Origin of the sequence: Pseudonocardia yunnanensis, from assembly GCF_039534065.1 — a bacterium.
Lineage (GTDB): Bacteria > Actinomycetota > Actinomycetes > Mycobacteriales > Pseudonocardiaceae > Pseudonocardia > Pseudonocardia yunnanensis.
This window is the reverse complement of sequence record NZ_BAAAUS010000020.1, coordinates 56,323-113,993: the sequence shown is the minus strand read 5'-3', so window position 1 is coordinate 113,993 and position 57,671 is coordinate 56,323. Positions and strand designations below refer to the sequence as shown.

The following is a 57,671-nucleotide window of genomic DNA, read 5'->3' as shown; positions in this document are numbered from 1 at the left end:
AGTCGGGGATCGAGAGGTACACCCTGGGCGTCGCGCGGGACCTCGGGCGCCGGAACATCACGGCCAACGTCGTGGAAGCCGGATTGATGGAGAGCGGAATGGAGCCGCCGGATGCCGAGACCCTCAACGTCATGCTCAGCTCGCTGTCCCTGCAGCGTATGGGCCGGCCCGAGGAAATCGCCGCGGCGATCGCCTTCCTGGCGAGCCCCGAGGCGTCGTACGTCACGGGCGCGGTGCTGGACGCCCACGGCGGCTACAACGCCTGAACCGGAGCCCGGCTCGGGGTGCGCGCCGTAGGAATCGCCCCGCTCTAAGGGCGGTCCGCCTCCTGCGAGATGCGGGCCGCCTTCGGCCGCACCGCGGGCTCCGTTCGGGGCAGCACCCGGCACAGCGCGTCCAGCGCGCCCGACCAGGCGCTGTCCGACGGGGTGGCATAGCCCACGACCAGCGCGTCCCCGCGCCGTACGGGCTCACCGCCCGACTCCGCGTCCCCGTCCGACGCCGGTGCTGCGGCCCCGTCCCGTGCCGACTCTCGCCCCCCGGTCGACCGGAGCGCGAAGGACCCGAGACCCTCCACAGCGAGACCCTGCGCGGCTGCCGCGGAGACCACGGACTGCTCGGTGCCCGGCGGGAGTTCGACGACGGCGTGCAGCCCCGCCGCGATACCCGACACGCTGATGCCGGGCGCGTGCTCCGCGATGGCCGCGACCAGCTGATCTCGGCGGCGCCGGTAGCGCAGCCGCATCGCCCGCACGTGCCGGTCGTAATCCCCGGACGTGATGAACTCCGCGAGCGTCAGCTGGTCGAGAGCGCCGGGAGCCCAGTCCACGTGCCCCTTGGCCTCGACCGCCTCGTGCGACACCGACCTGGGCAGCACGATCCAGCCGATGCGCAGCCCCGGCGCGAGCGACTTGCTCGCCGTGCCGAAGTACACGACCCGCTCGGGATCGAGCCCCTGCAGCGCACCGACGGGCTGACGGTCGTAGCGGAACTCGCCGTCGTAGTCGTCCTCCAGGACCAGTCCGCCCGTGGCACGCGCCCAATCGACCGCGGCGGCCCGCCGATCGGCGCGCAGGGCCCCTCCGATGGGGTACTGGTGCGCCGGCGTCAGCAGGACGGCGCCCGCACGCTGGAGAGGGAGCTCCTCCGTGCGCGTGCCGTCCTCGTCGAGGAGGAGGGGGTGGGTGCGCAACCCCGCTTCGGTCAGCAGGTCCTGGTACTGGGGGACGCCGTACGCCTCGATGGCGACGGTTCGTACACGGCGCGCGCTCAGCACCCCGCCGATCAAGCGCAGCCCGTGTACGAAGCCCGCGCAGATCAGCATGCGCTCGGGGTTGGCGTACACACCGCGTGCTCGGGCCAGGTAGTCGGCGAGGGCGGTGCGCAGTTCGATGCGACCCCTCGGGTCGCTGTAGCCGAACGCCTCGTGCGGCGCGGCCGTCAGAGCGCGCCGGGCCGCCGACAGCCACTGTGCACGCGGGAAGCTCGCGAGGTCAGGGTTGCCGGGCAGCAGGCTGTAGGTGGCGCCCGCCGTCCGGATCGGCGAGGGCCGCTGGTGCACGATGCGTTCCGTGCCACTCGCCGGTGCGCTACGGGGTTCGGCACGCTGGGCGACGCGGGTGCCCGAACCCTGCTGCGAGGTGAGCCAACCCTCTGCGACCAGCTCGGCGTAGGCATCGGCGACGGTGTTGCGGGCGATGGACAGGTCAGTGGCGAGAGTGCGGGACGAGGGCAGCCGGGCGCCGGGGGCGAGGCGTCCCGTACGGACGGCCTCACGCAGGGCATCCATGAGGGAGGCCCGCAGGCCGTGGCCGCCGTGCAGGTCGAGATGGTCCAGGTACAGGTCGGCTCCGAGGCCCTCGGAAGACCCCTTGTCCCTGGGTAAATTGGCCCGCTTCCCTGCCATGTAAATGCACCATACCCGTGCCCCACTGACCGCTTAGCGTGGGAGCCATGACGACGAACGAACGCCTTCCGGAAAAGGATCCGAGAATCGATCTAGCCACGCCGGCACCCGACGTCTTCAAGGCCCTGATCCGCCTCGACACCGCCGCACGGAGACCGAACTGGCCCACCTGATCGGCGTCATCACGGTGATCAACGCCGTCAACCGCGTGAGCGTGACGGCACGGAACGTACCGGGCCACTACACCCCGGCACAGGCGCACTGAGCCTCCACCCACCTGCGGCGAGCGATCCGCCGCCGTCGTGCCCGGGCCGTGGGAACCGGCCGCGCACAGCTGTCTTTTCGGTAATTCCGAGGTTCGAACCAATACATCCTCGGCTCGACCCTGCTCATTTTCCGCCACGTCACCGGCCGTCGACCTGTTCATTCCGGCCACCCCAGTCACAAGGGAGAGATCCATGAGTTCACGCACCGCACAGGAAACAGTCGGCGAACCGCCGCCCGGAATCAGCAGCAAGCTCGCGGTCCTGCTGGCCGTCGCCAGCGGGGTGGCGGTGGCCAACATCTACTACGCCCAACCCCTGCTGGACCAGATCGGGCGCGACCTCGGAGTCGGGCCCGCGGGACTCGGGCTGGTCACGACCGTGACCCAGGTCGGCTACCTCCTGGGCCTGATCCTGATCGTGCCGCTCGGCGACCTGATCAACCGGCGGGTCCTCATCGTGGCGGGGTGCGTGATCGCTGCGGCGGCCCTGGTCGGCGTGGCGGTGTCACCGCAACCGCTGATGTTCCTCATCGCCAGCGGCGTCGTCGGAGTGGCGTCCGTCGTGCAGCAGGTCATCATCGCCTACGCAGCCGTACTGAGCAGTCCCGAGTCGCGGGGCCGCGTGCTCGGCATCGTGACAAGTGGTGTCGTCATCGGCATCCTGCTCGCCCGTACCGTGTCCGGGCTGCTCGCCGATGCCCTCGGCTGGCGCTCGGTCTACGTGGTCTCGGCGCTTCTCATGCTCGCAGTCGCGCTCGTCCTGGCCCGCAAGCTGCCGCCGGAAACCACCAGGAGCGCCGTCTCGTACCGCCGCTTGATCACATCGGTCGTCACGCTGACGGTTCACGAGCGCGTGTTCCGCGTCCGCAGCCTGATCACGCTGTTCATGTTCGCCGGGTTCGGCGCCCTCTGGGGCTCGATAGCGCTGCCGCTGACGGCGGCCCCGTTGAACCTGTCCACCACCGAGGTGGGCCTGTTCGGCCTCGTCGGTGCCGCAGGAGCGATCGGGGCTGCACGTGCGGGCACCTTGGCCGACCGTGGGCTGGCCCAGTGGGTCACCGGTGTCTCCCTCGTTCTGTTCCTCGCTTCCTGGGCACTGATCGCCTGGCTTCCGACCTCTCTGATCCTGCTGATCGTCGGAATCGTCGTCATCGACCTGGCGGGACAGGCCATCCACGTCACCAACCAGCAGTTGATCGTGGAGATCGACCCCAATTCCAGCAGCCGCCTCATCGGCAGCAACATGGTCTATTACGCCATCGGCACCGGCCTGGGCGCGATCGCGGCGACCGTCGCCTACAGCGCATGGGGCTGGACCGCCGTCTGCGTTCTCGGCGCGGGCCTCAGCACTGTGGCACTCCTGATCTGGGCCGTGGACAGGATCTCGGTGAACCGCGGCGAGTCACGAGCGGCGACATCTCGGACAGGCACCGCTCCGGCCCCGGCCGGACTGCCCGAGAACCGGCCGACCACGAGCGCCGCGTAACGAGAGCGCAATTTCCTCAGCAACCGAACCGGCAATCATCATTCTCAGGAGTATTCATGGCGACCACCGACAAGAATGCTCTGTCCGGTCGGGGCTGGAGAGTGGTCCTTGCCGACGCACCCGGCGTGATCGGGCAGCGGCAGCAGATTCCCCGGTTGATTCAGGCCGGGCACGATCACACCGAACCCGCCGCGGACTCCGGCTCGACCTCGGCCCCCGCGCCCGGGAGTGATCGAGAGGTGCCCGCCAACCCGTGGCCAGCACTCTGGGCGCTGGTGCTGGGGTTCTTCATGATCCTCGTTGACTCGACGATCGTCTCGGTCGCAGTTCCCGCGATCATGGCCGACCAGGGTGCCGACGTGGACTCGGTGGTCTGGGTCACGAGCGCCTATCTGCTGGCCTATGCGGTGCCGCTGCTGATCACCGGCAGGCTCGGTGACCGGTTCGGCCCCCGCCGTGTCTACCTCGCCGGGCTCGCGGTGTTCACGCTGGCGTCACTGTGGTGCGGGCTGGCCAGCAGCATCGGCGAGCTCATCGTGGCGCGGGTCGTTCAGGGCCTCGGCGCATCGCTGATGACCCCCCAGACGTCGGCAGTGGTCACGCGGCTGTTGCCCGCCGAGAGCCGGGGCAAGGCGATGAGCCTCTGGGGCACCACCGCCGGGGTGGCCACGCTCGTCGGGCCGATCCTGGGCGGAGTGCTCATCGACGGCCTCGGCTGGGAGTGGATCTTCATCGTCAACGTGCCGGTCGGTGTCGTCGGTTTCGTGCTCGCGGCCCGGCTGGTTCCCGAGCTGACCACTCATGTCCACCGCTTCGACCTGCTCGGAGTGGCGCTCAGCGCCGTCGGCATGTTCCTGCTGGTATTCGGGATCCAAGAAGGGCAGACCTACGAATGGGGAACGATCACCGGTCCGATCTCGGTGTGGTCGCTGATCATCGCCGGCCTGGTCGTCATGGGGGGTTTCCTGGTGTGGCAGGCGCACAACCGCTGTGAGCCGCTGGTGTCGCTGGCGCTGTTCCGCGACCGGAACTTCAGCCTGGCCAACATCGCGATCGTCCCGGTGGCCATCGCGATCACCGCGATGCAGTTCCCGATCATCTTCTACGCCCAGGGTGTGCTCGGGCTCAGCCCCACGGGTTCGGCACTGCTGCTGGTGCCGATGGCGATCGTCTCCGGCGCTCTCGCGCCGTTCGTGGGCCGGTGGACCGACCGCGTCCACCCGAGCTGGATCGCCGGGTTCGGGATCGTCTCCTTCTCCGCAGCGCTGCTGTGGCTCGCGGCCGTCATCGGGTCGGCCACGCCGATCTGGCAGCTCTTGCTGCCGGTCGCGCTGCTGGGCGTGGCCAACGGGTTCGTGTGGGGCCCGATCGCCACGACGGCGATGCGGAACCTCCCTCCCGCGGACGCCGGCGGCGGTGCCGGGATCTACAGCACCACCCGTCAGGTCGGGGCGGTGCTGGGCAGCGCCGGCATCGCGGCGCTGATCGAGTCGAGGCTCGAGGCGAACCTCCCGGCAGCACCCGGCGGCGGCAGCCCGGAGGTCGGGATCGGACAGCTGCCCGAGGCGCTGCACGCCGGGTACGCCACGGCGATGGCGCAATCGCTGATGCTGCCCGCTGCGATGCTGCTGATCGGGCTCATCGCCGTGCTGGCATTCGCCCGGCCGCGGCACCTGATCCGCCCGCCGGCCGCCGAGGCCGCGGCGCAAGCACCCGCTGCGCTGTGACACCCGACTCGAACCGGGACCCGACATCGGGAGGCCACGGCCGCCGATGCGGAGATCTTGGTCTCCTTTGAGGGATGAGGGTTGACCACAGGTGCTGCCGCACCGCCCACTGGACGAGCACAACTCTCAGGCGCCCCTCGACGTGAACGGCTTTTCGGGCCGGTCGGGCGCTCTTGGCCACGACCTCGCGCTGGCCGTATCAGAACGTGTAGAGCCCGATCGATCGCCAGAACGTTCCCCGTCACCGCACCTGCGGGCCGGCGGGTTGCTGCGATCCGTCGTCAAACGGAAGAAGTATCGTGCGCATTGGGCTAGTGGCCCCACCATGGATCCCCATTCCGCCGCCGGCCTATGGCGGTATCGAGCGGGTGGTCGCTGTACAAGCGGCGGGGCTGGCCGCGGCCGGTCACGACGTGACGCTGTGCGCTGCCCCCGGTTCGGCGATCGAAGGTGTCCGCGTGATCGAACCGCTCGACGATCTCCCTGTGCAGATCGGGATGGCCACCGACGAGTGGCGCCACGTTCTCGGCGCGCTGGACGCGCTCACCGGCGTCGACGTGGTGATCGACCACTCCGGGCCGCTGGGGGCGTTGCTCTCCGCGCAGGGTTCGGTCCCTTCGATGCATGTGGTGCACGGCTCGCTCGAGGGAGAGCTGCTCGGCATCTACGACGGGCTTGCGGCCCGTGCGCCGCATCTGCGACTCGCTGCCATCAGCCGCTCCCAGCGGCTGGCAGCGCCGCACCTGCCCTTCGCCGGCGTGTGTCACAACGCGATCGACGTCGATGCGGTGCCGTTCGGGGCCGCCCCGGAGCCGTACCTGGCCTTCCTCGGCCGGATGGCCCCCGAGAAGGGTGTCGCCGAGGCGATCGTGCTGGCGCGCGACGCCGGTCGACCGCTACTGATCGCCGCCAAGTGCCGTGAACCGGCGGAACAGGCGTATTTCGATCGCGAGGTTGCACCGCATCTCGGAAAGGACGTGGTGTTCCTCGGCGAGCTCGGCCGGGAGGCGACCTACGAGTTCCTCTCCCGGGCATCTGCGTTGCTGTTCCCGATCTCGTGGCGTGAACCGTTCGGCATGGTGCTCGTCGAGGCCATGGCATGTGGCGCGCCGGTGCTCGCGACCGACCGCGGCGCCGTCCGCGAAATCGTGCGTGACGGGGTGACCGGCTTCGTCCGCAGGACCGCCGCGGAACTCGGCCCGCTGATCGACCGGCTCGACGAGATCGACCGGACGGCCTGTCGCCGTCACGTCGCGGCGCATTTCTCCAGCGCCGCGCTGGTTCGCGGCTACGCCCCGATGCTGGAGGCCATGATCCCCTCGCTCCCCGCCGGACTGACCGCTGCTGGTGTAGCTCCGATGGTCTTTCGGCCGGCCGCCGTTCCTTCCGGCCCTGCCCACGTCCGCAAGGGCGCGATCCCGGCCGGACTCACTCCGGCGCAGGCTCCGAAATGACCACGGACCCCGCAGCAGAACAGGACGAAGGGCCGCCGCAGGGCGTGCTCGCCGGGCCCGGGACCATTACCGCAATCGCCGGGCTGACCTTCGCGATCTCCGATGAGCGCGGCGACATCGGCCCCGGTCCGTTCGGTCTGATCAGCGACGACACCCGTCACCTTTCCCTGCTGCAGGTGTCGGTGGATTCGGAACCGTTGCGTCATCTGGGGTCCGGGCTCATGAGCCCCGCGGTGGCCCGGTTCCGTAGCTACGCAACGCTGCGCGACCGTCTGCCGGACGCGCCCGTGGAGTGCGAGCGGCTGCGCCGGGTCTCGGCAGGGGGGATGGTGGAGACGCTCACGCTGCGGTGCTGGACGCTCGAACCCGTGCGGCTGCGGCTGTCGATCCGGATGGGCTCCGACTTCGCCGACATCTTCGAGGTGCGCCGGCTCGCCGGCGATCCCGGTGTGCCCTCGCGCGGCGTCGCGGTGCAGCGATCGCCGGGCGACCTGAGCTTCGAAGCTGTCGGGACAACGCGCTCGACGTCGGTGTTCCTGGAACCGGTACCCGATCTCGTGAGCGGGGGCGACGCGGAGTGGGACGTGGTCCTGCACCGGGATCGGCCGTGGGTGCTGCGGGTCGCGGTGCAGGCATGGCGCGGTGCGGGCAATGAGGACCGCGCCACGCTGCCGCCTCGCGCCGGCGTCGCAGCGCGACCGGACCCAGTGGTCCACAGCCGACCAGAACAACTGGCCAGGGGGTGCCGACAGTCGATCGTCGATCTCGACGCCCTGAGCATCCCCGACGACCAGGACAGCTCGCGACGGCTGCTCGCCGCCGGGATTCCCTGGTTCGTCGCGTTGTTCGGCCGCGACATACTGATCTCCAGCTACCAAGCCCGTGCCTTCCGGCCGGAACTGATGCTCGACGCCGTGACAGCGCTGGCCGACCGGCAGGGGCGCGTCGACGACCCGGGCAACGAGGAGCAACCGGGCAAGATCCTGCACGAGGTGCGCTTCGGTGACCGGCCGTGGCTGGGGGAAGGCACGACCGGCGGAGCGAAGCCGTACTTCGGCAGCGTCGACTCCACCCCCCTGTTCCTGATCGTTCTGGGGCAGGCGATGCGCTGGGGTGCTCCGCGGGAAGCGCTCGAAAAGCTGCTGCCGGCCGCCCGGGCAGCACTCGGCTGGCTTCGCGGCCCTGGGGACCCTGACGGCGACGGGCTGGTCGAGTACAGCCCCGCCGGCCCACGATCGTTGGCCAACCAGGGCTGGAAGGACTCGGAGAACGGCGTGCAGTTCGCCGACGGCCGGCTGGCCCGGCCCCCGATCGCGCTCGTCGAGGTACAGGGCTACGCCTACCGGGCCCGGCTGGAACTCGCCGCGGTGCTGGCCCGCCTCGGCCACCCCGCCGAGGCCGCGGACCTGACGGCTGAGGCAGCCGACCTGCGTGAGCTGATCCGGCGGCGGTACTGGCGGCCGGGGTCCGACGGTGCGCCGGGCTCGTTCGCGTTCGCCCTGGACGGCGACAAGCGGCACGTCGACGCGATCAGCTCGAACATGGCTCACCTGCTGTGGTGCGGGGTGCCGTCGCAGGAGGAGGCCGAGCAGGTCGCTGCGCACCTGGTGAGCCCGGCGATGGCCGGCGGATGGGGTCTGCGCACGCTCTCCGACGAGATGGCGGGCTTCAACCCGATCTCCTACCACGTCGGCTCGGTCTGGCCGCACGACACGGTGATCGCCTGCGAGGGTTTGCGCCGGTACGGGCTCGACGAGCCTGCAATGCAGCTCGCCGGCGACCTGCTCGACGCGCTGGCGGTCTTCGACGACCGGCTACCCGAGCTGTTCGGGGGCCACCGTCGTGAGCCCGGTGACTTCCCGGTGCCCTACCCGACGGCGTGCCGGCCGCAAGCCTGGGCCGCCGGCGTGCCGCTGGCGATCGTCGCGCTGTGCCTCGGCCTGGACCCCGATGTGCCGGCGGGGACCGTGTCGCTCAACCCCGTGCTCCCTCGAGGGATGACCCGCCTCGAGACCCTCGGCATCCGGCTCGGCGGTGGCGAGCTCTCCGTCGTCCATGACGGCGAGGGCACGAGGGTGATCAGCACCCCCGTCGGGCTGCACGTCGGGATCGTCGCGCGCTGAACGCTCCGGTCGGTCGGCCTGATCGGGTGGAGCGGGTGGCCAGGGGCTGCCGCCCCTACCCTGTCAGAGTGGGTGCGGAGCCCGGCGGCATCGCCGGTGTCGGGCCGGCACACAGCCCACCCGACCACCCCGGCCCGGCCCGACCGCCTGCCCACGAAGCACGGAGTTCCTGTGAAGTTCGGCGTTGGCTGCATGCTCACCGACGAGTCGATCAGCCCGACAGCGCTGGCGACAGCGCTGGAGGAGCGCTCGTTCGACTCGATGTTCGTCGGCGACCACTCCCACATCCCGACCAGCCGCGAATCACCGTTCCCGTGGCGGAGACCTGCCCCGGGAGTTCTACCGGGAGTTGGACGCATTCGCCGCGTTGTCCGCGGCCGCGGTGGTCACGTCGTCGCTGACCATCGGCACCGGCGTCGTGCTGCCTGCACAGCGGGACGTCTTCTACACCGCCAAGCAGGTCGCGACGGTGGACCACCTGTGCGGCGGGCGGTTCGTGTTCGGTGTCGGGACGGGCTGGATCACCGAGCAGATGCGCAACCACGGCGTCGACCCTCGTACCCGCGGTGCCCGGCTCGACGAGCACCTGCGTGCGCTCGAGGCGATCTGGACCCAGGACGAGGCCGAGTTCCACGGCACCTACCTCGACTTCGACCCGATCTTCTCCTGGCCCAAGCCTGTGCAGGCGCACGTGCCCGTCTACGTGGGTGGTGAGAGCACCCCCGCGGTGCGCAGGGCCGCAGCGATTGGTGACGCGTGGATGCCGAACTCCGTCCTGGACCCGTCCCAGGTCGAGGCACAGTTCGCGCTACGCGATCGGTACGCGGCGGGCACCCCCCTCGTGGCGTACGCGGTCTCCCCCGACAACCTGCCGGTGATCGAGGAGTACGTGCGGCAGGGAGCGGACCAGATCGTGCTGCATCTGCCGACCCTGCCCGCGGACCACGCACTCACAGCACTCGATGCCATCGTCGCGACCACGCAGCAGTACCGGTAGATCGCCGCCACGGCGGTCGGCACCCGAAGTCAGCCGCGCAACTGCTTGCGTGAGCTGATGTTGAGCTTCCCGAAGATCTTCGTCAGATGCCACTCGACGGTGCGCGGGCTGAGGAAGAGCCGGGCGGCGATCTGGGAGTTCGTGAGGTCCTCGCAGACGAGACGGGCGATCTGGGTTTCCTGGGTGGTGAGTTGAGCGGTGGTGTCGAACGCGCGTCCCGGGACGGGTTCGCCGATGGCCCGCAGCTCACGCGCGGCGCGTTCGGCGAACGCCTCGGCGCCCATCGCCGTGAACGCCTCGTAGGCAGTGCTCAACTGCTCGCGCGCATCCACACGGCGATGGTCACGACGCAGCCATTCGCCGTAGAGCAGGTGGGCGCGCGCGAGCTCTCCGCGGATGCGGGTGCGGCCGAGCCGCTCGATCGCCTCGCGGTAGTGACGCTCGGCGGAGTCATGCTCGGTCACCAACGCTCGCGAGCGAGCCTCGATCCCGAGAGCCCACTCGGTGCCACAGGAACGGGTGGTCTCCGTGAGCCGTCGGAGAGCATCGGAAGCACGCACGGGAGCCCCGGCGCGGTCGGCTGCCTCGACGAGCTCGATCAGCACCCCCCACGCCGACATGCCCTCCTCCGAGAGATGCTCTTCGGCGTGCGAGGCCGCAGCCATGGCGGCCTCATAGCGGCCCTGACCGTTGTAGATCACCATCTTCGCCCACACGCCGACGGTCAGACCCGCAGTCTCGTCGCCCGGGTGCGCGTCGCCCATGGCCACGATGCGCTGATGAACGGCGGCCTCATGGCCCTGCCAGGCAGCGAGCAACAGGGCACCGTCGAGATGACACCCGGTCACCGCCGTGACCGCCTCGGCCTCGTCGAGCAGTGACGAGGCCGCAGCGAACTCACCTGCGAACGTGTGCACGGCGATGCACATGGACAAGGCCAGCGGGAGCGCGGTGAGCGCGCCGGCCTCCCGGGCGAGCCGAACGTGGCGGGTGGCGAGCACATCCCAGGTCTCGTGATCCCACAGGTCCCGCGCCGTGCGGCAGGCGAACCAGAACCAGCGCAGCCCCACCTCGTCAGACAGATCGGGGCTCCGGAAGGCGGCCAACGCGCGTTCGACGATCGGCATCGCCGCGCCGTGCCCGTCGGTGAACCGCACCGCCAGGCCTTCGAGGAAAAGATCCGCGGCGTGCTCGGGTGGCGAAGGCCGGGGCATGGAGCGGGCCGCCTCGGCCACCTCTCGAACGCCCCCGCCACCGGCGAACATCGCTGCGGACAGCGCCTCCAGGCAGGTTCCGCGGGCCAACCGCAGATCGAGTGGCTCGAGCTGCTCGGCGGCCGTGAGCAGCAGCGCGGGCGCGCCAGGCCCGCGGCGGTTCACGGCAAAAGCGATCTGGGCGCGGAGCAGGCTCGCGCGGGCGGACGCAAGCTCGTCCAGCGGGCCCGCCTCGGCGAGTGAGATCAGTCCCAGAGCCGCGTCCGGCAGAGCAGCATGGTGCTTGTCGTGCGCCGCGGCCAGCGCGCGTTCCGCCCGGCGTGCCGGCTCGAGGGTCAGCTCGGCGGCTCGTTCCAGGAACGCAGCGGCCGCGGCCGGGCCGCCGCGCGCTCGTGCCCGGTCCGCCGAGCGCACGAGCTCGGCCGCGACGTCCTCGTCAGGCCGCGGCGCCGCCTGGGCCCGGTGCCAGGCGCGGCGATCGGGATCAGTCTCGGCGTCGGTGACGTCCGCCAGCACCCGGTGCGCGGTTCGTCGCTCCTCGGGCGCGGCTGCCCGATACACCGCGGAGCGCACGAGCGGATGGCGGAACCGCACCTGGGCGCCGATCTCGAGCAACCCGACGGCGGCTGCCGGGCTCGCCGACTCGGCCCCGATCCCGAGACGCTCGGCTGCGCGCCACACCAGCACCGGATCGCCGAGCGGTTCCGCCGCGGCCATCAGCAACAGCTTCCGTGTCGCGGCCGGGAGCAGCGCAACTCGCTGCAGGTAGCTCTCCTCGATACGTCCCGGAAGAGCCCGCGCCGCCCCCATCCCGGACTCGCCCACCAACTCGGCAGGCGTCGACCCATGAGGCAGCTCCAGCAGCGCCAGCGGGTTGCCTCGGGTCTCGGCGACGATCCGGTCGACGACCTGCTCGTCCATCGGCCCACGCAACGCGGAGCGCAGCAGCGCCCGCGCGTCCTCGTCCGGCAACCCGGCCAGGTCCAGACCCGGCAGATCCGTCAGTTCCGTCAGTTCCGCCGGCTCGGTCAGGTCGGGGATCTCGCCCGGCGTCCTTGCCGCGAGGACCATCCCCACCGACTCGGCCCCCAGCCGGCGCGCGACGAAGGCCAACGTCTGAGCGGATGCGCGATCGAGCCATTGCGCGTCATCGACCACGCACACCAGCGGCTGTTCCCGGGCGACCTCGGCGAACAAGCCCAGTACCGCGAGGCCGACCAGAAGACGATCCGGAGCAGGTCCGTCACGGAGGCCGAGCGCCGTGCGCAGAGCGTCGCACTGATGGCCCGGGAGAGATTCCGCCCGACCCAACATCGGCGCACACAACTGGTGCAGACCCGCGAAAGCCAGCTCCATTTCCGACTGGATACCCGCGGCCCGCACCACTCGCCCCGGTGTTCGTCCGACCAGGTACTCCAGCAGCGCCGTCTTTCCCACGCCCGACTCGCCCCGCACCACCAGTGCCCGGCTCTCACCTGCTCCGACCGCTCCGAGCAGCCGATCAAGAATCTCGCACTCACTGCGCCGACCGCGTAACACCTGGCTACACCGCCACCAGCACAAATCCTCGTGAAGTCACCCAGAAAGTATCCGTACGCCACCTGGTCGAAACCGGGCCCTGTGGTAGCACTCACCACTTGTCCGGGGGGTGCGAGAAATCTTCGGGCAGACAACTCGAACAATCCGGTCGTACTCGCCGGAAAGACCTTCGATCCTGGGTGAGCAAAAAGACGCCCCGGGATCAGAAGGTATGTCGATCCGGGGGGTGCCACGGGGGTCCCGGGGGTCCCGCCTGCCGCAATGCACCAGATCATGGTTATGCGACACGTGGCAGCTTTCGTTTCGAAGAAATGTGAGAAGATGTCTCATCATTTGGATTCTCCGATCGCCCGCGCCGACGTCCGGCTGGACATCACGGACGTCTACCTGTTCCGCGGTGAGCGGGGCACGGTGTTCGTCATGAATGTCGGCCACTCCCTGGCCGGACAGGATGTACGGGGGTTCCATCCGGAGGCGATGTACGAGTTCAAGATCGACGGCGACGCGGACGCCGTCGAGGACCTGACCTATCGCGTCACGTTCGTCGACGGCGATGCGGCAGGGCACCAGCGCATGCAGTTGCGGCGCATCTCCGGTGTGGAGGCCGTCGACCCGCTCGCGCCCGGGGTCGTACTGGCCGAGGGCAGCACGGAGTCCACCGCGGAGGGCGAGGACGGTTCACGGCTGTGGGCGGGTAAGGCGGGCGACCCGTTCTTCGTCGATCCGGACGTGCTGCACGCGGTCGGGGAGGCGTTCCAGCACGGCAGAAGGATCAATCTGTACGGCTGGGACCCGAAGCACGCGAAGAACCTTTTCGCAGGACAAACCGTGTACTCGCTGGTGCTGGAGGTGCCGGACGCGGTGCTGCTGCCGGTCGCGGCGCGCGAGCGGCGAATCGGGGTGTGGGGACTGACCACACTGGCCACCGACTCCGGCGGCTGGAGGCCGATCAACAGGGCGGGCCTGCCGATGATCCACCCGCTGTTCGCCCAGCTCAACGAGGACCTCGGCAACCGGCTCAACCTCGGGCGGCCGGCCGAGGACCAGCAGACCTTCGGCACGACGATCACCGACATGGTTGCGCGGGTGGTGGCCGCGAACGGCACGGCTGCGGATCCGCGCGCCTACGCCGAGATGGTCGCTTCGAGGATCCTGCCCAACCTGTTGCCGTACACGATCGGCACGCCGGCCGCGTTCGGTTTCGCCGGGTGGAACGGCCGCTCGCTGACCGACAACGCGCCGGACGTGATGTTCTCCTTCGCCGCCAACTCGGCAGTCACGATGGGCATCGGGAAAGAGTCGGTCACCTCCAAGCCCTCCGGCACCTGGCCCTACGTGTCGGCGGCGTCCTGAAACACAGCCCGGTCTCCGGGACTACATCGAGGGGAAGCAGCATGAGGAATGGCAGGCGGGCGTTCATCGGGTCGTTCACCTCGTCGGGGGGTCGCGGCATCATCGTCGCCGAGGTCGACGATGCGACCGGTGCGTTGCAGGAGCGCGGCGTCACCGACGTCGTGGCGAACCCGTCCTTCCTCACACTCTCACCCGACGGCACGGTGCTCTACGCGGTCTCCGAGAACGACGAGGGCGCTGCCGCAGCCTTCAGCACGAACGGCGCAGGCACCGGCGCAGACGACGAGGAGCCCTGGACGCTGCGGCTGCTGGGCGAGGTTCCGGTCGGCGCCGCAGTCCCGACTCATCTGACTCTCGCCGCCGGATATCTCCTCACCGCCAACTACGGCTCCGGCAGCGTGACCGTGCTGCCCCTGGGAGCCGACGGCGCCTTGCGACCTGCAAGCGGCATCCGGCAGCACGAGGGAAGCGGCCCGAACGCCGATCGGCAAGGCGGCCCACACGCCCACCAGGTCGTCACCGATCCCACCGATCGCTGGGTCCTCAGCGTCGACCTCGGCACCGACTCCGTGTGGATCAGCACGCTCGACGCCACCTCCGGGACGCTCTCGCCGCACCGCGAAACGCCGCTGCGGCCCGGCTCGGGGCCCCGTCACCTCGCCTTCCACCCCGACGGCGATCACGTGTACGTGATGAACGAACTCGACCCCACCATCACCGTCTGCCGCTGGGACCGTCTGACCGGCACCCTCGACCCGATGCGGGAGATCCGCGTCCTGCCCGACAGCGTGTCGGTGCAGAGCTACGCCTCCGAGGTCGTCCCGTCGGCCGACGGCAGGTTCGTCTGGACCGCCAACCGCGGGCACGACAGCATCTCCGTGCTCGCTCTCGACCCCACCTACGAGAGACCGCAGTTGATCACCACCGTGGAGTACGGCGGGCGCTGGCCTCGCCATCTCACACTGGGGCCCACGGGCCGGCACCTCTACGTCTCCGATGAGCACTCGGGCGACGTGACCTGGTTCGACATCGACCCGGACACCGGTGTCCCCACCGTTTCCGGGTCGCTCGCGGCTCCCGCCGCATCCTGCGTGATCTTCGGCTGATCCAGGTCGCGCAGCCAGGGCAGGCGAAGCGCGTGCGGGTGGCGTCGTGGACCACCCATCTCCGCTCGGGGAGCATGCGCAGCATGGCGTGTGGGCTGGGCTTCGGGACCCGAGCCTCGCGCGACGCTCCTGAACCCAGCTCCCCCACGGAAGGAACCCCATGCGGATCACCGGCGCCGACGTCGTCGTCACCAGCCCGGGACGCAACTTCGTCACGCTCGAGATCACCACCGACGACGGCCTGACCGGCTACGGCGACGCAACGCTGAACGGTCGCGAGCTCGCGGTGGCGAGCTACCTCTCCGACCATGTCAGCCCACTGCTGATCGGGCGTGACGCCCACCGGATCGAGGACACCTGGCAGTACCTGTACCGCGGCGCGTACTGGCGGCGCGGCCCCGTGACCATGGCGGCGATCGCCGCGGTGGACGTGGCGCTGTGGGACCTGAAAGCGCAGGTGGCGGGGCTTCCGCTCTACCAGTTGCTCGGAGGAGCGAGCCGAAGCGGAATTCGCGCCTACGGGCACGCGAGCGGGCGCGACCTGCCGGAACTGCTCGACTCGATCCGGGAACGCCAGGAGCAGGGGTTCCGATCCATCCGGGTGCAGTCCGGCGTGCCGGGGCTGGAGACGATCTATGGCATCTCCGCTGCCCCCGAGCCGGCCGGTGGCCCCGAGCACGGGCGTCACCCGCAGCCGTCGGAGGAGATCTGGGACACGCAGGCCTACCTGCGCCACCTGCCGACGGTGTTCGAGGAGGTGCGTAACGAGTTCGGCCCCGAACTGCCGCTGTTGCACGACGTGCACCACCGGCTCACTCCGATCCAGGCGGCGAAGCTGGGCAAGGCGCTCGAGCCGTACGACCTGTTCTGGCTGGAGGACTGCACGCCCGCGGAGAACCAGGACGGCCTGCGGCTGGTCCGTCAGCACACCACCACCCCACTGGCGATCGGCGAGGTCTTCAACTCGGCGGTCGACTACCAGACGCTCATCCGCGAGCAGCTGATCGACTACGTGCGCTCGGCGGTCACGCACGCAGGCGGCATCACTGCCATGCGCAAGCTGTTCGACCTCGCTGCGCAGTACCAGATCAAGTCCGGCATCCACGGCCCCACCGACATCTCCCCGGTGGGGATGGCCGCCGGGCTGCACCTCGACCTGGCGATCCACAACTTCGGCATCCAGGAGTTCATGCCGCACAGCGCGGAGACCTACGAGGTGTTCCGGCACTCCTACACGTTCAGCGACGGCTACCTGCATCCCGGCGAGACGCCCGGCCTGGGCGTCACCCTGGACCGCGCGGCCGCGGCACGGTTCGAGTACCGCCCCGCGTATCTGCCGGTCAACCGGCTGCGGGACGGCACCATCCACGACTGGTAACAGCCGAGAACCGCCCCCGCGAAGCGTGCAGACGCCACCGCCGGGCGCAGACGGGTCCTACCATGCTGTGGTCGGCGACACGTTCTCTCCGCGCTGCCTGGGCTCTGCCCGTGCCGAGCACGCCTCCCGGCTCGTCCGGACGCTGGCCGTCGCAGCCCGCTGGCCCGTCGCCGACGGCGGGCACCCGGCGCCACCGCCACCCGCCTGACGGGAAGGGCGACCTTGACGTGCACAAATCGTCATCCACGAAGCCCGGCGCCACCCGACGACGGCTACCTGTGCTGTGGGCAGGGCTCTCCCCGCGGCGGCGGCTCGTCGGGGCGCTGACCGGGCTGGTCGTTCTTCCACTGCTGACACTGGTTCTGGCCCAGCTTCGCGGCGTCGTGGACCTGCCCGGCCAGACGCTGCTCTACCTGCTCGCCGTCGTGGTCGTGGCGCTGGTCGGTGGGGTGCTCCCGGCGCTGGCCGCCGCGATCGCTGCCGCCTTGCTGCTGGATCACTACTTCATCCCCCCGCTCGACGACTTCTCCATCGCCGAACCCGACGATGTGGTGACCCTGGTTGCGTTCGTCCTCGTCGCGGGCGCGGTCAGCTCGGTCGTCAGCCTCGCCGAACGCCGCCGTGAGGCCAAGATCCTCGCGACCGCGAACGCCGAGAGCAGCGAGGAGTTCCGCCGGCTCGCCGCCGAGCAGGCTGCGTTGCGCCGCGTCGCCACACTCGTCGCCCGCGGGACGCCACCGGCCGAGGTACTCGCGGCCGTCGCACACGAGGTCAGCGACATCCTCGGTGCCGACGGCACCAACATCCTCCACCTCGATCCGGACGGCGGGACGACCGTCGTGGCCCGCGTCGGCGCCTACCCCGCCGAGTTCCCGATCGGCAGCCGCTGGAGGCCGGAGCCGCCGCTGGCCTTGGCCGCCGTGTTGCGCACCGGCCGCCCGGCTCGTATCGACGACTTGAGCCAACCTTCCGACCCGTACGGTGACGCCGTCCGCCGGCTGGGACTCCGGTCGGGAGTCTCGGTGCCGATCGTCGTCCAGGGGGATCTCTGGGGCGCGATCGCCGTCGGGACGCGGCACGAACGTTTTCCTGCCGACACCGAAGAGCGCATGGCAGGCTTCACCGAGCTCATCGGCACCGCGATCGCCAACGCCGAGGGCCGCCACCAGCTCGAGAAGAGCAGCGACGAACTCCGCCGGCTCGCACAGGAGCAAGCCGCACTGCGCCGCGTCGCCACACTCGTCGCCCGCGGGACGCCTCCGTCCGAGGTACTGGCGGCGGTCGCACACGAGATCGGGCTCGTCCTCGGCGCCGAGGCCACGACCATCGCCCGCCTCGATCCCGACGGCGAGATGACCATTCTCGCCGTCGTCGGCGCTCACTCCGAGGGGCTGGCGGTCGGAAGCCGCTGGAAGCCCGAGCCGCCGCTGGCTCTGGCAGTCGCCTTGCGCACCGGCCGCGCGGCTCGCTGCGACGACTACAGCGAAGCCTCCGGAGCGTTCGCGGACGCCACCGTCCGCCGGTTGGGGATCCGGTCATCAGTCGCGACCCCGATCGTCGTCGAGGGGCGTCTCTGGGGCGCGACCGTCGCCGGGACGCGGCGCGAGCACCTCCCCGCCGACACCGAAAAGCGAATGGCCGGCTTCACCGAGCTCATCGGCACCGCGATCGCCAACGCCGAGGGCCGCCACCAGCTCGAGGAGAGCAGCGACGAACTCCGCCGGCTCGCACAGGAGCAGGCCGCGCTGCGCCGGGTCGCCACGCTCGTCGCCCGCGGAATGCCACCGGCCCAGGTGTTCTCGGCCGTCGCGCACGAAGTCGGCAGCGTCTTCGACGCCGACGGAACGGTCATCCTTCGCCTCGATCCCGACGGCGCGACGACTCTCGTCGCCAGCGTCGGCGCACACCGCACCGCGCTCCCGGCGGGGAGCCGCTGGAAGCCTGAGCCGCCCGTGGCCGTGGCGATCGCCATGCGCACGCGCCGCCCCGCCCGATGCGACGACTACAGCCGGGCTCCCGGCGAGTACGCCGACGCCGTCCGCCGGCTGGGGCTCCACTCGTCCGTCGCGGCGCCGATCGTCGTCGAGGGGAAGCTGTGGGGCGCGATCGGCGCCGGGACACGGGGGGAGCCCTTCCCGCCCGACACCGAAGAGCGGCTGGCCGGGTTCACCGAGCTCGTCGGCACGGCGATCGCCAACGCCGACAGCCGCGCCCAGCTCACCGCCTCCCGGGCCCGGATCGTCGCGGCCGCCGACGATGCCCGGCGCCGGATCGAGCGCGACCTGCACGACAGCACCCAGCAGCGCCTGGTCGCACTCGGCCTCGCGCTGCGCCTGGCCCGGGACACCGTGCCCCCGGAGCTGCTCGAGCTCCAGAGGGAGATCGGCCGGGTCGCCGACGAGCTCGACGGAGCGCTGAACGAGCTGCACGAGATCGCGCGCGGCATCCACCCGGCGGTCCTGTCCGAGGGCGGGCTCGGCCCGGCCCTGCGTGGTCTCGCCCGCCGCGCGGCGCTCCCGGTGGAACTCGACATCCGGACCACGATCCGCGCGGCGGACCCGATCGAGGTCGCGGCCTACTACGTCGTGTCCGAGGCGCTCACCAACACCACCAAACATGCCCGCGCCTCGTGCGCGCAGGTCACGGTCGAGAAGCGCGACTCGATCCTGCACTTGTCGATCCGTGACGACGGAGAGGGCGGCGCCGACCCCGCGGGAGGCTCCGGGCTGATCGGGCTCCGCGACCGGGTGCAGGCCCTGGGAGGGTTGATCGAGGTCGACAGCCGCCCGGGTGAAGGGACGGCGATCGTCGTCGAACTTCCGCTACAGGCCAACTGACCGACGACTGCTCTGGGATGCCTGCAGCATCCCCTGGTCAGCCGAATCGAGGGTCGGGCTAGCCGGTATCCCGGATTCCAGCTAGCAGGGGCGAAGCGCTGCAGTGCCGCGGGAAGGCTGACATTCGGTCCGAGCGCCGTCACATCGCGCTCCTCGCTGTTCGATCACCGCCCTGCGAGGAGATCCGGACCTCAGGCACGACCTTCACAGCGCGGTGGTTCCGGGGGGCCCTGTCATCTCTGGGGCACTGATGCGCCTGCGACAGCGACGGCTACCGCACGCCCGGTTCACGACGAACTGAACGCCGACCTTGCCGCTTCATGAAGAGAACGGATTGTCCGATGTCCCATCACCTTGACACACCTCTGGCGAGCCAGACCGGCCAGCTCTTCATCGACGACCTGTACGTCTTCGCCGGCGCCGACAGCACTGTGTTCGTGATGGACGTCAACTCGACCATCACCGGCGCCCACGCCGAACCGGCCTTCCACCCGGAGGGACGCTACGAGTTCAAGGTGCACGTAGACGGAGCCGATTTCGAAGACCTGACCTACCGGCTGTCCTTCGGCGAAGCAGACTCCGAAGGACGACAGCCACTGCAGCTGCACACCCTCACGGGCCGTGACGCACGCGATGACTCGGCAACCGGCGAACTCGTACTCGAAGGCAGGACCGGCGAGACCGCCACCGCACCTGACACCCGGCTCTGGGCCGGTCGCATCGCCGACTGCTTCTACATCGACCTCTCGCTGCTCGGCATCATCAACTCCGCGGTGAACAACGGCACCGCCGTGGACCTGTCGGGATGGCGCCCGGAGAACGCGCAGAACAGCTTCGCCGACACGACCGTCGAATCCATCGTGCTCGAAGTCGCCCACCAGCACCCACAGCTGCGGCCCGGTACGCGCATCGGCGTCTGGTGCGCCACCAAACTCGCCACCGACGCCGGCGGCTGGCGGCAGATCAACCGCGCCGGACACCCCATGATGTGGCCGATCTTCTGGCCGACCGACACGGAGTTCACCCACCCCTCCAACACCCGCCACCCCTCCGAGGACTTCGACGCCGACGGCGCCTACACCGCAGACCTCATCGCGAAAACCGTGGCGGCCACGGGCACCTGCGACGACCCCCTGGGCTACGGCCGGACGGTGGCCCGCAAGCTGTTCCCCGATGTCCTGCCCTACACCGTCGGAACGCCCGCGACCTACAGCTTCGCCACCTTCAACGGCCGGACACCGGCCGACAACGCCCCCGAAGCAATGCTTTCCCTGGTCGTGAACACAGCCGTGCCCTCAGGATTGAAACCGACCGCGACGAAGCACCTGCGGGACAAGAACTTCCCCTACGTCGTGCCGATGTGACCGCCTCAGGAGCGGTGCTGATGGGGCACTCCCCCAGGATTGCCCGAGGTATGGCTCCCGGACGGCTCGCGTTCCAGCACAGGGCGAGACAACGACACGGCCACACCCCCGGCAACGGCGATGACGAGCACCGTGAAGCCGCACAGAACCAGCAGATCCGGCTGGAAGAGCGGCTGGCCCCGTTCCGCCTGCCACGTGACCAGAGCCAGCATTGCTGCATAGCCGGCTGCTGCAACGGCGACCAACCGCGCACGCATAGCGCTCGGCCGAAGCCGCGGAACGCGCCGTGCAAGCAGGGTCAGCAGGACGAACACGATCGGTAGCACCTGGAGCGCGTGCATCCCGAGGAAATGGGGGATGCGGAGGTCTCCGCCGGTCATGCTCCAACCGGTGAGCGGCATGGCCGGCCCGCCGTCGGCGACACCGACGCTGTGCGCACCGATCATTCCCTGGAACGTGCCGTTGCCCATGGATTCCAGCTGTGGCTGGGTCGGGGTGACCATCAGGGCGCCCAGGCTGATACCGACCAGGGAGATCACCACTCCCGACTGCAAGGCCCAGCGAGTGGCCACATCGGCGATCGGCGCTCGGAGTACGAGGATCGTGAGGATCAGCGCTCCCGTCCAGAGCACACCGATCGAGATGCCCATGGCGGTGTAGATGATCGCGTCCGTCGGGGTGGAGAAGTTGAAATGGCTGGGCCGTGCGCGAATGGCCTGCACGAGGATCAGGACGTACTCCACGTACATGACCGCGACGAGCACGTTCGTGGTTCGGTTCGCGAGCACCCGGTGCTGCTGCAGGAGCGAGAAGAGCCAGGCCCATGTCGCGGCGTAGATCGCGTTGGACAGGGCGAACTTCAATGGCTTGAGCCAGACGGGCGCTCCGAGCAGCACCCGGTCGTCCACGACCAGCCCGACGGCGGACACGACCGCCAAGAGCGCCATGACGACGGCGACCGAGAGCATCGGCCGATGCCAGCCGACCGGCATCCGTCCCCGCCCGTACGAAAGGACCACCGCAAGCCTCCCAGGCGAGCGTAGAGCGCGTTTATCGATAGCGTGAAGTTACACTCTCCATTATCCGGGGCCCTCGGGTGGGCTGATCGGCGACCGGCGACCGCGCGCGACACCACGGCGCGGTCCCCGCACGGTGGCGAGCGACGACAACTACGTTGCCGATCAGTCAGTGCTCCGCCCCGAGGAGGAACCCGCATGCGCATGGCCGAACTGAGCGAGGAGTCCGGCGTGCCCGTGGCGACCATCCGGTACTACCTGCGCGAAGGCCTAGTCCCGGCTGGGGAACACACCAGCCCGAACCAGGCTCGCTACAACGCCGGCCACGTCCGGCGGCTCAAGCTGGTGCGCGCCCTCCTCGAGGTGGGCGGCCTGTCCATCACCGAGGTGCGCCGCGTGGTCCAGGCGATCGCCTCCGAGGCGCCCACTCTCGACATCCTCGACGTCGCCCACACCAGCTTGATCACCTCCAAGGCCGAGGGCAGCGAGGAGGACCGCGCGTGGGCCCTGTCCGTGCTCGAGCAGACCGCAGAACGTGTCGGGTGGGTCCTCGTCCCCGATGACAAGTCGACGCAAGCACTCATCGGGCTCTTGTGCACGTTCCGCACCATCGGGCACGACGCGATGCTGGGCGACCTGGAGCGCTACGCCCGGCTCGCCGCACAGATGGCTGAACTGGATCTCGCCGCCCTCAGAACACCCACCACCCCTGAGTCCATCGTGGAACGCGCGATCGTCGGAACGGTGCTGGGCGACGCGCTCTTCAGCGCCTTACGCCGGCTCGCCCAGCAGAACGAGGCGAAGCGGCTCTACGGAGCGGAGTAGCCGGCCCAGGCCGGCGAGGCGGAGTGGACCGCTCACACCATCTGAGGAGTGAAGTGCGGGTTGCTCGGCACTCGCAGGCCGAGTTCCTCCCGCAGCGTCGCCCCCGAGTAGTCGTCGTGGAAGATCCCGCGCCGCTGCAACTCGGGCACGAGCAGGTCGACGACCCGTTCGAGCCCGAGCGGCAGGGTCGGAACGCTCAGCATGAACCCGTCGCACGCCCCGGAGCGGAACCAGTCCTCCAACTCGTCGGCCACCTCGGCCTCGGTGCCGGTGAACGGCGGGGTGTCGTCGGCGGCGAGCAGCCGCTGGTAGGTCTGGCGGATCGTGAGGTTCTCCCGTGACGCCATCTCCCACACGCTCTGCCGGCGGCTCGTGATCCCGTTGACCTCGGCGGACAGGTCGGGCAGCGGGCCGTCGAGCGGATATGGGGCCAGGTCTTCCTTGACCATGCTCGACAGGTACTGAACGCCGAGCGCAGGCGACACGAGAGCGTTCAGCTCGCGGTACAGGGCGAGCGCTTCGGCGCGGGACTGTGCGACGTTGACGCGGACGCCCGGGATGATCTTCAGCTCGTGCGGCTCGCGGCCGTACTTGGCCATCCTGCCCTTGATGTCGCGGACGACCTCGATGCTCTCCTCCTTGGTCTGTGCCACGGAGAACAGGCAGTCGGCGTGCTGCGCGGCAAGCTCTCGTCCCGACTCGGACTGGCCCGCCATGAACAGCACCGGGTAGCCCTGCGGGCTGCGCGCGAGGTTCAGCGGCCCACGCACGGTGAAGCTCTCGCCGTGGTGATCGAGTGTGTGCACCCGGCCGGAGTCGAGGAACTGACCGGTCGTCTTGTCCTGCGGGAAGGCGTCGGCGGCCCAGCTGTCCCACAGCCCCTTGCAGACCTCGACGAACTCCCGCGCGCGCTTGTAGCGGTCGGTCTTCTCGGGGAAGGCGCCGCCGAAGTTCACGGCGTCGCCCGGGTAGGAGGTGGTCACGACGTTCCAGATCGCACGGCCGCCGCTGAGGTGGTCGAGCGAGGAGAACTTGCGGGCGAGCAGGTAGGGCTGCTCGTAGGTGGTCGTCGCCGTGGCGAACAGCCCGATGTGTTCGGTGTGCTGCGAGATCGCGGCCATGAGGGTGGTCGGCTCGAACGACGCCGGGCGGTCCGACGGGGCGGAGGCTTCGAACAGTGCCGTCTTGTCCATCTGACGTACGGCGTTGCCGTCGGCGAGGAACAGCGCCTGGAGCTTGCCGCGCTCCGCGGTCCGGGCGAGGTCGATCATGGCGTCGAGGTTCATGACGATGTCGGGGTACGCGGTCGGGTGCCGCCATCCGGCGAGGTGCCCTCCCACGGGGTACACGCCGGTGACCAGGATCATCCGGTTGTCCATGCCTGTCCTCTCGGGTCGAGCCGGCGACCGTTGCCGGGTGGGAAACGGGGTTGCGTGAGGTCGGACACCCCATGGTCTCTCGCGGCATGCCGCCGGAGTACGTGGTGCGGTAGAGACCACGGCGCAGCCAGGCCGAGTGGCTCGCGCGGGGTTCTTGGCCACTATTCGGACATTCGCACCGATCGTGCTTTCGCAGCATCCAACGAAAAACTATGGGCGCCACACATAGTGGCAACGCTGACCTGAGCGTGGTTGCGACGATAAGGCCGGCGAGCCAGTCTGGAAGACGAGTTCGGTGCCTGCAGACGCCAAGACCCAACACGTACAAGGACAGTTGGGATACGAGAATTGGCCGGAGGTATGCATTTCGACCAGTGCAACATCGAGGAATATGAGCCAATTCACTGTTCCCACTAATTTCTCGAGGCCTGACGGTGCATAGCCGGAGGAGGATCGTGACAACAGTCAGAACTCGGCAGCCAGGGCACCAGGCCGAGGCCACCGGCGCTGATGTTGTGATTGTCGGTGCGGGTTCAGCCGGTGGGGCGCTCGCCGCGCGGTTGTCACAGGACCCCTCGCGATCGGTGCTGCTGCTCGACGCCGGCACCGATTTCGGCCCCGTCGGTGAGAGCCAGCCCCCAGCTGTGGCCGATGCCTTCGACAGCTCGGCGAGAGCGACCTATGGCTGGGAGTACGCGGGAACGGCGCCCGCTCTGGGCCGGTCGGTGCCGGTGCACGCCGGACGGATCGTCGGTGGCAGTTCGGCGATCAACAGCGTCATGGCGCTGCGCGGGCACCGCGACGTCTATGACGGATGGGCGGCCGCGGGCTGCTCCGGATGGTCGTTCGACGACGTGCTCCCGGCCTTCCGCCGCCTCGAGCACGACCAGGACTTCCACGACAACTCCCACGGCACCCGCGGTCCCGTCCCGATCCGCCGCTATCCAGAGCTGTCCGAGCCTCAGCAAGCGTTCCTCGAAGCGTGCGAAGCGACCGGACACGCGCCGGTGCTCGACCACAACGCGCCTGGCGCGGTCGGCGCGGGCAGGCTTCCGGTCAACGAACTCGACGGACTGCGGAAGTCAACCGCACTGACCTATCTTGCCCAGGCTCGAGAACGCCCGAACCTCACCATCCGCGGCGAGAGCGCCGTCGATCGAATCCTGCTCAACGGCGGCGACGCCACCGGGGTGATCCTCGCCGACGGCACACAGATCACCGCCGACACCGTCGTTCTGGCCGCCGGGGCCGTGGGTACCCCGGCGATCTTGCTTCGCTCCGGTGTCGGGCCCGCCGATGACCTCTCCGTCCTGTCGATCCCGGTCGAAGCGCACCTGCCCGACGTCGGCGCGAACCTGCAGGACCATCCCCTGCTGCGCGTAGGGTTCGTCGCCCGCGACCAGCCCCGACTCCCACCACGCCAGACGCTGCTCACCACGCACACGCAGCCCGGAATCAGCCCACCCGACCTGCAGGTATTCCCCAGCGGACCCATCGCGGGCAACGGCGCGCCCAAGCTGGCCCTGCTCGTAGCGCTACTCACGCCCAACTCACGCGGCACCGTGCACCTGAGCGGCCCGGAGCCCGACATGCCGCTCCGGATCGAGCCCGGCTATCTCTCCCACCCCGACGATCTGCCCCGGCTGGTCGCCGGAGTACGGCTGGCGCGGACGCTCGCCACGTCTGCTCCGCTGGCGAAGCACCTCGTCGACGAAGACTGGTCCGGCGCCGGCCTCACCGACGAGAACGATCTCGGCGGTGCGGTGCGCGCGAACCTCGTGCCGTACCACCACTACGTCGGCACCTGCCGGATGGGACCAGCACACGACCCCGACGCCGTGGTCGACGCCACCGGCAAGGTGCATGGCACCAGCAGCCTGTGGATCATCGACGCGTCGATCATGCCGACCATCCCCACCGCCAACACCAACCTGGCCACCCTCATGATCGCCGAACACCTCGCCCGGACCATCTAGGTGCGTTGTGCCCTCGCCGTCACCACGTCGGGGTGGGAGGCGAGGAGTAGCCCGCGGCTCGTCACCGCGGGGGGTTCTCAGCGCGTATCCGGTCGCATGTTTTCTCCACCTCGGTCCATGCCTGCCGTACGGCGGGATCGGCGGACATCCATCGCTCCGCCGCCGAGGCCGCAGCACTGTCGCCACTCGCGGCGAGAACGTGCAGCTCGACGAGCTCGTCCAGCCAGTCCCGATCCGGCACTTCGTGAGCGTGTGCAGCACCCATGGTCACAACGGTTGCGCAACCGCAAAAAAGAGGAAAGTTGGAACGCCCCGAATGTGAGCGATGTCTCCCTCGCCCACTACGGGTCTGTGCTAATTCCCACCGCCCGGGAGCAGTGCTCTCCAGCTCACCGGCGACTACGTCGAACGACGCACCGGCGGGGCCTCGGCTCCCGCCGCTGGCGGGTGAGGTTCTACGGGCTCGGCGACAGCGGGGCGTCGGGGTCGGCGAGCCGGCTCACGTCGACCTGCGCACCGGATCGGATCAGCTCTCGGATCGGCTCCGTCACGTCCCATATGTTGACGTTCATCGCGGCCGTGAGACGTCCGTCCTTCAGCCAGAACGCGATGAACTCACGGGCTGTCGTGTCGCCTCGGATCACGAGCTCATCCTGGCCGTCGGGATCGGTGTACCCGGTGTACTCCATTCCGAGGTCGTACTGGTCGGTGAAGAAGTACGGCAGCCGGTCGTACGAAGCCGTTTCGCCCAGCATCGTCTTGGCAGCGACTGCCGGCTGGTGCAGCGCGTTGGCCCAGTGCTCGACGCGGATCTGCCTGCACAACAGCAGGTGGTATGCGTTTGCGACGTCGCCCGCGGCGAGGATGTCCTCGTCGGAACTGACAAGGTGGCTGTCGACGAGGATGCCGTCGTCGACGTTCAGACCGCAGGATCGTGCCAGTTCGACGTTCGGGGTGACCCCGATGCCGACCACGACGACGTCGGCCGCGATTTCGGTGCCGTCGGCGAGCAACACGGAACCGGCACTCGACGGGTTCTCGGCACTCGGCTGGATGGCGCTGACGCTGACGCTGAAGCGCAGGTCGACGCCGTGGTCACGGTGCAGGTCGGCGAACACCGTGGCCATCTCCCGTCCCAGGACGCGCAGCAGCGGCAGTTCGGCGTGCTCGAGCACAGTGACGTCGGCGCCTGCTGTGCGGGCAGCGGCCGCGGTTTCCAGGCCGATCCATCCCGCTCCGACGATCACGACGCCGGCGTCGGGGCGAAACGCAGCCTTGAGGCGGTCGCTGTCACCGAAGTCGCGCAGGTAGTGCACGCCGTCGAGGTCGGCGCCAGGTACCGGGAGGCGGCGTGGTGTGGCGCCGGTGGTCAGGAGCAGCTTGTCGTAGGCCAGCCGGCTCCCGTCGCCGATGACCAGTTCGTGGGCGCGGCGGTCGATCTCGGTGACGGTGGTGTCGACACGGAGCTCGACCCGATGCTCGGGGTACCACTCCGCCGGGTGCACGTAGGCGCTGTCGCGGTCGGCGTTGCCCTGGAGATAGCCCTTGGACAGAGGTGGCCGCTCGTAGGGCCGGTGCGACTCGGCCCCGAGCAGGACGATGCGTCCGTCGAACCCTTCGACGCGCAGCGCTTCGGCAGCCTTCGCTCCAGCGAGTCCGGCGCCGACGATGGCGAACGTTCGTGGATCAGTCATCGGATCGTCCTCATCTCCGCCGCTGCATTTCGCGGCCGCGACCGTCGGCTCAAGGGTCTCCGTGAGCGCGGCCCAGGACGTCTGGAGGGTGGCCAGGCCGTCGTGCGCGAGCTTCTCCACCACGTCGTCGTGGTCGATGCCGACGTCCACGAGCGTAGCCATGACCGCGCCGGCGTCGTCGTAACCGCTCCGTGCCGTGTCGCCGTGCAACGGCCCATCGGATCAGGTGTCACAGCTGCCGACGCGAGGTGATGTTCAGCTTGCTGAAGATCCTGCTGAGATGCCATTCGACGGTACGCGGGCTGATGATCAGCCGGACGCTGATCTCGTTGTTCGTGAGGCCTTCTCGGACCAGGCGTGCGATCTGCGCCTCCTGGATCGTGAGCTCGGTGTGGGACTCGATGGGGCGTTGGCGGGCGGTTCCGCCGGCAGCCTGAAGCTCACGGGTGGCGCGCTGGGCGAACGCCTCCATCCCCATCGCCGCGAACATCTCATGGGCGGTGAGCAGTTGCTCGCGGGCATCGAGGCGGCGGCGCTCACGGCGGAGCCATTCGCCGTAGAGCAGGTGGGCACGGGCGAGTTCGCCCCGGATGCGAGTGCGGCCGAACCGGTCGATCGCCTCCAGGTAAGCGGTCTCGGCTGCGTGCCCGGTGCTCAGCAGGGCACAGGAACGGGCCTCGATGCCCAGCGCCCAGTCGGTGCCACTCGCACGGGTCATCTGCGAGAGCAGCGTGAAGGCGTCAGCCGCCGCTTCCGTTTCACCGCTGCGGGTGGCTGCTTCGATGAGCTCGACGAGGGCCTCCCAGGCGGCGGCACCTTCAGCCGTCTGTTCGCGGGCCTGCCGGGCCGCGGTCAGCGCGTCCTCGTAGCGACCGAGGCCGTTGCAGAGCAACGCCTGCGCCCAGCCGACAATGGTCAGCGAGAATCCTTCGCCACGCGTCAGTGCCTTCGCCGTGATGTCGTCGATCAGCTGAGCTGTCTCGGCTTCGCGGCCCTGCCAGGCGACGCGCATCAGAGCGCTGTGGGACGTGTGGCGGCTTCCGGTCGCTTCGGTGAGCGTCTCCTGTTCCTCGGCCAGCGCCGCAGCCTCGGGAAGTTGACCGGCGTACGTGTGCGCGAGGCTGCGTGCGGCGAGGGCCAGGTGCAGCGTGGTGAGTGCGCCGGCCTCGGCCAGTCGAAGCAACCGGCTGGAGAGCAGGTACCAGGTCTCGTGGTCCCACAGGTCCATCGCGGTCATGCAGACGAGGTGGAACCGGCGTAGTCCTTCCTCGCCGGAGATGTGGGCGTCGCAGAAGGCGCGCAGCGCCCGCGTCGTCATCGGTGCCGCAGCGGCATATCCGTCGGTGTATCGCACGGCCAGTGCGTCGAGGAGCAGGTCGGCTGCTCGTGGGGGGTGCGGCGCCGGGGGCGCGCCGGCCGCAGCGTGGGCCACCTCGCGCACGCTGTCGCCATGGCCCAACGCACCGGCGAACCTGGCGGCCAGCAGGGCGTCGAGGTAGGTCTCACGAGCCAGCCGTACGTCGAGCGGCTCGAGCCGGCGGGCGGCCTGGAGCAGCAACGGAGGTGCCTCGCGGCCGCGATGCCGAGCGAAGACGATCTGCCCGCGTAGGTGTTGCACGTGGGTGCGGGCGAGTTCATCCAGCGGACCGGCTTCGGCGATCGAGAGCAGGTTCAAGGCCGTGTCGGATGGTCCGGCCTGGTGTGTGGCCTTCGCCGCGGCCAGCGCGCGTTCGGCCCGACGTTGCGGGTCGGGAGTCAGCTCGACGGCCCGCGCCAGGAATGCGGCTGTGGCAGCCAGTCCGCCACGGGCGCGTGCACGTCCGGCCGATTGTTCGAGGTCGGCGGCGACGTCCTCGTCGGGCCCCGGTGCTGACTGCGCCTTGTGCCACGCCCGGCGGTCGGGCTCCGCCTCGGGGTCGGTGGCGTCCGCCAGAGCGCGGTGTACATGCTGTCGCTCTTGCGGGGTGGCGGCGTCGTAGATCGCCGCGCGCACCAGCGGATGCCGGAACCGCACCTGCGCCGCGATCTCCACGAGCCCGGCCGCCGGCATCGCCGCCGCAACCGTGATGCCGCGACCCTGGGCCGCTCGCCACACCAGAACCGGATCCCCCACCGGCTCAGCCGCTGCGACCAGCAGCAGCCTTCTCGTGTCGGCTGGCAACGGAGTCAGCTGCCGCCGGAAGCTGTCCTCGATCTGCTGGGGAAGCGCGGTCGCGCGCGGTGACCCGAACCCGCCGGCCAGTTCGGCGGGGGTCATCCCGCGAGGTAACTCGAGCAAGGCCAGCGGGTTGCCCCTGGTCTCGGCGACGATCCGGTCGAGAATCCGTTCGTCCACGACCCCGGGCACTGCGGAGTTCAGCAATGCCCGCGCCTCGTCGTCGGAGAGACCGGCGAGGACCAGTTGCGGTAGTCCGGACCACTCCTCGGCCGCCTCGGTTGTGCGGGCCGCGATGAGCAGAGCGACGGATTCGGCTCGCAGCCTGCGCGCGGCGAAGGCCAGCGCCTGCGCGGATGCGTGATCGAGCCAGTGCGCGTCGTCGATCACGCAGATCAGCGGCCGCTCGGCTGCGACCTCGGCCAGCAGACCGAGCACGGCCAGCCCGACGAGGAACCGGTCCGGCGCCGGTCCGGCGCTCAACCCGAACGCGGTGACCAGGGCGTCGCGCTGAGGTGCGGGCAGCCGCGGCAGGCTCGCCAGCATCGGCACGCACAACTGGTGGAGACCGGCGAAGGGCAGTTCCATCTCCGACTGCACTCCTGCAGCCCGCGCCACTCGACACCCCGGGGCACGCTCGACCAGGTACTCCAGCAAGGACGTCTTGCCCACGCCGGCCTCGCCGCAGACCACCAGCGCACGGCTCTCCCCCGCTCGAACCGCCTTGAGCAGCCGCTCGAGTGCCTCACACTCAGCGTGGCGGCCCCGCAACACCAGACGCCGCTTCACCTCAGGACGTCCTCACACCCGCTTTGATGCGCCCGAGAAGCAACACGCCGGGCCATTTCGACTCGAAACAGCACGTTCACGATACTTCGCACTGCCGACGGCGATTCGCATCCGGGCCGACCGCCCTCTAGGACGTTCGACGACGACACCGCTCCGACCAAGTCACATCCGATCCCGCCAACAATACCCCTGGCGATTTTCGGGCTCGTCCCACAGAGACCGGTTGGGCAAACCGGCCAAAACGTCGCCGCCTACATCCGATTGCCCGCAGGGTCGATCCGGTACTGCACGTTGGGCTCCGCCTTGATGATCATCACCAGGCACTCGTCGATCGAGGTCTCCACGTGCTCCTCGCCGTCGGGGACGAAGTAGAAGTCACCCGCGCCGACCTTGCGCTCCTCACCGCCACTTTCCCACTTCATGGTTCCTTCGACGAGGTAGACAGCGACCCACGACTCGTGCTTGTGCAAGCTGAGATCGTAGTTCGCCGGCATCTTCACGAAGGAGAACGAGATTTCGTCGTCATGCCACAAGGTGCACCGATCAATGGCGTGCCCCACCAAATCCTCATGGATCCACTGACGCTCGTCGACGGACGTGAACTTGGACATTATTCTCCCTAGGATGTGGCAATCGCCGCATACGGCGGTCGACGACTATCGCCCTTCCAGCCAGGCCACCGTCACAGCGTCGCTATTGCGCAGCCCGGGCGTCTCCCGCCGACCCTCATCATCCCGCGCCACGTGCCCAGGTGGACCTGTGGTGACCCCTGGAATCACCCCGGGTCCCGTCAGGCGGACCGAGATCGTGGGAAGTGAGCGTCTTCGACGGTCCTCCGCGGCAGCAGCGACCGGACAGCCGCCCGGGGCGCCATCCCCGGCTAGCCCTCGATGAACGTGACCGTCTCGTCGAGCGGCGCCCGGCCCGTACGAGGGTGATGCACCGTGACGTCTTCGAACCCGATCGACATGCCGCAGAACAGGATGAGCTCGTCCGGGGGCGACAGGATCTCTGCGACGGTCTTGTGAAACTTCGCCCACGCCATCTGTGGGCAACTGTGCAGCCCTTCGGCGCGGAGCAGGAGCATGACGGTCTGTAGGAACATGCCGACGTCGGACCATTGGGGCCGGCACATGTCGCGGTCGATGTAGCAGAACAGGGCGGCGGGCGCCCCGAAAGCGTCCCAGTTCGCGGAAGCGGCCCGCTGGCGCGCCTCCACGTCCTCACGCGGAATCCCGAGTGCGCCGTACCGCTGCTCGCCGAAGGCCTCTCGGCGCCGGCGGTAGGGAGACTTCAGCGCGGGCGGGTACTGCTCGTACTCCGGCTCGTCCCAGGGGTCGCCTGCGGCTATGCGCTCGCCGGCCCGCTTCTTGACCTCGGCCAGCGGCCCTCCGGTCAGTACGTAGGCATGCCATGGCTGGAGGTTCGAGCCGGACGGCGCCCAGGCCGCGGCGGACAGGACGCGCTGCAGCACCTCCGCGGGGACAGGCCGGTCGGTGAATCCGCGCACCGCCCGCCGGCTCGTTACCGCCTCATAGACATCCACGATCGCCTGCCCCATCTGCTCAAGGTGTCATCAGATGGACAGGAGAGGACCGGAGGATGTGACAGGGAGCGCCCGTCAGGTATCGGCCAACGCGCCGCGGAGTTGGCTGCGCGAGTTGACGGCCAGCTTGGTGAACACCTTGTGCAGGTGCCATTCGACGGTACGTGGGCTGATGAACAGCTCGGCGCCGATCTCGGAGTTCGTCAATCCATCGCCGGCGAGTCGGGCGATCTGGGCCTCCTGCGCCGTGAGGCCCTCACGTGTCACCATGCGTCGGCGTACCGACTCGCCGGTTGCCAGGAGTTCGCGGCGGGCGCGCTCCGCGAACGCTTCGGCGCCGAAACGGTGGAGCATCTCGTAGGCGGTTCGCAGTTGTTCGCGCGCGTCGAGGCGCCGGTTCTCGCGACGCAGCCACTCGCCGTACACCAGGTCGGCGCGGGCGAGGTGAACGCCAACCCGGGTTCGCGCGAGACGCTCGATGGCCTCGCGGTACAGCTCCTCGGCGGCGCGGCCCTCGCTGAGCAGTGCTCTCGATCGAGCCAGAATGCCGAGCGCCCACTCCGTGCCGCTGGCGGTGGCTCGCTCATCGAGTCGCCGCAGGGCGGTCGCAGCCACCTCGTGGGCATCGCCCAGGGCCCCGGCCTCGACGAGCTCGGCGAGCGAGAAGCCGAGTCCCCCCAGATCGTCGTGCTCGCACGCCCGCTCGGCGCTCGCCAGGGCGACGTCGTACCGACCGAGGCCGTTGTACAGCACCGCGATCAGGTAGTCGCCCAGCCCGATGGCGCGTCCCTCGCCCCTGACGGCCGCCTCATCGACGTCGGCCTGGATCACCGCCGACACCTCGGCGCTTTCACCGCGCCAGGCGACGAACAGCAGCGAGCCGTACCGCAGGGGCGCGTTGCCCGTCGCCTTCGTGATCGCGTCGGACTCCTCGATCAAGGCAGAGGCTTCGGCGAATTCGCCGGCGTGGACATGCACAACGGCGCGGTAGGCCAGGGCGAGGGGAAGGACATTGAGCGCGCCGGTGTCGCGAGCCCGCCGGACCGCGCGAGTGGTCAGCTCATGCCATGCCTCGTCGTCCCACACGTCGCCCGCGACCAGCCACGTCAGCCAGAGCCACCGCATGTTGTCGTCCTCGTGACGACCGGCGTCCTGCCGGAAAGCCTGTAGAGCGCGCCGCAGCGGCGCCGCGCCCGTGACGTAGCCCTCGCCGAACCGCGTGGCCAGGCCGTCGAGGAGCACATCCATCGGCCGTGGTGGCTGCGGTCCCGGCGGGGCAGCGCGGGCGGCATCCGCCACGTCCCGCAATCCGCCCTGTTCGTCGAGGCGGCCGGCGAAGACCGCTGCCCCGAGTGCTTCCAGGTACGCCTCACGTGCCTGTCCCGCGTCGAGTCGTTCGAGTCGGTCGGCCGCACGGAGCAGCAACGGCACAGCATCACTGTTGCGCATGCGGGCGAAGACGATCTGGGAGCAGGTCCGGGCCAGCTGCGCGCGCTGAAGATCGTTCAACGGGCCGATCTTCGCGGCGGCGAGCAGTTCGAGTGCTGCATCGGGGGCCCCGGCCTCGAGGCTGGCACGTGCCGCGGCCAACGCTCGCGCTCCACGCCCGGCCGGATCCGGCGTCAGCTCGGCCGCACGCCTCAGAAACGCGGCCGCCGCCGCGATTCCGCCACGGGCCTGGGCACGGTCGGCCGAGCGCTCCAACTCGCCGGCCACGGCCTCGTCGGGTTCCACCGCCGCGTGGGCCCGATGCCATGCTCGGCGATCCGGGTCGGACTCGGGGTCGGTCGCCTCCGCCAGCGCGCGATGCACGTCCTGGCGGTCCCCGGGGGCCGCCGCGCGATAGGCCGCCGAGCGCACCAGCGGATGACGAAACCGCACGCGCGCTCCGAACTCGATCAATCCGGCCGCCTCGGCCGCCACCACAGCCTCCGGCCCGATGGCGAGCCGCTCGGCGACACGCCTCAGCAACGGCACGTCCCCCACCGGCTCGGCGGCAGCCGCCAGCAGCAACCGTTGCGTCGCGATCGGAAGCGACCCGATACGCCGCAGGAAAGTCTGCTCGATCTGGCTCTCCAGTGGCCGCGCGTCAGGACGTCCGAACCCACCGGCCAGCTCCGCCGGCGTCAAGCCCCGCGGCAACTCCAGCAGGGCCAGCGGATTGCCGCGGGTCTCGGCGACGATCCTGTCCTCGACGCGCTTGTCGATACGCCCGTGGACCACCGAACCCAGAAGCGCACGCGCATCCCCGTCGCGCAGACCCCGGACCACGAGCTCCGGCAGCCCCACCAACTGGTCGTCGGCCGGACCGTGCATCGGTCCACGCACCGCGAACACCAACGCCACCCGCTCCGCCAGCAGCCGTCGTGCGACGAAGGCCAGCGTCTGCGCGGAGACCCGATCGAGCCATTGAGCGTCGTCCACCACGCAGACGAGCGGCTGCTCCTCGGCCATCTCGGCCGGCAGGCTGAGTACCGCCAACCCGACCAGGAAACGGTCCGGCGCGGTCCCCGAGCTCAGACCGAACGCGACGGCCAACGCGTCACGTTGCGGGCCGGGAAGGCATTCGAGATGACTCATCATCGGCACGCACAGCTGGTGCAACCCGGCGAACGCCAACTCCATCTCGGACTCGACGCCGGCTGCCCGCGCGATCCGACATCCTGCCGCGCTCTCCACCAGGTACTCCGCCAATGCGGACTTGACGACGCCACCCGCGCCGCCGTCCTCGACGCGGAGTGCGAGCGGCTGGGGCAGATCGACCTGTTCGAAAACATGCTCCGCGCCGGCCAGAACGGCGGATCAACCGACACCATCGGCGCGCAGGACCCATCGCAGATCGCGCACATCGTGTGCCGGCGCTGCGAGAAGGTGTGGCTCGTCCTGGAGTCCACACCGGGGTGTTGCTATGACCATGCCGTCGCCAGGCTCGCCGACGCGCTCAACGACGACTGCTTCATCACGCCGTGCCCGCGGCCAGAGAGCCCCGGTATCACCGCGCCGGCAGACCACGAATACGAGTAGCCCGGCAAGGCCGCCCCAAATAGAGAAAGGCCCGACTCGGTCTCCCGAGCCGGGCCGTCCCAGCGGCGATCAACGCCGCCCACCAACGCCTAGTGCATGCGGTTGCTGCGGGGAGCGAGCGTGCTCACCGGCACGGCCGTGAAATACCCCTTGCCGTCGATGAACTTGTACGCCGTCACCAGGCCGGCGACGATGTTGTCGTTCCTGTTCTTCACCGTGATCGTCTTGCCCGGCTCCAGGTCCTGAGCCTGGTTCACGCCACCCGGAATGGTGACCCGCACCGAGATCCTGTGGGCGCCGGTGTTCTTCACCGTCACCTCATTGATCTTCCGATCGCGGTCGGTGTCAACGGCCTTGGCCTCGATCCGCGGGTTCAGCGTGCACGAGACCGCCCCGTAGCTGACCGAGAAGCTGGCGTAGAAGCCCCGGTTCAGGCCGCCGTCCCAGCGGTAGGCCGCGACCGTCGCCTGACCAGCCGCGATCTTGCCCTTGCCGGTGCCGAACTCGTTGTAGAACGCCTTTCCGGGCTCGATCTTGCTGATCTTCTTCTCACCGAACGGCGTGGTCACACGCACGTCGATCGGCGACCTGTCGGTGTTGAGGACATACACCGCGACCGAAGCCGACTCGGTGTTGTCGTAACACTTCGACTTGGCGTTGCTCGCCGTCTTCACGTCGGCCGAAGGCGCTGCCGCAGCAGTACCGGCCATGACGCCGACCGTTCCCAGGGCCACGAGGGCTCCAACGGCGGCGACTGCCAAGCGCTTCGCGATCACTTGTCTTCCCGTCCCTTTCCTCCACACGGACCATCTGTCCGCGCCGCTGGTCTAACGCAATTCCTCCTTCTGGTGTTACAGCTCGCTTAACCCTCAGTGATCACATGATTACGGGCCTGACGGGCCTACTCGGCCAATAACCGCAGCGTGATCGCCACTTTCACCAACCCTGAAGATCGAATTGCGCGACGCGACGCCTCGGCGTGTCGCGCGACGCGACCGGCCGCCAGCCGGCCCGCGCTTCCCCCGGCCCTCACACGGGTCCGGCCATCGGCCGGCCCCGCGCTTCCCCCTGCCCGAAGGAAGGGCTCGCATTGGCGGAAATGTGGTTTGCCGACGCGCTACGCGCCAGCGGATGCCGGGTCGATGAGTCGTTGGTCCCAGCCTGGCGCTCCCGCGGCCATCCGGGCGCGTTCACCCCGTGCGGGGTCCTCCTGCACCACACCGCCGGCCCGGCCGCCGGCAACCTGCCGAGCCTGCGGACCGTCCGCGACGGCCGCGCCGACCTACCCGGCCCGCTCGCCCAGCTCATGCTCGCCCGCGACGGCACGTGCGTGCCGATCGCCGCCGGCCTGGCCTGGCACGCCGGCTCCGGGTCCTGCCGGTGGGTGCCAGGCAACAACGGCAATCGCTACCTGATCGGCATCGAGGCCGAGTCGGTCGGCACGCGGGACGACTGGACCCCCGCCCAGCGCGAGGCATACCCGCGCGGCGTGGCCGCGCTGTGCCAGTACCTGGGGCGTCGGCGCCGACCGGGTGCTCGGGCACCGCGAGTGGGCGCCCACCCGCAAGGTCGACCCGGCGTTTCTGGATCTCGACGCGTTCCGCGCCCGCGTGGCCGCGCTGTGCGCGGCGCCGGCCACATCCACCACCTCACCGAAGGACGACGAACCCGTGACCCCGGAACGCACTCTCCGTGCCGCATTCATGGCCGAGGCCGGCGACGGGAGTGTCGCCGTCGACCGCGCGTGGATCACGTTCGGCTCGGCGTGGGGCGACTCGACAATGACGATCACCACGCTCGACCCGGCCGGCCGTGTGCTGTCCCGATTCGAAGATGTGCGCGTTGCGAACAGCACGAAGGGTGTTGTCGACGTGCCGGCCGGCTGCGCGCTCGCGACGATCGAGGGCACCGTGTCGGCGGCCGGCGCGTTGCCAGCGGCTGCGCTCGTGTGCAAGGCGCGGTGACGCTCAGCGCGCCCAGCATCAGACCGTGGTGTCGCAGCGGTCCGAACACCGCCGTCTGACGATGCGGTTGGAGAACGCGTCGCGGACCGCAGCTAACCAGAATGCGCCTTGTCCGCAGGGGATCCGGGTGGCGTCGGCGGCCCACGGCCGGTCGGGGCGGGTGCGGTTAAGTCGCGGTTGACCGGTTCCGGCGCTGGTGTCGCGTCCGGGTTGGGCCTGGTTGAGGCTATCCGCCGGTGCTTGTGCGCAGCGTCTCCCGTGGCAGTTCGCCGAAGCGCTCGCGGTATTGCTGGGCGAAGCGGCTTTGGTGCAGGAAGCCCCATCTGATCGCAATGTCGGTGACCCGCACGAGGGAGGGGTCGCTGCGCTGCAGTTCGGCGCGGACGTGATCGAGCCTGATCCGGCGCAGGTAGCTCATCGGTGACTCGCCCAGCGCCTGCTGAAAAGTGGCGTGCAGGGTGCGCACGCTCATACAGCCGGCCCGAGCGAGTTCCTGTGGAGTGAGCGGCTCGTCGGCGTGTCGCTCGATGTAGTCCAACACCGGTGCGAGCCGGCGGTGCCGGACCGGTTCGGCCGGTGCGGCCAGCTCGTCGGCGAACTGATGCCGGCCGGTGTGCAGCAGCTGCGTCATGACGAACGCTTCGAGCTGCTCGCGGGCCACGGGCATGTCCGCGAGCCCTCCTGGCCGATCGAGCTCGCGTGCCAGGAACTCAACCGCTGCCAGCAAGGTGCTGCCCCGGCCTGTTGTCAGGTCGATGCCGAAGTCGAAGTCGATCACCTCGTGGACGCGGCGGCCCAGGAGGTCGCCTAGGTGGTTCTCCAGGCTCAGTCGAGGGATCTTCAGGATCAGCTGCTGTGCGTCGGGTGAGCAGCGCACGGCGTGCTGCCGCTCAGGGGAAAGCACGGTGCCGCTGCTGTGCGCGCGAGCGGTGGCCCGGTCGCCGTCACTGCGGTCGGCGTAGATGCGGCCGCCGACGGTGAGACTGAGGTGGTAGCAGTCCCCCGTCGGGGGCATGACGGCCTTCGCACGGGACTCGTGCGTCAGGTATCCGAGCGTGAAGAGCCGAAGCGACACGGCGTTGAGCGTCATGTTGAGCGCGTCGTTCGGCGCGGTCAGCTCGTGGTCGAGGTAGACACGCGTGACGGCGTCACGTGCCTCGTCCAAGCTCTTCGTGCGCAGCACCGGGAAACGGGTCAAGCGGGGCATCTCGGTATCTGCGCTGATGGTTTGTTCCGAAAGTACACTCATTCCGTCTCGACACCTCCGCGTGCGTTGCCGCCTCTGCGAGATCGCGCCTAAGCAACCTGGTCTCGGCCTACCGGCCGTTGAATGGAATGTTCACTCATTGATCAGCTTCAATTAACCTCGATGATCCACTTACTGAAATCGGCGAAAACGGTGGACGGAGACCACATCCGAGACCCATGCGTACGAGTAGATATAACCACAGACGAACGAGTGAGGCTCCCGGCTCCGCTGGCGAACGCCATCGTGGTCCTGGTGTCGTTGGTGTCGGCCGGCAACTTCCTGGCGAGCGCGTTCCTGCCGGACTACCGCTCCGACAGCACGCTGAACTTCGTCTTCATGACCATCGTCGGGGGTGCGCTGGCGCTCCGCGGCGGAGACAACCGCGGCGTCGGCGGCCTCCTGGGCCGGATCGTGAAGCCCCCACCCCCGCCGGACGAGCCGGGCGAGCCGCCACCGCCGGAGCGGCCATGACCTACGTCCTGCTCTCCCTGTTCTGGACCGTCGCCGGCCTGGTCGTCGGCTACTGCCTCGGTCGCGCCGGCCGGCTCGAAGCACCGGAGGTTGCCATGCACCGCGCCGAGAACCCGCCGTCCTGGTGGCGCCGGCACCTGGGGAGCCGGCTCGTCGGCGTGCTCCTGGTGGTCCTGGCCGTGCTCTCCGTTCTCACCGGCGCGACCTTCATCGACCGGCAGGCCGACATCGCGGCCTGTCAGAACGAATACAACCGCCAATTCGCCGCCGCCCTGACCGAGCGCAACGTGGCCAGCGCGCGCGAGCGCGAGGGTCAGCGCCAGCTCCTCGACGCGGCTCTCCGGCCGCGCGATGACCTCGACGCAGCCGCGCTCACGGCGGCTTATCAGCGCTACCTCGCGATCCTCGCGGCCGCCGACGCGCAGCGGGAGGCGAACCCGCTGCCGGTCCGCGCGTGCTGACCGGCGCGCCTCGGACGCTCACCACCCCTCTCAACCCCATGGAGGAGCCATGACCGCAACCGAGCCGAACCCGCAGGAGCCGCAGCCGGTCGACCCCGACCAGCCGGACCAGCCCCAGCCGGCCGAGCCGGTCGAGGACGACAACGAGAGCGACACCGAGCGCTGATGGGCGATCACGCCCTCACGGGTAGTGGCCTTCTGAAGCAACGGCCCTCTTCAGCGAAGGCAACCGCCGGTGCGGCACCTCCTCGACCCACCCGCCGACCATTGCCACAGCGCGATCCTGCCTCGATCGGAATCTCGTCGTCGGACGGGATGTGGTCGTTAGACTGACGGCCTGTCTAACGGCGGCGGAGGCTATGTCGAGGGGTGATCGCGGGCCGAGCCTGCGTGGCCGCCGCAGCGAGTGCGAGTCACTGGAACAGCTCATCACGAGCGTCCGCACCGGGCAGAGTCGAGTGCTCGTCCTTCGCGGCGAAGCCGGGATAGGCAAGACCGCTTTGTTGGATCACGTGGCGGGCAGCGCGGCCGAGTGCCACGTCGCGCGAGCCACCGGCGTCGAGTCCGAGATGGAGCTCGCGTTCGCCGGGCTCCATCAGCTCTGCGCACCATTCCTGGACCGACTCGGTCGGCTTCCCGCCCCCCAACAGGACGCGTTGGGAACGGCGTTCGGCCTGCGGGACGGGAACGCACCCGACCGGTTCCTGATCGGCCTGGCCGTGCTGAGCCTGCTGTCCGACGTCGCCGAGGATCGACCCCTGGTCTGCCTCGTCGACGACGCGCAGTGGCTCGACCAGGCCTCGGCGCAGGCGCTCGCATTCGTCGCCCGCCGTCTGTTCGCGGAGTCCGTAGCTCTGGTCTTCGCGACCCGAACGACCGCTGATGATCAGGCGTTCCGGCAGTTGCCGGAGATGCTGGTCCGTGGTTTGGGTGACGCGGACGCCCGAGCGTTGCTCCGGACGGCACTCCGTGGCCCACTCGACTCGGCCGTGCGTGACGAGATCATCGCCGAGGCTCGCGGCAATCCGTTGGCGTTGCTGGAGCTACCCCGGGGGCGCACGCCTGCGCAGCTGGCGTTCGGGCTCGGGATGCCCAATTCGATGCCTCTGGTGAGTCGCATGGAGCAGGGGTTCCTTCGACGGCTCCAACCGCTTCCGGTCGACACCAGACGGCTCCTCCTCGCGGCCGCGGTCGAACCGGTCGGCGACGTCACCGTGTTGTGGGGTGCGGCCGAGCGGCTCGGTATCCCACCGGGCGCGGCGGCGCCTGCCGCGGAGGCAGGTCTGGTCGAGTTCGGTGCCCGTGTGCGGTTCCGTCATCCGCTGGTGCGCTCGGCGGCATGGCGGGCGGCCGGCGTGCGTGAGTTGCAAGAGGTGCACGCCGCGCTGGCCGAGGCTGCTGAGCTCGATCCCGACCGCCGGGCATGGCACCGCGCACAGGCCGGCACGGATCCGGACGAGGCGGTCGCCACCGAACTCGAACGCTCGGCAGATCGCGCCCAGGCCCGCGGTGGATTCGCCGCGGCAGCGGCCTTCCACGAGCGCGCGGCCGAGCTGACCCCCGATCCGGTGGACCGCGCTGCCCGCGTCCTGGCGGCGGCGCAGGCGAAACTCCAAGCCGGTGAGTTCGACCCGGCTCTGGACCTGCTGGCGGCGGCCGAAGCAGGACCGCTCGACGATCTCGGGCGGGCGAGGATCGATCTGCTGCGTGCCCAGGTCGCCTACGCCTCGCGCCGCGGCAACGAGGCGCCCCGGCTGCTGCTCGCCGCCGCCAAGCGACTCGAACCGCTTGATATCGAGCTCGCCCGTGAGACATATCTGAACGCCTTCTCTGCTGCGATGTACGCCGGCCGCTTCGCCCGCGCCGAAGACCTGGCGGAGTTGGCGGCTGCCGCACCACGGGCGACGACGGCTCAGAACCGCAAGCGCGACTTGCTGCTGGAGGGCCTGGCTTCCCTGGTCAGGGATGGGTACTCGGCTGCGCTGCCGATCGTCCGGCGAGCGTTGCAGGCGTATCGCACCGAGGAGATCTCGGTTGCGGAAGGCCTACGGTCCCTCTGGGTCGCGGGGGTCGTCGCGGCGGATGTGTGGGACGACGAGAGCTTCAACGTCCTCCCCGCGCGCTTCGTGAAGATCGCTCGCGATGCCGGTGCCCTGAGCGAGCTCCTCCTCGCGCTCAACTCACGCATCATCATGCTCGTGTTCGCCGGCGAGCAGGAAGCGGCGACGGCCGTCGTGGATGAGGCAAGAGCGGTGAGGGAGGCGCTCGGGAGCGAGCGTCCCCTCTACGAAGTAATGGTGTTCACCGCGTGGCAGGGCCGCGAAGAACACGCTCTCCCGCTGATCGAGGCCAGCATGAACGACGTCGTGGCCCGTGGTGAGGGTATCGGGGCGGCCGTAGCACAGTGGGCGCACGCGCTGCTCTTGAACGGCCTGGGCCGGTACGAGGACGCGCTGGTCCCGGCTCGAGCGGCCGGGGACTGCCCACAGGAACTGGCCGCGGCGAACTGGGGGTTGGTCGAGCTGATCGAGTCGGCCGCCCGAAGCGGCGCCCCCGACATCGCGGCCGACGCGCTCGAGCGGCTCTCCGAGATGACGCAGGCCAGCGGCACCGACTGGGCGCTCGGCGTCGAGTCACGTTCGCGTGCGTTGTTGAGCGAGGGCGACGCCGCGGAGCGGCTCTATCGGGAGGCGATCGAGCGGCTTGGTCGCACAGCGGTCCGGGCGGAGCTCGCCCGGGCTCGTCTGCTCTACGGGGAATGGCTGCGCCGCGAGGGCCGACGCCTCGACGCGCGCGAGCATCTGCGGGCCGCGCACGATCTGTTCACCGCCATGGGCGCCAAGGGCTTCGGCGAGCGGGCTCGTCGCGAACTGCTGGCCACGGGAGAGACGGCACGCAAGCGCACCGTCGAGACCCGCGACGACCTCACGGCCCAGGAGGCGCAGATCGCCCGGCTCGCCGCACGTCAGCGTACGAACTCGCAGATCGGTGCCCAGCTGTTCATCAGTCCGCGCACGGTCGAATGGCATCTGCGCAAAGTGTTCACGAAGCTGGGCGTCAGCTCGCGCAAGGAGCTCGCCGGGGTGCTGCCCGACGCTGTTCAGGCGTCCGCCCCCGTTTGACGAACCCGCCTGGCACCGCTCGAGCCGGAGGCCGCGGCACAGAGATCGGCGATCTCGCAGACGTCGTCAACGCGGGACACGACGAGCGGCGCCGGCCTTGGTAACGCCAGTCCACCTCGCCCTCCTTCCTGGGAATGGCTCCTGATGTCGTGCGGCGGTCGGTCGTCCGGCGCCGGTACACAGGCCTGGGCCGAGCGCCCATCAACCGGGATCACCGTCGCCTCACCGAGGTGCTGATCGCGCCAGTGGGAGCCACTGGGACCCCCTGGTGCACCGCCCACGTCCCCGTGCCTGCGGCCCCACGACATGGACACACGTCGCTGTCCCGCGCGGGTACGAACAGCGTCACGTGTCCATGTCGCGCCGGGGGCACGCTGCCCGGAGTCGCGTGCGTCGACCAGTGCCCCGCGGCCCCTGGCCCGGGGTAGGCCCGGACCTTCGACGGGCGCGATCGGAACCCGCGCAAAACGACCGTAGCGGTGTCACCACCTCGGTCGGAGAGGAAAGCCGCTCCCCGGGGCCCGAGCCCTGACGAATAGGAACCTCATGCGCTTGTCCGACGTCGGCGTCGTAGCGAACTCGGGTCCGTCGAGGGCAGGCACGAAGGAGGATGCGGCGACGTCTGCTCATCCGCTCGTCCCGGCGGTGGTCACGCCTGAGCGAGCGGGGGTGGGTGATCCGTCCGTGCCCGAGGTGGCCGAAGCAGTGGCGGACTTCGAGGGCATTCGTCCACGCCTCTTCGGGATCGCGTACCGGATGCTCGGCGGCGTGGCCGATGCCGAAGACATCGTCCAGGAAGTCTGGCTCCGCTGGCAGGCCGCAGACCGGGCGGGCGTCCGTGATCGAGTCGGGTTCCTCGTGACGATCACGACGCGGCTTGCGCTCAATGCAGCCACGTCGGCCCGCGCCCGTCGCGAGGTCTCGGTCGGGCGCTGGCTGCCTGAGCGTGTTTCCGATGCCGAGGAACCCCCGTCGAGGGCAGAACGGATCGAGGCGCTCGAACTCGCCGTCCGGCTCCTGCTCGAGCGGTTGTCACCGATCGAACGCGCCGTCTACATCCTGCGGGAGGCATTCGGCTACCCGTTCTGCGAGATCGCCACCACGCTCGTCATCGGCGAGTCCAACGCGCGACAACTCGCGCGGCGAGCGCGGATGCATCTCGCCGAGCAGCGGCGCATTCCGGTCGATCCGGACGAACGCGGGCGGCTGCTGGCCACCTTCATCGTCGCGGCACAGGCCGGTGACATGGCGCGCCTCACGTGCCTGCTCACCGACGACATCGATTCCTACCGCGACCGTAGTGGGCACGTGCACACGCGTCGTTCGCCGATGCCGGCTTCGGGGCACAGCGCGATGGGGAAGCAGCCCGGCGCGGCAGGGCGTCATCCGCAACCCAATCGGCACAACAGACACGACACCGCTCGCCCGCGCCCCGCACATGGCGGACGGCTGCATGCGAGTTCTGGTGGACATACCCCTCTCACGGAAGCATGATTCAGTGCCCTCGCGCTTGCTACTGCGGGTCCACAACTGACTGCTCGTAACGAAAATCGGCGCATTTTAGACAAGCATTGCTATAGGCGCGAGTCGTTCGTGATCTTCATCACTCGGACCGACCGTGTCTTTGTCGATTCTCACAGAATTGTGATGATCTTCCTGGAGCCGCCCCCGTTGCCCACATTTTCTTTGCGCCTTACGGAGCCAGCCGGATCACAGACCCCGTTGTATGGTCAATCCAAGTAGACGGATGTGTGGCGAGTGGCCGCGAGTACGACCAATGCAGCGCTTCGACTGGCGCCCGGGTCGCGCTTCCGTTGTTTCTCGGCGAAGGCCTTCGGAGGCGCTATGACCATCATGAACTCGGACCGAGTCGACCTGCCGGAAGTCACATCGGCGGCGGATTTCGAGGTATTTCTTCCCGAGCTCGACGGCGACCTGCTCCTCGACCAGGACGAGGAGTGGTGCGAAGTGCTGGTCGACGGGCGGCGCGACCGCATCCGATTCCACGACTACCACCGGATCTACGACATCCCCGGAATGTACGAACGCCTCTTCTACGACATGCTCGAATGCGTCTCCCCCCGCCTGGTCCGCGACCTGCTCGCCACAGCGCTGGCCGAGCACGCGATGAAGGCCGAGAACCTGCGGGTGCTCGACGTCGGCGCCGGCAACGGCATGGTCGGCGAGGAGATCCGCACGCTGGGCGTGGACACCGTGCACGGCGTCGACATCCTGGAAGAGGCAGCCGCCGCTACCCGACGCGACCGCCCGGACGTCTACGACGACTACCTCGTCGCCGACCTCACCGATCTCACCCCCGAACAACACGACGTCCTCGTCCACGCCGACCTCAACACGATGACCACGGTGGCCGCGCTCGGGTTCGGCGACATCCCGCCCGAGGCCTTCGTCGGCGCCTTCAACCTCATCGAGACACCGGGCCTGCTGGCGTTCACCATCAAGGACGACTTCCTCCGCGACGACGACCCCAGCGGCTTCAGCCGGCTGATCCAACGCATGCTCGCCGAGAAGACAATCGTGCCGCTGGCCGAAAAACACTACCGGCATCGACTGTCGGTGCACGGCAAGCCGCTGGAGTACATCGCATTCGTCGCACGCAAGACGGACGATGTCCCGGCAGCCTGGATCGGCTGACCAGCTCTGGCCACTCGCCTCCACCGGGCGCCCGTCGGCCCGAAGGACGGCGTCCCTGGATCTTGACATCGTGGTGATCCGCAGCACGTCGTCTCCCTCGGACAGCCCTCGGTCGCTCGGCAGCGGCGCCGGCGCGCGGACGAACGCCGACGGCCTAATGGAGTACCCGAGGCCGTCACGGCCGGCGCGCCGACGCATCAGCGGTCGTCAGGCTCCGACCAGCGGCTGAGGCACCGAGAACATCCCGGCCTCATGGGCTCGGCGTGGAGCAATCAGACCGGAAGCTCCCTCGACGAGCGCCAACGGCCGTCAGGCGCCCAATGGGTCACAGACGCCGTGATGCTGACAGCGGCTGTGTCAAGCTGGTCGGTAGGCAGGTCAGTCCCGCAGGGGTCGACGAGATCCTGCCCTTGCACCGGTCTGAGGAGCCACGACGAAAAAGACACAGATGTGAACGGCACACTCACTCCGGATGAGCAGCTCGCGAAGCAGAGCATTGAAGACTTCGGGCGGTTCCGAACGGGCGACGAGTTGGCGGCGTTCTTGCTGAGCAAAGGAGTCAAGGGTGCGCGCGTCAAGGGCGCGTGCCCCGTCGCGACATACATCCGCGGATTCACCAACCGCGTCCGGATACTTGTCAGCGCCACGACAACTCAGATTTGGTCGAAGAACCTCACGACGGTACCCAACCCGCAGGCTCTGACCGAATTCATCGCCGACTTCTACGCGGGGCACCATCCTGAACTTCTCCGGTCGTGGTTGCCCGTCAGCGACCGATGAGAGGATGCCGAGGGGTGCGGCCGACCTTCCGCAGTTCGGGAACGACCCCGTAACGGACCTCCTCGTCGTGCGGTGCACCGGACAGCACCCTCCCGCTACCCGGTGCGCCGGAGTTTCAGGCCGCCGAGGCGCTGATCAAGCTGGAGCGGTGCGCCGGTCGTGCCAGTGGGGAGACACCGGTCAACTCCAGACCGGCCGCGGTGAGCAGTTGCTCGAAGTCGGTTCTGGTGCGCTCCCTGCCCGTGACCAGGACCAGCATGTTCAGATCTCGAATCATGGTGACCGCATCGAACTCCGCAGGGTCATCGGGGACCACCGTCTCCACCAGGTACAACGCGGCGTCCTGCGGCATGGTCTCCCGGCAGTGCCGCAGGATCGTGACGGCGTCGTCGTCGCTCCAGTTGTGGATCACGTGCTTCAGGAGGTACGCATCGCAGCCGCCGGGAACCGATTCGAAGAAGTCGCCGGGCACGATGTCACAGCGCTCGCGCACCCCGGCCGCCGCGACCGTTGCCTCGGCGCCGCTCAACCCGGACTCGGTATCGAAGAGCACACCCTGCATGTGGGGGTGCGCGGCGAGCACGCCGGCGAGTATGCCGCCGCTTCCCCCTCCCACGTCGGCCAGCCGAGCAGATCCGGCGATCTCCGGGATCCCGCTCAGGACGTGTGCGATGCTGCCGCTGTTGGCTGCCATCGTCTCATTGAAGATCTCCTCTTTGTCCGGGTGTTCCGACAGGTGTTCGAACAAGCCGCAACCGAAGACATGGCGGAAAGCGTCCTGTCCGGTGCGGACGCTCTCGTCGAGCTTTCCCCAGGAGAGCATTTTCTCGCCTGACCCGTACCAGAGGAGGGGGTTGCGCATGGAGCCCGGCACGTCAGCGCGCAGTAACTCACCACGCGTTGTCAGCCCGAAGCGGACACCGTCAACCCTCACGGTGCCGGTGGTGATCGCAGCCCGGAGCAGGCGGTTCAGCGACGCCGCGTGAGTTCCCGACCTCTCCGCGAGTTGTTCGGCGCTCGCCGGCCCGTCGCCGAGCAGGTCCGGAATACCCAGTCGGACCAGGGCATACAGAACCAGCGGCTTGTGGGATTCCCACATCATCGAAGCAAGGTGGACACGTTCCTCTTCGATCTGATTCATGGCCATGTTCGTAGCACGCCGTTCAGTCTCGTCCCGCAGATCCGTCTATTGATCTGCGACACAAAACTCAGCTCTTTTGGTCCGATTCATCCACATCGTTCGGCCAGTGCAGCTCCCGCATGAAATCTGTTACCGCGGAGGCGGTGCTGCCGGCTTCACAAGCACCGCAGATCATTCCTGGTCAAGCCGGATTCGGTGACGAGAGGCGATCCCGCAGAACCGTGGCGCCCGTGCCTGTCAGGTTCGCGAGGACCGCGTGGCGTCCGCAGGCAGCCATCAGCAGGTCGATGCCGCGGCCTTCGGCGGTGGCGCCGTCACCCCACGTCCATTCCAGGTCTGTAGCCACGAGCCGCAGCCCGCGCAGTCGGCCTCGGGGCACGAAGCCGACCGGGCGCCCCGTGGTGACGAACTCCAGTGCGGGACGGACGTGCGCGGGATCGGGCGTGTGGGGTAGGCCGAGGGGAAGGCGCATGTCGCCGCCGTGGACGAGCACGTCGGTCAGCGGCCCCCGCGCGCCCACGAAGGGCGGCGCGAACCGGCTGTCCGCATGACGGCGTAGGCGCGTGGCGAGCTCGCCGGCGGGCTCAGCCGCGATCCGCCGCGCGATGGTGTCGTTGGTCGCGTGCGCATCACCGCGATGGCGAAGCAGTTCGCCGACGAACGACAGCTTCGATGGGGTGGCTGCTGCGACGAGGTGGGCAGCAACCATGCGGACGGTCCAGCCCTGGCACAGGCTCGGCGAGCCCAGCTGATCGGCGTCGAGCTCGTCGATCAGGTCGGCGATGCGGCGCCGCTCGCGGGCCGAGGCGATGTAGACGGCGTCTGTGCTCACGCGATCACCGCGATGGCGGCCACGATTTCCATGTGGCGGTCAACCCGATGTCGATCTCGATCCACCAGCAAGCACGTAGCAACGGTCGAAACCTGGGGTGTCATCGAGTGATCCGCCTCCTCGCGTCGGTCCTCCTGCCTGTAGGACCCGCCCGTGAGGTTGATGATCTCGACTGCCGGGTGTTGCAGTCCAGCAATAAAAGACCGCTGTCATCACCCATCGTTCGTCCGAATACGGAGTGTCGACTGGTAGTGCGGCTACCAGTCCCGCGAGCACACCAGCGTGTCCAGCAGGAGGAACTCGACCATCAGCGCACCGTCGCCGTGCCCAGGATGGCCGGCGGGAAGCTGAGACCCAGCGCGTCCATCGTCTTCTTGTTGATCACGAACTTCACTCCGGTCGGGTGACCGAACGGGACCTCACCCACCGGCGTCCCGAGCAGGACCGTGGCCGCGACCCGGCCGGTCAGCACACCGACGGCCGGATAGTCCGGCCCAATGCTCGCGAGAACGCCGTCGACGCTCGCGCCGCCGCTCGACACGTAGACCGGAACGCCGGCCCCGCCGATCGTGGAGCCAACCGCCGGAAGGCCCGCCAACACCGCCGCGTCCGGCCCGACGAGCACCGCGTCGGCGCGTCCGACGAGGCTGCGGGCCGCGCTCGGGACATCGGCAGGCCCCGAGATGGTCGCCTCCACCAACTTGAGCCCGGGGTGCACAGCGACAGCCCGGCGCAGGGCGTCGATCCACACCACCATGTTCTGGTTGGACGGGTCGTACACGGTGCCCAGTCGGGTCGGCGCCGGGCGGATCGTCATGATCGGGTCGAGGAGCCACGCCGGGTCGACGTAGTCGACGCTGCCGGTGACGTTCCCGCCGGGCCTGTCCAGGCTCTCCGCGACGCCGGCGCCGACCGGGTCGCCCATGGCGATCGCGATGACCGGCCGATGAGTCTCCTGCCGGGCCAGCGCGATCACGGCGGGCGTCCCGATCACCGCGAGGGCGTCGTCGGTGGAGCCCGCGAGGTCACGCGCCGCCCTCGCGATGAGGCTCTGATCGCCCTGCGCATCGATCACGTCGAACGTGACCGGCTTCGGTGCCATCGACCGGGACAGCTCGTCCTGGAACGAGCGCACCGTTGCATCGATCACGGCCGCCGGGGCGATCTGCAGCAGGCCGATGTGATAGCTGTCGCGCTCGGCAAGCGGCCTCACGTCACCCTGTGCCCCCGCAGCGCACCCGATGACAAGGGACGAAACCAGCAGAAACGCAGCAACCGCGGGAATCGCGCGGCGCCAGAAACGAGAGGTCACCTTCGCCCTCCGAGTCTAGCTGAAAAGGAGTTTTCGGGCACCCGCAGTCCTGACACATTCCCAACAATTCGCTTCGGCTCAGCTCCGCTGAACCGCAATGTGAGCAAACTCCGATGACGGCAGCGATCTCGGACAGCTGGTCGAGTGCGGCGGGTGCGCCGTCGAACTGGCGTCCGCCGTGGTTGGACACGAGGGCGGCGGAGGCTCCGGCGGGTCGGGGTTGAACCTCTCGCGCCGGTTGGCCGCGCGACAGCCGAGTGGGTGCCTCCCTCGGCCGCGCCGGCCTGAGCGACGGCACGGTGTCCCCCGGGATGGAACAGCCCGTCCGCGCCGAACGGGGCCGTCAGGATCGGGATCGGCTCAGCTCGGGAGCAGTCCGTTCCAGTAGCTGTCCGCGCTGACCAGATGGGCGTCGAGAAGCTGCACGGCGCGTTCCTCGTCGCGATCGAGGACGGCCTGGAAGATCCGCCGGTGTTCCGCGTTCGACTGCCTGCGCCGGTCGCGGTTCTGGAAGTAGTACTCCCGCTGCCGCTTCGTCATCAGATAGAAGATGTTCACCAGCCGCAGGAGCACCATGTTCTGGGTGGCCTTGACGAGTCCGCAGTGGAAGTCGCGATCCAGCTCGCCGACCGGCTCCCCCGCGGCGATGGCGCGGTCCCACTCGCCGAGACAGCGCCGCAGCTCGTCGATGTTCGCGTCGTCGTGCCTTCGGCAGGCCAGCCGGACCGCCTCGAGCTCCTGGATGCGCCGCACTTCTGCCGTCTGGTTGAGCTCCTCCCGCGACAGCGGGATTCCCAGCTCGGCGAACAGCGCCAGCGCCTCGATGCTGGCGGACTCGGTCGTCAGATAGATGCCGGACTTCGGACGCCGCTCGATCAGGCGCAGTGCCTCCAACACGGACAGCGCCTCGCGAACCTGAGGCCTGCTCGTCTGGAACCGCACCGCGAGCTCCCGTTCCGAAGGCGCCCGTTCGTTGCGGGCGTAGCCCCGGGAAAGCAGGAAGGGGACGAGCTCGGCCACGAGGGCGTGCTGCTCCTTCACGGCGTCTCCTTATCGCGCTGACCGGATCGGAATCCGGAGGTTGGCCTTCCAATCTGGTCAGACCAGATGTTACGCTGCCGTAACGTCCGTCACTCCCCTGGGGCTCCCTGGCCCACGCTCGCCGTCGGGTTCCACGTCGAGAGGAGTCGCGATGCCCGACGCACCCGATCCGTCGTTACGCCACAGACGCGACACCATGCTCGCCGCACAGCGCACCTTCAGGCAGCGCTCGGCGGCGTTCGATCCCTAGCAATCATCGGCCGCCGACGCGAGCCTCGAAAGAGGTCGCACTCGGATCTCACGCTCGTCATTTCGCCGATCAGGCGTTCGAGCAGATCCAGGAGCAGTTCGAGGAGCACGTCCTCGGCTGAACCCATCGACGAAGGGGAACCGAGCGTGAAGATCGCAGCCGTCCGCTGCGTGGAGTACAGCGGCACGATGGACCATCCGGGCGTGTTCTGGGAGGAACGCCTGATCCGCCCCGTCGACATCTATCCCCAGTTCCGGGCCGAGGGGCCGACGTTCCTGCCGTCGACGGGTGCCGGCGCCTACCGGATCACCGCGGTGTTCGTCCACATCGAGACCGACGACGGCGTCACCGGCACCGCCGGGCCGATCACCAGGGAGCAGGCCCACCTCATCGAGACCGGCTTCGCACCGCTGCTGGTGAGCCAGGACCCGCTTGCCACCGAGTACCTGTGGGACGTCATGTACCGCTCGGCGGTGCACGGCCGCAAGGGCGTCGAGATGATGGCGATCAGCGCCCTGGACTGCGCGCTGTGGGATCTCAAGGGTCGCCACTTCGGAGTGCCGGTGTACGTGCTGCTCGGCGGCCCGGTGCGGGACTCGATCCCGGCCTATGCCTCCGCGCTCGGCTACTCGCTCGACCTCGACGCGGCACGGGAACGCGCGGCCGAGATCGTGGCACAGGGGTTCAGCGCCACCAAGTGGTTCCCCCGGCACGGGCCCTCCGACGGCAAGGCCGGAATGGAGGCCAACGTCGCGCTGATCGCGGCACTGCGCGACACGGTCGGGCCGGACGTCGACATCATGGTCGACGCCTGGATGTCGTGGGACGTGCCGTACGCGCTGCGCATGGCCGACCGGCTGGCGGAGTACGCGCCACGGTGGATCGAGGAACCCGTGCTGCCGGACAAGCCGCAGTCCTATGCCGAGATCACCCGGCGGATGCGCAGCGACATCCTGGTGTCGGGTGCGGAGCACGAGTACACGCGCTGGGGCATTCACCAACTCATGGCCGCCGGCGCCATGCACCTCTACCAGCCCGATACGTACTGGGCGGGCGGCATCAGCGAGATGCTCAAGATCGCGGCGCTGGCGAGCGCGTACGACGTGCAGCTCATCCCGCACGGCCACTCGGTGCCGGCGAACACGCACATCAGCTTCGCCCAGCCGCCGACGCTCACGCCGATGATCGAGTACCTGCTCAAGTGGAACACGATCCACCAGTGGTTCCTCGCCCATCCCGTCCACCCGGTCGACGGCGAGGTGACCCCGCCGACCGAGCCGGGCCTGGGCATGGACCTCGACGAGAACAAGATCGAAAGCCGGCGAGAGCTGAGCTTCGCGTGACCGACGACAAGCGGGGAGAGATCATGGGTAGGACCTTGCGTGAACTGTGGGACGGCACCGACGCGACGATCGGGGGCTGGTGCTCCATCCCCAGCCCGTTCTCCGCGGAGCTGATGGGCCGTAGCGGATTCGACTGGGTGTGCATCGACACGCAGCACGGGCTGGTTGCCTACGACCAGATGGCGCCGATGCTGCAGGCACTGTCCATCACCGCTACGCCGGCGTTCGTGCGGGTGGCATGGAACCAGCCCGACCACATCATGAAGGCACTCGACGCAGGCGCGCAGGGAGTGATCGTGCCGATGGTGAGCTCCGAGGAGGAGGCACGCGCCGCGGTCGCGGCCGCGAAGTACCCGCCCATGGGTATGCGCTCGTGGGGCCCCATCCGCGCGGCGTTCGACGTCGAGAACTACAGCCCCGAGGTGGCCAACCGGCGCACGATCGTGGCGGTGATGATCGAGACGCCGGGCGGAGTGGAGAACCTCGACGCGATCCTGTCGGTTCCGGGCGTCGACGCGATCTACGTGGGCCCGTCCGACCTCGCACTCGGCCACGGGATGACACCGACTCTCGCCGTGACGGACCCCGAGCACGAGCGGCTCATCGAGACCGTCGTCGACGCCTGCAGGCGGCACGGCGTCGTCGCGGGCATCCACTGCGACAGCGTCGAGACCGCACGGCGCTGGCACGCCCGCGGGTACGCGATGTTCACGGTCGGCTCGGACGCCGCACTGATGCGGCAGGCCGCCACAGCAGTCGTCGCGCAGGCGTTCGACGGCAGTAGGCAGGTCGTGCTCCCCAAGACCGGGCAATACGCATGAGCGCGCGGGATCGCGTCGAGCTCGCTGTGATCGGCACGCACCGTGCCGCGGTGCTCGAGGCGCTCGGTGCCGAGTTCACGCTGCACGAGGTCGAGTCGTTCGACGACGTCGCAGGCTCGCTCGGTGCGGCGGCGGAACGGATCCGGGGCGGCCTCTCCAGCCCCATGATCGGCCTGTCTGCGCCGATGATGGATGCGCTGCCGAAGCTGGAGATCGTGGCGCTGTTCGGCGTCGGGCTCGAACGCACCGACCTCACTCACGCCCGTGAGCGGGGAATCGTCGTCACGACCACACCGGTTCTCTACGAGGACGTCGCCGACACCGCCGTGGTGCTCGCGATGGACGTCTCCCGTCGGATCACCGCCGGGGACCGGTGGGTGCGGGCGGGGCACTGGGGTGCAGGTGGGCCTCCGGCATCCGGCAAGCGGTTCTCCGGCAAGAGGGCGGGCATCCTCGGCATGGGCCGGATCGGACGGCTCCTCGCTCAGCGGCTCGCCGCATTCGACATGACCATCGGCTACTACGACCCGCGGCCCGCGCCCGACGTCGATCACCGGCTGTACTCCTCCGGCGTGGAGCTCGCGCGCGAGTCCGACTTCCTGTTCCTCTGCGCAGCGGGTGGTCCGGGGCAGCGCGATCTCGTCGATGCCGAGATGCTCGCCGCACTCGGCCCGGAGGGTGTGTTCGTCAACATCGCGCGCGGGTGGCTGGTGGACGAAAAGGCGCTGGTCGACGCCGTGGTCACCGGCACGATCGGCGGCGCGGGTCTCGACGTGTTCGCCGACGAACCGAACGTGCCGCGGACGCTGCGGGAGGCGGACAACGTGGTCGTTCTCCCGCACATTGCCAGCAACACCGTCGAATCCCGCCACGCCATGGACCAGTGCATGATCGACAACATCCGGTCCTGGTTCGCGACGGGCAAGGCCGTCACGCCGGTGCCCTGACGCGCGATCCTCCGGGCGGCCCAGCCCGTGCACGTCGAGGGTGGGTTCGGAAGGGCCCATGAACGTCAGTAGTGACAACCGGACGTTCATGGGCCGACATCCGTTGCGTGGCCGGCCAGACGGGGTGCCCCCGAGACGGGTATCAGGCCAGCTCAGGCCTGTGTGGTCTCGTCCTGCTTCCGCTCGGCGGCGTACTTGTCCGTCCATGCCTGGATGGCCGCGCCGTTCTTGGCGTCGAGCTCGCCGTGGCGGCTACGCGCCCACTCCTGGGCCGCGAGCAGCCGGCGCTGCGACGGCTGGAACGCGGGGATGACGTGGCGGGCGAACAGCTCGTAGTGCCGCTGCGTGGCCTCCCAGTTGGCCCAGTCGTGCTGCATCATCATGTAGCAGCCGAACCCACCGGCGGACTGGTCCATCAGCCGCTGGATCTGGGCGACGGCCATGTCCGGCGTGCCGATGACGCCGAGCCCGGTTTCGTTGATCCAGGCGACCCGCTCCTCGAAGGTGTCCCCCACCGCCCGGAACGTGGGCAGCGCGAGCGTCTTCTGGGTGTAGTCGCAGAACACGTCGAAGCCGTAGCGGACGTCCTCGATCGCCTGCTCCTGGGTCTCGGCGATGTGCATCGGGCCGACCAGCCGCCAGCGCGACCGGTCGGTGGGCCGCCCGGCCTTCTCAGCCTCCGCCTCCAGCACGTTCCAGTGGTGGGCGAGCACGTCGAAGCCCTCCCGCGTGGTCGCCCCGAGCGACAGCAGCGACAGACCGTACTTGCCGGCCAGGATCGGCCCGGCCGGCGAGGCGGTGGCCGCAACCGCGATGTCGAAGACCGGGTCCGAGTACGGTGCCAGCTGGGTGGCGGCCTCGATCAGCTCGTACCGGTCGGTCTTGTGCGACACCCTGCCGTCGCCGAGCAACAGCCGCAGCAGGACCTCAAGGTCCTCGGCGAGCGCGGGGCGCAGGGCGGAGGGCTCCAGCCCGATCATCGCGGCGTCGGTGGGCAGCGAGCCCGGGCCGACCCCGAGCATCAGACGCCCACGCAGCAGGTGGTCGACGAGGATCGCGCGGTCGGCCACCCACAGCGGGTTGTGGTAGGGCAGCGAGACGACCCCGGTGCCGAGCTTGATGGAGCGCGTCACGGCGCCGACGTGGGCGATGAAGGTGAGCGGGTCGGCGATGATCTCGGTGCCGGCGCTGTGGTGCTCGCCGATCCAGGCCTCGTCGTAGCCCAGCCGATCCATCAGCTGGATCGTCTCGACGTTGCGCTGCAGCGAGGTGGTCGCGTTCTGGGTGGGTGGCGAGTTGAACGGCGGCATGAAGATGCCGAAGCGCAGCTTGTTGACGGGGTTGGGCACGGTTGCTCTCCTCGGTCGGCGATGATCGGGTCGTCGGGGGCAGCGCGCGAGCACGGTCGGCACGTCGACGGCGCAGCTTCTCCTAGAGCGTCGCACGGAGATGCCGAACCGGGCCGCGACGGCCGACTCGTTGCCTACGCACTCGGTCAGGATCCCGGCGATAGTGGATCGAGAAACGCGCCCGGTCTCTGGCCGGCGAAGAGGCAGAAGAGCTACACGGGCTCGAGGACGTCGCCGAGGTCCTGAGACATGTAGGCGGTCAGCAGCAGGTGCTGTCCGATACCGACGAGCTCAGGAACTCCTTCGACACGGCGTGCGGCGTCGAGGATTTCATTCCACGCCGAAGGGTCAGCGCGGCGCTCCTCGACGTCCAGCATGAGGTAGCCCGGCCCCTCGATCGCCACGGGCGGTGCCGCGGTGAAGCCCGCTTCCTCCGCTTCGGCCATGAACTCGTCGGGCCGGTGCGTGTAGGCCGCGAACCCGCCGGGCTCCAGGGGGTCGAGGTAGCCCGTGGCGAGCACCCTGTCCAGCGTGGCATCGAAATTGTCGTACGCGAGGCTGAGTCGCTTCAGCAGCGATCCGTCCAGCAGCGTCGCCCAACGGCTGATGGCGGCGGCGAAGACGACGCCGCCGGGTCGCAAGATCCGGCCGGCCTCGCGCCAGCAGTGCAGACGTTGGTCTCGGTCATGCAGGTGGTAGAGCGGTCCGAGCAGCAGCACGGCGTAGACCGAGTCATCAGGCAGGTCCAGATGACGCGCGTCGGCGACTGCGCTGTCGATCAGGAGTCCGGCGGCAGAAGCCGCCTCGGTGGTCTGTCGGACGTGCAAAGGGAACAGGTCCCGATGAATCACGCTGTACCCCGAGGCTGCGAGCCAGAGACTGTAGGCGCCGGGCCCGCCTCCGACGTCAGCGACAGTTGCCGGCGGCGGCGGTAGATGACGTTGCACCAGCTCTTCGGTGCGTTCCCGCTCCAATCGCCCGCGCGCGGAGTCGAGGCGGGCCGCTTCCCTCCCGCGTTCGTAGTAGGGCGCCGCCAACTGAGGTCCCGGATCACCGCGCATGGAGTCATGATCGCTCCGTGGCGCCCCCTCCACACCGGAATTCCCCTCGCCGCAGCGGTGCTCTCGATGAGGGCAGGAGCGCGACGCCGCCGTGTCGGGCACCACACTGACAGCGGCCGCTCTGGACGCCGGCCATCCGACCGTGATGCAGTTCGCGCGCAGGTGTGGCGGATCATCACCGGCTCGGGTGGACGTAATTCGCGTCACTTCAGGGTTGCCGAACCATCTGGTGAGCCTAAGTTACTTATACGTATAAGACACTTCGCTCGATTGCGGACTCGTTGTAAGGGGACACCATGAAGATCGAGAGCGTCGAGCAGTTTGCGAAGTTCGTATCGGAAATTGAAGCCCGCAGCGGCTACACCCGTCCGCAAGCCTTTGGCGTAGGCCTGGCCACCTTCCGGATCGACTCGCTCGACGACCCCGCCACCATCAACGCCGACGCAACCGTGCTCGATACCTGGTTCCCCGCACCGAACCGCGAGGAGAATTTCGGCACCGCCGCGGTCCTCGCAAACCTGGTCGGTCACGGGGGCGGGTCCGGGAGCTACCGTCTGGACGTCGCCGATCTGGAGCGCGCCCTCGCGACGTTCGCCCCATTCGCCAACGACGGAAAGCGACACGCGAACGTCACCGCGCTGAGCCAGTTGCGAGACACGCTCCAGCGACTCGAGCGCAATCGCGCGCGCTATGCGAACGGCGACGTGGGACTCGACCGCGTGCTGCCGCGCGGCGTCGTGGTGACGTTCGTCGACGACCTCGCCCACGAGCCGGTCGATGCCCACGACGCGTACTTGCGCCTCCACCTCCTCTCCACGCGCAAAGTCACGCCACACGGTCAGAACCTCGACGGCCTGTTCGGACTTCTCGCCAACGTGGTCTGGACCAACGTCGGACCGTTCGCGCCCGAAGGGTTCGAGGAAGTACGCGGTCTCCTGCGCAGCCAGGGCGTCGACGTACACGTGCACTCGATCGACAAGTTTCCACGCATGACCGACTACGTGGTGCCGACCGGTGTGCGCGTGGCCGACGCGGATCGCGTTCGACTGGGTGCCTACCTGGGCGAAGGCGCTACCGTGATGCACGAGGGCTTCGTCAACTTCAACGCGGGCGCGCTCGGCAAGAGCATGATCGAAGGCCGTGTCAGCGCCGGCGTCACGGTGGACGACGGGAGCGACGTCGGCGGTGGTGCGTCGCTCATGGGCACGCTGTCGGGCGGCGGCAACATGGTCATCCGGGTCGGCCAAGGCTCACTGCTGGGCGCCAACTCGGGCTGCGGTATTCCGCTGGGCGACGGCTGCACGGTCGAAGCCGGGCTCTACGTCACGGCCGGTACCAAGTGCTCCCTGAGTGACGGACGCGTGGTGAAAGGCCCGCGAGCTCGCCGGCCACGACGACCTGTTGTTGCGGCGCAACAGCGTGAGCGGCGTGGTCGAGGTCGTCCACAAGAAGAATCAGGTCGTGCTCAACCCCGAGTTGCACAAGAACTGAACCTGCCGGCGGAGCCGGCGCTCGAGAGCTCCCGCGTCAACGAGCAGTTTTCTCCGCCGTCGACATCTCGTCCCGTAGACGGTATTGACGCGCAAGGTGCCGCCGACTGCTACGCAGCGACGTCAAAACATCCATCATTTCGTTGAGCACTCTGGCGCGATCGCCATCAGGCGCAGTGTCGTACGATGCGAGAAGCTCGTCGAAGTTCCTCTTGAACCGGCCGATCTT

45 protein-coding genes and 3 pseudogenes (2 of these 48 only partly in view) are annotated in these 57,671 nt (G+C 69.1%); 28 read left to right on the top strand and 20 right to left on the bottom strand.

Annotated features, from left to right (window positions below; genetic code table 11):
- On the top strand, positions 1-266 hold the 3' portion of the coding sequence (locus tag ABD743_RS19300) for an SDR family NAD(P)-dependent oxidoreductase (protein WP_344723503.1). It extends 490 nt beyond the left edge of the window; only the last 266 of its 756 coding nucleotides appear in the window; the start codon falls outside the window, past its left edge; it ends in the stop codon at positions 264-266.
- A 44-nt stretch (positions 267-310) separates the two neighbouring features.
- On the opposite strand, the gene pdxR is transcribed toward ABD743_RS19300, so the two are convergent.
- The gene (gene pdxR / locus ABD743_RS19295; RefSeq protein WP_344723502.1) at positions 311-1,906 is read right to left on the bottom strand and encodes a MocR-like pyridoxine biosynthesis transcription factor PdxR; all 1,596 of its coding nucleotides are present in this window, start codon (positions 1,904-1,906) and stop codon (positions 311-313) included.
- A gap of 47 nt (positions 1,907-1,953) precedes the next feature.
- On the opposite strand from pdxR, the gene ABD743_RS19290 reads away from it, so the two are divergent.
- The 6 genes and pseudogenes from ABD743_RS19290 to ABD743_RS19265 all read left to right on the top strand — a co-directional run bounded on the left by ABD743_RS19290 (position 1,954) and on the right by ABD743_RS19265 (position 9,958).
- Positions 1,954-2,079: a hypothetical protein gene (locus ABD743_RS19290; protein ID WP_344723501.1), complete on the top strand. Its 126-nt coding sequence runs from the start codon at positions 1,954-1,956 to the stop codon at positions 2,077-2,079.
- Between the two features lie 285 nt (positions 2,080-2,364).
- The gene (locus ABD743_RS19285) at positions 2,365-3,657 is read left to right on the top strand and encodes an MFS transporter (protein WP_344723500.1); all 1,293 of its coding nucleotides are present in this window, start codon (positions 2,365-2,367) and stop codon (positions 3,655-3,657) included.
- Positions 3,658-3,713: 56 nt separating this feature from the next.
- On the top strand, positions 3,714-5,384 hold the full coding sequence (locus ABD743_RS19280) for a DHA2 family efflux MFS transporter permease subunit (protein ID WP_344723499.1): 1,671 nt from the start codon (positions 3,714-3,716) through the stop codon (positions 5,382-5,384).
- A gap of 299 nt (positions 5,385-5,683) precedes the next feature.
- A complete protein-coding gene (locus tag ABD743_RS19275; protein WP_344723498.1) occupies positions 5,684-6,838 on the top strand; it encodes a glycosyltransferase in 1,155 nt (384 codons plus the stop codon).
- Complete coding sequence (locus ABD743_RS19270; protein ID WP_344723497.1) at positions 6,835-8,961, top strand: amylo-alpha-1,6-glucosidase; 2,127 nt, start codon at positions 6,835-6,837, stop codon at positions 8,959-8,961. The genes ABD743_RS19275 and ABD743_RS19270 overlap by 4 nt, the downstream gene beginning before the upstream one ends.
- Positions 8,962-9,132: 171 nt before the next feature.
- Positions 9,133-9,958: pseudogene (locus tag ABD743_RS19265) on the top strand (LLM class F420-dependent oxidoreductase).
- Between the two features lie 29 nt (positions 9,959-9,987).
- Here the strand turns inward: ABD743_RS19265 and ABD743_RS19260 are convergent.
- Entirely contained in the window at positions 9,988-12,711 is a 2,724-nt protein-coding gene (locus ABD743_RS19260; RefSeq protein ID WP_344723496.1) for an ATP-binding protein, read from the bottom strand.
- 321 nt (positions 12,712-13,032) lie between these two features.
- Here ABD743_RS19260 and ABD743_RS19255 point away from each other — a divergent pair, with 321 nt between their 5' ends.
- The 6 genes from ABD743_RS19255 to ABD743_RS19230 all read left to right on the top strand — a co-directional run bounded on the left by ABD743_RS19255 (position 13,033) and on the right by ABD743_RS19230 (position 20,749).
- A complete protein-coding gene (locus tag ABD743_RS19255) occupies positions 13,033-14,064 on the top strand; it encodes a DUF4331 family protein (protein ID WP_344723495.1) in 1,032 nt (343 codons plus the stop codon).
- Positions 14,065-14,105: 41 nt separating this feature from the next.
- On the top strand, positions 14,106-15,170 hold the full coding sequence (locus ABD743_RS19250) for a lactonase family protein (RefSeq protein WP_344723494.1): 1,065 nt from the start codon (positions 14,106-14,108) through the stop codon (positions 15,168-15,170).
- 160 nt (positions 15,171-15,330) lie between these two features.
- Entirely contained in the window at positions 15,331-16,548 is a 1,218-nt protein-coding gene (gene manD, locus ABD743_RS19245; protein ID WP_344723493.1) for a D-mannonate dehydratase ManD, read from the top strand.
- Positions 16,549-16,615: 67 nt separating this feature from the next.
- Positions 16,616-16,756 carry a hypothetical protein gene (locus ABD743_RS19240; protein WP_344723492.1) on the top strand — a complete coding sequence of 47 codons (141 nt, stop codon included), beginning with the start codon at positions 16,616-16,618 and terminating at the stop codon, positions 16,754-16,756.
- A gap of 19 nt (positions 16,757-16,775) precedes the next feature.
- Positions 16,776-19,385 (top strand): GAF domain-containing sensor histidine kinase, encoded by a 2,610-nt coding sequence (locus ABD743_RS19235; protein ID WP_344723491.1) that lies wholly within the window; start codon positions 16,776-16,778, stop codon positions 19,383-19,385.
- Positions 19,386-19,726: 341 nt separating this feature from the next.
- Entirely contained in the window at positions 19,727-20,749 is a 1,023-nt protein-coding gene (locus tag ABD743_RS19230; protein ID WP_344723490.1) for a DUF4331 family protein, read from the top strand.
- 5 nt (positions 20,750-20,754) lie between these two features.
- Here the strand turns inward: ABD743_RS19230 and ABD743_RS19225 are convergent, their stop codons facing one another.
- A complete protein-coding gene (locus tag ABD743_RS19225; RefSeq protein ID WP_344723489.1) occupies positions 20,755-21,717 on the bottom strand; it encodes a hypothetical protein in 963 nt (320 codons plus the stop codon).
- Between the two features lie 246 nt (positions 21,718-21,963).
- Here ABD743_RS19225 and ABD743_RS19220 point away from each other — a divergent pair, with 246 nt between their 5' ends.
- Positions 21,964-22,590, top strand: a complete 627-nt coding sequence (locus tag ABD743_RS19220) for a MerR family transcriptional regulator (RefSeq protein WP_344723488.1) — start codon at positions 21,964-21,966, stop codon at positions 22,588-22,590.
- Between the two features lie 32 nt (positions 22,591-22,622).
- On the opposite strand, the gene ABD743_RS19215 is transcribed toward ABD743_RS19220, so the two are convergent.
- The gene (locus ABD743_RS19215) at positions 22,623-23,969 is read right to left on the bottom strand and encodes an LLM class flavin-dependent oxidoreductase (protein WP_344723487.1); all 1,347 of its coding nucleotides are present in this window, start codon (positions 23,967-23,969) and stop codon (positions 22,623-22,625) included.
- 455 nt (positions 23,970-24,424) lie between these two features.
- Here ABD743_RS19215 and ABD743_RS19210 point away from each other — a divergent pair, with 455 nt between their 5' ends.
- Positions 24,425-25,945: a GMC family oxidoreductase gene (locus ABD743_RS19210; protein ID WP_344723486.1), complete on the top strand. Its 1,521-nt coding sequence runs from the start codon at positions 24,425-24,427 to the stop codon at positions 25,943-25,945.
- Between the two features lie 61 nt (positions 25,946-26,006).
- Here the strand turns inward: ABD743_RS19210 and ABD743_RS19205 are convergent, their stop codons facing one another.
- The 6 genes from ABD743_RS19205 to ABD743_RS19180 form a co-directional block, all read right to left on the bottom strand.
- Positions 26,007-26,186, bottom strand: coding sequence for a hypothetical protein (locus ABD743_RS19205; RefSeq protein WP_344723485.1), 180 nt, complete (start codon positions 26,184-26,186; stop codon positions 26,007-26,009).
- Positions 26,187-26,400: 214 nt separating this feature from the next.
- Positions 26,401-27,639 carry an NAD(P)/FAD-dependent oxidoreductase gene (locus ABD743_RS19200; RefSeq protein WP_425566948.1) on the bottom strand — a complete coding sequence of 413 codons (1,239 nt, stop codon included), beginning with the start codon at positions 27,637-27,639 and terminating at the stop codon, positions 26,401-26,403.
- Between the two features lie 229 nt (positions 27,640-27,868).
- A complete protein-coding gene (locus ABD743_RS19195; protein WP_344723483.1) occupies positions 27,869-30,583 on the bottom strand; it encodes a helix-turn-helix transcriptional regulator in 2,715 nt (904 codons plus the stop codon).
- Positions 30,584-30,834: 251 nt separating this feature from the next.
- Positions 30,835-31,194: a cupin domain-containing protein gene (locus tag ABD743_RS19190; RefSeq protein WP_379659138.1), complete on the bottom strand. Its 360-nt coding sequence runs from the start codon at positions 31,192-31,194 to the stop codon at positions 30,835-30,837.
- 269 nt (positions 31,195-31,463) lie between these two features.
- Positions 31,464-32,129, bottom strand: a complete 666-nt coding sequence (locus tag ABD743_RS19185; RefSeq protein ID WP_344723595.1) for a nitroreductase — start codon at positions 32,127-32,129, stop codon at positions 31,464-31,466.
- A 75-nt stretch (positions 32,130-32,204) separates the two neighbouring features.
- On the bottom strand, positions 32,205-34,667 hold the full coding sequence (locus ABD743_RS19180) for a helix-turn-helix transcriptional regulator (protein WP_344723482.1): 2,463 nt from the start codon (positions 34,665-34,667) through the stop codon (positions 32,205-32,207).
- Positions 34,668-34,676: 9 nt separating this feature from the next.
- Here ABD743_RS19180 and ABD743_RS19175 point away from each other — a divergent pair, with 9 nt between their 5' ends.
- Positions 34,677-35,153 carry a hypothetical protein gene (locus ABD743_RS19175; protein ID WP_344723481.1) on the top strand — a complete coding sequence of 159 codons (477 nt, stop codon included), beginning with the start codon at positions 34,677-34,679 and terminating at the stop codon, positions 35,151-35,153.
- An 89-nt stretch (positions 35,154-35,242) separates the two neighbouring features.
- On the opposite strand, the gene ABD743_RS19170 is transcribed toward ABD743_RS19175, so the two are convergent.
- Positions 35,243-35,887 (bottom strand): hypothetical protein, encoded by a 645-nt coding sequence (locus tag ABD743_RS19170; RefSeq protein WP_344723480.1) that lies wholly within the window; start codon positions 35,885-35,887, stop codon positions 35,243-35,245.
- 365 nt (positions 35,888-36,252) lie between these two features.
- On the opposite strand from ABD743_RS19170, the pseudogene ABD743_RS44515 reads away from it, so the two are divergent.
- Together ABD743_RS44515 and ABD743_RS19165 are read left to right on the top strand one after the other, a co-directional pair.
- Positions 36,253-36,645, top strand: a pseudogene (locus ABD743_RS44515) (N-acetylmuramoyl-L-alanine amidase); the annotation flags it as partial.
- A gap of 40 nt (positions 36,646-36,685) precedes the next feature.
- Positions 36,686-37,117: a hypothetical protein gene (locus ABD743_RS19165; RefSeq protein ID WP_344723478.1), complete on the top strand. Its 432-nt coding sequence runs from the start codon at positions 36,686-36,688 to the stop codon at positions 37,115-37,117.
- 226 nt (positions 37,118-37,343) lie between these two features.
- On the opposite strand, the gene ABD743_RS19160 is transcribed toward ABD743_RS19165, so the two are convergent.
- Positions 37,344-38,315, bottom strand: a complete 972-nt coding sequence (locus ABD743_RS19160; protein ID WP_379659136.1) for a helix-turn-helix transcriptional regulator — start codon at positions 38,313-38,315, stop codon at positions 37,344-37,346.
- A 261-nt stretch (positions 38,316-38,576) separates the two neighbouring features.
- Between ABD743_RS19160 and ABD743_RS19155 the strand changes: the two genes are divergently transcribed.
- The 6 genes from ABD743_RS19155 to ABD743_RS19130 all read left to right on the top strand — a co-directional run bounded on the left by ABD743_RS19155 (position 38,577) and on the right by ABD743_RS19130 (position 45,855).
- On the top strand, positions 38,577-38,837 hold the full coding sequence (locus tag ABD743_RS19155; protein ID WP_344723476.1) for a hypothetical protein: 261 nt from the start codon (positions 38,577-38,579) through the stop codon (positions 38,835-38,837).
- Positions 38,834-39,298, top strand: a complete 465-nt coding sequence (locus tag ABD743_RS19150; RefSeq protein ID WP_344723475.1) for a hypothetical protein — start codon at positions 38,834-38,836, stop codon at positions 39,296-39,298. The genes ABD743_RS19155 and ABD743_RS19150 overlap by 4 nt, the downstream gene beginning before the upstream one ends.
- A gap of 359 nt (positions 39,299-39,657) precedes the next feature.
- On the top strand, positions 39,658-42,420 hold the full coding sequence (locus ABD743_RS19145) for an AAA family ATPase (protein WP_344723474.1): 2,763 nt from the start codon (positions 39,658-39,660) through the stop codon (positions 42,418-42,420).
- A 669-nt stretch (positions 42,421-43,089) separates the two neighbouring features.
- Positions 43,090-43,914, top strand: a complete 825-nt coding sequence (locus tag ABD743_RS19140) for a sigma-70 family RNA polymerase sigma factor (RefSeq protein WP_344723473.1) — start codon at positions 43,090-43,092, stop codon at positions 43,912-43,914.
- Between the two features lie 360 nt (positions 43,915-44,274).
- Complete coding sequence (locus tag ABD743_RS19135; protein ID WP_344723472.1) at positions 44,275-45,075, top strand: class I SAM-dependent DNA methyltransferase; 801 nt, start codon at positions 44,275-44,277, stop codon at positions 45,073-45,075.
- 450 nt (positions 45,076-45,525) lie between these two features.
- Positions 45,526-45,855 carry a hypothetical protein gene (locus ABD743_RS19130; RefSeq protein WP_344723471.1) on the top strand — a complete coding sequence of 110 codons (330 nt, stop codon included), beginning with the start codon at positions 45,526-45,528 and terminating at the stop codon, positions 45,853-45,855.
- Positions 45,856-45,970: 115 nt separating this feature from the next.
- Here ABD743_RS19130 and ABD743_RS19125 read toward each other — a convergent pair whose 3' ends face one another.
- The 5 genes from ABD743_RS19125 to ABD743_RS19105 form a co-directional block, all read right to left on the bottom strand.
- Positions 45,971-46,957 (bottom strand): methyltransferase, encoded by a 987-nt coding sequence (locus ABD743_RS19125; protein ID WP_344723470.1) that lies wholly within the window; start codon positions 46,955-46,957, stop codon positions 45,971-45,973.
- A gap of 220 nt (positions 46,958-47,177) precedes the next feature.
- On the bottom strand, positions 47,178-47,828 hold the full coding sequence (locus ABD743_RS19120; RefSeq protein ID WP_344723469.1) for a maleylpyruvate isomerase family mycothiol-dependent enzyme: 651 nt from the start codon (positions 47,826-47,828) through the stop codon (positions 47,178-47,180).
- A gap of 307 nt (positions 47,829-48,135) precedes the next feature.
- Complete coding sequence (locus tag ABD743_RS19115; protein WP_344723468.1) at positions 48,136-49,041, bottom strand: ABC transporter substrate-binding protein; 906 nt, start codon at positions 49,039-49,041, stop codon at positions 48,136-48,138.
- Position 49,042: 1 nt separating this feature from the next.
- Positions 49,043-49,438 carry an alpha-hydroxy-acid oxidizing protein gene (locus tag ABD743_RS19110; RefSeq protein WP_344723466.1) on the bottom strand — a complete coding sequence of 132 codons (396 nt, stop codon included), beginning with the start codon at positions 49,436-49,438 and terminating at the stop codon, positions 49,043-49,045.
- Between the two features lie 62 nt (positions 49,439-49,500).
- Positions 49,501-50,181 carry a FadR/GntR family transcriptional regulator gene (locus ABD743_RS19105; protein WP_344723465.1) on the bottom strand — a complete coding sequence of 227 codons (681 nt, stop codon included), beginning with the start codon at positions 50,179-50,181 and terminating at the stop codon, positions 49,501-49,503.
- Between the two features lie 396 nt (positions 50,182-50,577).
- Between ABD743_RS19105 and ABD743_RS19100 the strand changes: the two genes are divergently transcribed.
- The 3 genes from ABD743_RS19100 to ABD743_RS19090 are packed head-to-tail and all read left to right on the top strand — an operon-like array spanning position 50,578 to position 53,542.
- Positions 50,578-51,774 carry an enolase C-terminal domain-like protein gene (locus ABD743_RS19100; protein WP_344723464.1) on the top strand — a complete coding sequence of 399 codons (1,197 nt, stop codon included), beginning with the start codon at positions 50,578-50,580 and terminating at the stop codon, positions 51,772-51,774.
- 23 nt (positions 51,775-51,797) lie between these two features.
- Positions 51,798-52,595: an HpcH/HpaI aldolase family protein gene (locus ABD743_RS19095; protein WP_344723462.1), complete on the top strand. Its 798-nt coding sequence runs from the start codon at positions 51,798-51,800 to the stop codon at positions 52,593-52,595.
- Positions 52,592-53,542, top strand: a complete 951-nt coding sequence (locus ABD743_RS19090) for a 2-hydroxyacid dehydrogenase (RefSeq protein WP_344723461.1) — start codon at positions 52,592-52,594, stop codon at positions 53,540-53,542. The genes ABD743_RS19095 and ABD743_RS19090 overlap by 4 nt, the downstream gene beginning before the upstream one ends.
- Before the next feature lie 152 nt (positions 53,543-53,694).
- On the opposite strand, the gene ABD743_RS19085 is transcribed toward ABD743_RS19090, so the two are convergent.
- Complete coding sequence (locus tag ABD743_RS19085) at positions 53,695-54,891, bottom strand: LLM class flavin-dependent oxidoreductase (protein ID WP_344723460.1); 1,197 nt, start codon at positions 54,889-54,891, stop codon at positions 53,695-53,697.
- A 212-nt stretch (positions 54,892-55,103) separates the two neighbouring features.
- Positions 55,104-55,952 carry a class I SAM-dependent methyltransferase gene (locus ABD743_RS19080; RefSeq protein ID WP_344723459.1) on the bottom strand — a complete coding sequence of 283 codons (849 nt, stop codon included), beginning with the start codon at positions 55,950-55,952 and terminating at the stop codon, positions 55,104-55,106.
- Between the two features lie 296 nt (positions 55,953-56,248).
- Between ABD743_RS19080 and ABD743_RS19075 the strand changes: the two are divergent.
- Positions 56,249-57,443 (top strand): annotated as a pseudogene (locus tag ABD743_RS19075) (tetrahydrodipicolinate N-succinyltransferase N-terminal domain-containing protein).
- A gap of 36 nt (positions 57,444-57,479) precedes the next feature.
- Here the strand turns inward: ABD743_RS19075 and ABD743_RS19070 are convergent.
- Positions 57,480-57,671, bottom strand: partial view of a hypothetical protein gene (locus tag ABD743_RS19070; protein ID WP_344723458.1) — the end only. It continues 1,395 nt past the right edge of the window; only the last 192 of its 1,587 coding nucleotides appear in the window; its start codon lies off the right edge, out of view — the gene reads right to left on this strand; its stop codon occupies positions 57,480-57,482.

Excerpts from the sequence above, each read along its gene's own strand:
- ABD743_RS19225 (WP_344723489.1), bottom strand. The coding sequence starts at position 21,717 with ATGCTCTCGGTCGCCGTCGTCATGGCGCTCTTGGCGGTCGTGTCCGCC.
- ABD743_RS19220 (WP_344723488.1), top strand. The coding sequence starts at position 21,964 with ATGCGCATGGCCGAACTGAGCGAGGAGTCCGGCGTGCCCGTGGCGACC.
- ABD743_RS19080 (WP_344723459.1), bottom strand. The coding sequence starts at position 55,952 with ATGCGCGGTGATCCGGGACCTCAGTTGGCGGCGCCCTACTACGAACGC.
- ABD743_RS19280 (WP_344723499.1), top strand. The coding sequence starts at position 3,714 with ATGGCGACCACCGACAAGAATGCTCTGTCCGGTCGGGGCTGGAGAGTG.
- manD (WP_344723493.1), top strand. The coding sequence starts at position 15,331 with ATGCGGATCACCGGCGCCGACGTCGTCGTCACCAGCCCGGGACGCAAC.
- ABD743_RS19125 (WP_344723470.1), bottom strand. The coding sequence starts at position 46,957 with ATGATGTGGGAATCCCACAAGCCGCTGGTTCTGTATGCCCTGGTCCGA.
- ABD743_RS19150 (WP_344723475.1), top strand. The coding sequence starts at position 38,834 with ATGACCTACGTCCTGCTCTCCCTGTTCTGGACCGTCGCCGGCCTGGTC.
- ABD743_RS19095 (WP_344723462.1), top strand. The coding sequence starts at position 51,798 with ATGGGTAGGACCTTGCGTGAACTGTGGGACGGCACCGACGCGACGATC.
- ABD743_RS19145 (WP_344723474.1), top strand. The coding sequence starts at position 39,658 with ATGTCGAGGGGTGATCGCGGGCCGAGCCTGCGTGGCCGCCGCAGCGAG.
- ABD743_RS19250 (WP_344723494.1), top strand. The coding sequence starts at position 14,106 with ATGAGGAATGGCAGGCGGGCGTTCATCGGGTCGTTCACCTCGTCGGGG.
- ABD743_RS19090 (WP_344723461.1), top strand. The coding sequence starts at position 52,592 with ATGAGCGCGCGGGATCGCGTCGAGCTCGCTGTGATCGGCACGCACCGT.
- ABD743_RS19135 (WP_344723472.1), top strand. The coding sequence starts at position 44,275 with ATGAACTCGGACCGAGTCGACCTGCCGGAAGTCACATCGGCGGCGGAT.
- ABD743_RS19255 (WP_344723495.1), top strand. The coding sequence starts at position 13,033 with ATGTCTCATCATTTGGATTCTCCGATCGCCCGCGCCGACGTCCGGCTG.
- ABD743_RS19285 (WP_344723500.1), top strand. The coding sequence starts at position 2,365 with ATGAGTTCACGCACCGCACAGGAAACAGTCGGCGAACCGCCGCCCGGA.
- ABD743_RS19290 (WP_344723501.1), top strand. The coding sequence starts at position 1,954 with ATGACGACGAACGAACGCCTTCCGGAAAAGGATCCGAGAATCGATCTA.
- pdxR (WP_344723502.1), bottom strand. The coding sequence starts at position 1,906 with ATGGCAGGGAAGCGGGCCAATTTACCCAGGGACAAGGGGTCTTCCGAG.
- ABD743_RS19200 (WP_425566948.1), bottom strand. The coding sequence starts at position 27,639 with ATGACTGATCCACGAACGTTCGCCATCGTCGGCGCCGGACTCGCTGGA.
- ABD743_RS19230 (WP_344723490.1), top strand. The coding sequence starts at position 19,727 with ATGTCCCATCACCTTGACACACCTCTGGCGAGCCAGACCGGCCAGCTC.
- ABD743_RS19190 (WP_379659138.1), bottom strand. The coding sequence starts at position 31,194 with ATGTCCAAGTTCACGTCCGTCGACGAGCGTCAGTGGATCCATGAGGAT.
- ABD743_RS19270 (WP_344723497.1), top strand. The coding sequence starts at position 6,835 with ATGACCACGGACCCCGCAGCAGAACAGGACGAAGGGCCGCCGCAGGGC.
- ABD743_RS19215 (WP_344723487.1), bottom strand. The coding sequence starts at position 23,969 with ATGGACAACCGGATGATCCTGGTCACCGGCGTGTACCCCGTGGGAGGG.